The sequence below is a fragment of the Nocardia sp. NPDC050175 genome (assembly GCF_044459885.1).
GTDB lineage: Bacteria > Actinomycetota > Actinomycetes > Mycobacteriales > Mycobacteriaceae > Nocardia.
In genome coordinates this window covers 167,682-224,271 of sequence record NZ_JBITJI010000013.1, presented here as the reverse complement: position 1 = coordinate 224,271, position 56,590 = coordinate 167,682, and the positions used below count along the sequence as shown (strand labels likewise).

Sequence of the window (56,590 nt, the reverse complement as noted above, 5' to 3'; positions counted from 1 at the left end):
GGCGGATACGGCGGCCCAGGTTCCGGCGGGCCCGCCGCCCAAAACCAGTACGTCCGTCTCGAGTTCCGCCACAAAGAGAAATGTTCGGCCACAATTCACGGAACCGCAACCATTAACGGAATATTTATCGCTGCCGTATTCGATCCGTTGTCAGCGAGCGGGCGTTGATCAGCTCCACCACTGGGTCCACAGCAATAATCCAGCGGCAACAAAAACAACCACAGATCCGGAAAAGGCGGCTAAACCCCGACGCTTATCCGAATAAATCTGTGCCGCAACGGCAATCACTGCGGACACTACATGCCACGTCACCGATTCACTGCCCGGACCGGGGAAGTCCCGCCGGGCCGCGACCACCGCGGTGCCGATGACGACAAGCATCAGCGCCACGGTTCCCGCGGCGACCGCCCCGCTCACCCCGCGAACCACTTTCACGAGGCGATCACCGGCACGCCGGTCGCCTTACCGGCCAGCACCTCGAATTGCGCGGGGTCGGTGGTGAACTGACCGAGGTGGATGGTCTTGTTGCTGCCGTGATAGTCCGACGAGCCGGTGGTGAGCAGGCCGAGCTCGGCGGCCAGGTCGGCGAGTACCGCACGATCCGGCGCGGAGTGGTCCGGATGGTCGAGCTCGAGTCCGCCGAGCCCGAGCGTGGCCAGCTCGCGGATGTCGTCCAGCGCGAGCAGCCTGCCCCGCTTGCGGGCCCGCGCGTGCGCGATCACGCTCACCCCGCCCGCAGTGGCGATCATCTCGACCGCACGCCGCAACGGCGTGTCGGCCTTCTCCGCGTAGTACGGGCCGTGCGGCGCGAGCAATTCCTCGAACGCGGCATCGACGCTCGGCACCACACCCGCCGCGACCAGCGCCCTGGCCAAGTGCGGACGACCCGCGGACGGGCCCGCCGAGGCGAGCACCGCATCGGGATCGATCGGTAATCCGTCGGCCACCATCCGATCGGCCATCGCGCGCACCCGCTCGACCCGCTCGCCGCGCAGCCGCTCGCGTTCGTCGGCGAAACTGCGATCGGTCGGGTCGAACAGATAGGCCAGCAGATGTACCGGCACCGGCCAGCCGTCCTCGCCGAGGCCGATGCACGACATCTCCATGCCGCGGACCAGCGTCAATCCCTTCGGCAGCGCGTCGACCGCCTCGGTCCAGCCCGCCGTCGTGTCGTGGTCGGTGATCGCCACGACGTCCAAGCCGGCGGCGGCCGCGTTCCGTACCAATTCCGCTGGGGAGTCGGTGCCGTCGGACGCGGTCGAATGGGTGTGGAGGTCGATGCGCACGCCCTCAGTCTTACAGTGCGCATGCCAGGAACCGCACGCCGCAGGCGACGTAGCATCGCGATGTGCCGTCTATTCCGCCGCTACCGTCGTTCCGCGGTTCGAACCGCCCGGTCCGCGTTCTGCCGCGGATTCCGATCCCGACCGCGCGGGCGATTGTCGACTGCGGTGTCTATGTCGAAGGACGGCGACTGCCTGGCCGGTTCACCCACAAGGATGCGATGGCCGAGGTCAACAATCGCGGCACCGGATTCGTCTGGGTCGGCCTGCACGATCCGGACGAGGCCCAGATGGCCGATATCGCCGAGACATTCGGCCTGCACGCGCTCGCGGCCGAGGACGCCGTCACCAAACATCAACGCCCCAAGCTGGAACGCTACGACGACACACTGGTGCTGGTGATGCGCACGGTCGCCTACGTCGAGCACGAGTTGCACAGCATCAGCGAGATCGTGGAGACCGGCGAGATCATGGTCTTCGCCGCGCCGGACTTCGTGGTGTCCGTGCGCCACGGCGAACACTCCGAACTCGCCTCGCTCCGTAAGGAACTGGAGGCCGATCCGGCGAAGCTGATGTTCGGCCCCGGCGCGGTGTTGCACGCGATCGCCGACCACGTGGTGGATTCGTATATCGAAGTGACCCAGTCGGTCGAGCTCGATATCGATGCGATGGAGGAAGAGGTCTTCACCCCGCGCAGCCAGGTCGCGATCGAGTCGATCTACCAGCTCAAGCGGGAAGTCGTCGAACTGCGCCGGGCGGTGAACCCACTCGCGATCCCGCTGCAGCTGCTCGGGCACAAGCCGGATATCCCGCTGCCCAAGGAGATTCGGCGATACATGCGCGATGTGGCCGACCACCACGCCGGTGTCGCCGACCGCATCAGCGACTTCGACGAGGCGCTGAGCGCGCTGATCAGCGCCGCGCTGGCCAAGGTCGGCGTGCAGCAGAACACCGACATGCGCAAGATCTCGGCCTGGGTCGCGATCGCCGCGGTGCCGACGATGATCGCGGGCATTTACGGCATGAACTTCACGCACATGCCGGGATTGGAAGCGACCTGGGGCTTTTGGCTGGTGATCGCCGTTACCCTCGGCATCTGCGCGGTGCTGTACGCCAACTTCCATCGCAACAACTGGCTCTAGCCCGAATTACAGGCTGGCGGCGCCTCTTTCGGGGTCACGCACGTCGATTCCCGCCTCGGCCCAGGCATCCCGCAACGCCTGCGCCCCGCGCACCCGCACCCACGCCGCCTCGGTGGCGGTCACCGGCGTCACCGCGAAGTAGCGAACCGGCTCGGCGGGCGCGGGCAGCACGACCTCGGGAATCCCACTGTCCCCCAGCAGCACCGCGGAGAACGGCGCACCGTGCCACATCGGCTCGCCCAGGTCCATCAGCGCATCCGCTTGCAGCACAACACCTTCCACCGCGGGCGCGGCGGCGAGCACGCCGAGCGTCTTGGCCAGGCCCGAGCTCGCGCCCGCCGTGCCGCGCAGCGTGAGCACCAGCTCGGCCCTCGGTCCCTGCACCGGATCGGCAAGCAGCGCAGTGGGATCGCCCATCGGATGCCGGGAACCACCCACCGTCGCGTAATGCACGAGCTCGCCGTCGACGATCCGCAGGATCTCGATCGGCTCCAACCCGAGGAACGTCACCGACGCCGAATCGACGCCGGTCGCAGGCACACCGAAATGGTCGAGCACACCGGTGCGGACCGTCGACACCACCTCCATGCGTCAGATAGCCAGCCGCGCAAGCATGTCCCGCGCCTGTTCCGCGGACTTCGGGTCGCACAGCACGTCATAGCGCCCGGCCACCAGCTGCATGGTGGACGCGAAGTCGCGCTGCCCCTTGGTCGCCGCGTACGGGATCGAGGTGGAGATGACGCCGAAGATGATGCCGCCGACCAGACCGACCAGCAGCGGGCCGAGCGCGCCGCTGGTGGTGAACAGGCTCAACAGCAGACCGAGGAACAGGCCCAACCAGGCTCCGCTCACCACACCGCCACCGATGACCTTGCCCCACGTCAGCCGGTAGAGGACCCGCTCGACCTGCATGAGGTCGACGCCGACGATCGTCACGTCCTGCACCGGGAACTGCCCGTCGGCCAGGTAGTCGACGGCCTTCTGCGCCTCGGCGTAGGTCGGATAGGAGCCGACCGGCCAGCCGGACGGCGGCGTCGGCAGGCCCTGCCGTGCGCGATTCGAGTTCCCCAAGGGATTCGTCATGTCTCTATTCTGCTATTTCTACCGGTTTTCCGGGGGTGTGAAACGCGTGGTGCCCGTCATGGGAGATCGCAGCATTGCCGCCGCTCGGCCCTTATCCGCGATCACCTGGGCCATTTTCGCACTGGCCTCATCGATCATTTCGTCGCCCAGCATTACCGCGCCGCGCGCGCCGCCCTCGGCCGAGGTGTGGAAGGCGTATGCGTCGAGGATCAACTCGGCGCGATCGTAGTCGGACTGACGCGGGCTGAAGATCTCGTTGGCCGCCTCGATCTGGCCGGGATGCAGCACCCACTTGCCGTCGAAGCCGAGCGCGGCGGTGCGCCCAGCGGCCCGCCGGAAGCCGTCCACGTCCCGAATCTGCAGGTACGGGCCGTCGATCGCCTGCAGGCCGTGTGCGCGGGCGGTGAGCAGGATCGTCATCAGGATGTGGTGATAGGCATCACCGGTGTCGTAGCCCTCCGGCTGTTCGCCGACCACCAGGGTGCGCATGTTGATGCTGGCCATGAAGTCGGCCGGGCCGAACACCAGCGCCTGCACGCGCGGGCTCGCGGTGGCGATCTCGTCGATATTGCGCAATCCCAACGCGTTTTCGATCTGCGGCTCGATGCCGATCCGGCCGACCTCGAGCCCGGTCGCCTTCTCCAACTGGGTGAGCAGCAGATCCAGCGCGCGCACCTGACCGGCGTCGGTCACCTTCGGCAGCAGGATGGCGTCCAGCGCCGTGCCCGCGCCCTCGACGATGGTGATCACGTCCGTGTAGGTCCACTGCGTGGTCCAGTCGTTGACGCGGACCACTCGCAATTGTGATCCCCAGTCGGAATCGTTGAGCGCCGCCACGATATTCGCCCGCGCCTCGGCCTTGGCGGGCGGTGCGACGGCGTCCTCCAGATCGAGAAACACCTCGTCGACGGGCAGGCCCTTGGCCTTTTCGATCATCTTCTTGCTGCTGCCCGGACAGGCGAGCACCGAACGGCGCGGCTTCAAGATCACTCCCGTCGATCGTGGCGTGGTACTGACACCCGCTCCCGAACCTCTAGCCTGGCAAGCATGGCAGCTACCAGGGTGTACGTCGCCAGGCTGGCCGGCCTGGTGGTGTTGGGACCGGACGGCGAGTCTATCGGCCGGGTCCGCGATGTCGTCGTGGCCATCCGGTACGACCGGCAACAGCCCCGCATTCACGGCCTCGTCGTCGAATTACCCACGCGGCGGCGCATTTTCGTGCCGATCCTGCGGGTCACCGCGATCGAGCCCGGCGTGGTGACACTGAACACCGGGACGGTCAGCCTGCGCCGCTTCCACCAACGGCCCGGCGAGATGCTCGCGCTGGCGCAGATCGTGGATTCCTCGGTGCGCGTGGAGGATCCGGATCTGCCGGACCTCGCCGACGTGGATGTCATCGTCGTCGATCTCGGCATGGAACAGACCCGGACCAGGGATTGGCGGGTAACCAGGGTCGCGGTGCGCGGGCATCGCCGGATCGGGCGTCGGCGCACCGTGCACGTAGTGGATTGGATCGATGTCTCAGGACTGACCCCGAAGGACATCGACCAGCCGGGCCAAGAGGTCACCCAGCTGCTCGAGCAGTTCGAGGGGTTGCGACCCGCCGACGTCGCGCATCTGCTGCGCGAGCTGCCGGAGAAACGCCGCCTCGAGGTGGCGGTCGCGCTCGACGACGAACGGCTCGCCGACGTGGTGCAGGAGCTGCCCGACGACGAGCAGGTCGATCTGCTCGGCCATCTGGAGGTCCGCCGCGCCGCCGACGTGCTCGAGGCGATGGATCCCGACGACGCCGCCGACCTGCTCGGCGAGCTGCCGATCAGCGAGGCCGAATCGCTGCTCGCCCTGATGGACCCGGAGGAGTCCGAACCGGTTCGCAGGCTGCTCGCACATTCCCCGTACAGCGCGGGCGGCCTGATGACGCCCAAGCCGGTGATCCTCACGCCGTCCACCACGGTCGCCGAGGCGCTGGCCCGGGTGCGCAACCCCGATCTGACGCCGGCGCTGGCCTCGATGGTGTTCGTGGTCCGGCCGCCGACTTCGACCCCCACCGGCCGGTATCTCGGGTCGGTGCACATCCAGCGGCTGCTGCGCGAGCCGCCCGCCCATCTGGTCGGCGGCATCCTCGACGCGGGGCTGGCTCCGTTGCGGGCAGACGTCCCGCTGGCCGCGGTGACCCGCTACTTCGCGACCTACAACCTGGTCTGCGGACCGGTGGTGGACGAGGAGAACCACCTGCTCGGCGCGGTCAGCGTCGACGACGTGCTCGACCATTTGCTACCCGATGACTGGCGCGACCAGGAAGAGCTACACGAAGGGATAGCTGGACATGAGTGACAAGGTCGGCGGCGCGCGGCAGCGGCTGGAGACGCCGGTCGAGTCGCGGTTCCGCATCGATTGGGACGCGGACGCGCTCGCGCGCAGCAGCGAGCGGGTCGCCAGATTCCTCGGTACCGGCCGCTACCTGGCCATTCAGACGTTCATCGTGATCGTTTGGATCACGTTAAATGTGGGCGTCATCGCGTTGCGCTGGGATCCATATCCGTTCATTCTGTTGAATCTGGCGTTCTCTACCCAGGCCGCCTATGCCGCACCGTTGATCCTGCTCGCGCAGAACCGGCAGGACAACCGCGACCGGGTCTCGCTGGAGGAGGACCGGATGCGGGCCGCCCAGACCAAGGCGGATACCGAGTTCCTCGCCCGCGAACTCGCAGCGTTGCGGATCGCGGTCGGCGAAGTCGCGACTCGCGACTATTTGCGCAGGGAATTGGAGGAGATGAAGGAGATACTCGATCGGATCGAGGGTGCGGGCAACAACAAGCCGCAACGCAAGAAGAGTTCCGGCCGAAAGCAGGCTCCAGCCCCGGTTTCACCGCCTGTAGCTGACGATTGACCGGAAATACCGAACAACTACCTGACTGGTGGGTAACCTGGACAGCGTTGTCCCGAGCGGTGCCGGGAAGGGGATGTCCCAGATAGCCGCTCACACGACGTAGAGGATTGGTGTGGCTGAATGCGTATATCTACTCCGATAACCGTCTCGGCCCTGGTCGTAGCCGGTCTTGTCGCCTCTGGCTCAGCCTCTGATCCCTCTTCCCCGGCCGGCGCGCCCACCGCACCTGAGGCTTTGCTGGCCGCCTCGACGAATCCGGCCGGATCCGCGGACGCGTCCGGCAGGTCGAGCGAGACCGGACTGTCTAAGACAGTTGGACTCCTTCCGGTCACCCAGGAGTCGCCCCGCAAACTTCGGGCAATGACTCCGTCGGACGGCTCGGCGCCGTTCGCCGGGCGAGTGCCGCTGCAGGAGATCTCGCTGCCGCTTGTCGGTGGTGCGCTCGGTATCCCGGAAATCGTGCTCGCCGCGTACCGCAACGCCGAACTCGCGCTGGAGTCCTCCACGCCCGAGTGCGGGTTGTCCTGGAGTCTGCTGGCCGGCATCGGCCGGATCGAATCGGGCCACGCGGGCGGCGGACGCACCGACGCCGCGGGCACCACGGTCACGCCGATCTACGGCCCCGCGCTGGACGGCACGCTGCCCGGTAACGAGATCATCAAAGAGGCCAGCGGCGGTTACGTCCGCGCGGTCGGGCCGATGCAGTTCCTGCCCGGCACCTGGGCCCACTACGCCGCCGACGGTAACGGCGACGGTGTCGCCGATCCGAACAATGTCTTCGACGCCGCGCTCGCCGCGGGCAAGTACCTGTGCTCGGGCGGACTGAACCTGCGCGATCAGGGCCAGGAACTCCAGGCGGTGCTGCGCTACAACAACTCGGCGGCCTACGCGGCCAACGTGCTCAGCTGGGCGGCGGCCTACCGCACCGGCGGCGCGCCGACCCAGGTGACCATCTCCCCCGATCTGATCCCGCCGGGCACCGCACCCGCCCAGATCCCGGACATGACGGCGGTCACCTACACCAACAACACGCCGACCACGACGGCCCCCACGGCGCCGCAGACCACCACGGCGCCGACGCCGACCCAGGTGATGATCAACATCCCCGGTCTGCCGCCGATCCCCTGTGGCATCTTCTGCCCGCCGCCGCCGAAGCCGCTCAATCCCTGTGAGCCCGCGGTGATTCCGGCCCCGATGCCGCAGCCCGGCGAGCAGGCCGAGCCTGCCATCGTGCCCGGCGCGCCCGCACAGACCTTCGGGGCAGGCGTGGCCGCGCCGAAGGATCCGGCGCACCCGGAGCCGCCCGTGGCGCCGGTCTGCACGCCGCCGGACGCCGCCCAGCAGCATGCCCCGGCACCGGCCCCCGCGCCCGGCCAGCAGGCCGTACAGACGCCGGAATCGACACCGGAGGCCGCACCCACCGTGACGGTCGATCCAACGGCACCGACGGTAGACGCGGCACCGACCCAGCAGCCGGGCATCACGTTGCCCTTCGGCATCGTGATCCCGCTGCCGCCCGCCCCCCAGGGCTGACGCCACACTCGAAGCAGGTCACGAAGTAGTAACAAAAAGGTCTCGGATGCGGTAGTCTCCTCTTCGTCAGATCACGAAGGGCTCACATCGAGCCGTTGGAGGGTCACTGCACAGTGGGGCGTCACCGAAAACAACCAGCTGTCACCGTTAAGCGCAGCTCGGTTATTGCATTGACCGGATTGGTTCCCGCTGGACTGATGGCGTGCACCGCCGCGTCCAATGTGGGACAAGCGACCACCGCGACCGCGGTGGCACAGCACCTGCCGGGGGACGATCAGGACGAGCTGGGCGCCAAACCCGCAGCACTGATGACCGACCCGGGCGCGACGACCGAATTCGTGGCCAACAAGATGGCCAAGCCGAGCGGTCCGCCGGTGGTGAAAAGCGTTGCGCTGGCTGATGGTCGGCAGCTCGCGTCGCTACCCGCCGGGCCGGCGGGTATCCCGGGCATCGCGGTCGCGGCCTATCAGAACGCCGAACGCATCCTCGCCGAGGAGAACCCGACCTGCGCCATGCCGTGGTCGATGCTCGCCGGGATCGGCCGCGTCGAATCGACGCACGCGTACGGCAAGGCCGACGCCGACGGTAACCCGCTCACCAAGGTCTACGGCCCGGTGCTCGACGGAAGCCTGTACGGCAACAACGTCGTTCACGACACCGACGGCGGCGAGCTGGACGGCCTGGCCGGTTACGACCGCGCGATCGGCCCGATGCAGTTCCTGCCGCAGACCTGGAAGCGCTACGCCGCCGACGGCAACGGTGACGGCATCGCCGATCCACAGAACCTCTTCGACGCGGCACTGACCGCCGGAAAGTACCTGTGCGACGGCGGTTTGAACATGCGCGACCTGGCCCAGCAATCCAAGGCGATCCTGCGCTACAACAACTCGATGGCCTACGTCGCCAATGTCATGGCGTGGGAAACCTCCTACGCCAATGGTGTCGCACCACGGGCCGGGGACCTGCCCAGAATTTGACACGCCTAAAATTCCTGCCATGCCAGTAGTTACGGAATCGGATGTGCGGGGCGCTCTCGCCAAGGTCGACGATCCGGAGATCCGCAAGCCGATCACCGAACTGGGCATGGTGAAGAGCATTGCGATCAATGCGGACAGCAATGTCCACATCGAGGTCTACCTGACCACGGCGGGCTGCCCGCTGCGCACCGAGATCATCCAGCGCGTCACCAAGGCCGTCGCCGACGTGTCCGGCGTCGGCGCGGTCACCGTCGACCTCGACGTGATGAACGACGAGCAGCGCACCAACCTGCGCAAGCAGCTGCGCGGCGACTCCGCCGACCCGGTCATCCCGTTCGCCCAGCCCGGCTCGCTGACCCGCGTGTACGCGGTCGCCTCCGGCAAGGGCGGCGTCGGAAAGTCCAGCGTCACCGTCAATCTCGCCGCCGCCATGGCCGCGCGCGGGCTCTCCGTCGGCATCCTGGACGCCGACATCTACGGCCACTCGATCCCCCGCATGCTCGGCACCGACGCCCGGCCCACCCAGGTCGAGAAGATGATCATGCCGCCGCAGGCGCACGGCGTGAAGATGATCTCCATCGCGCAGTTCACCCAGGGCAATACGCCGGTGGTGTGGCGCGGCCCGATGCTGCACCGCGCGCTGCAGCAGTTCCTCGCCGACGTGTTCTGGGGCGACCTGGACGTGCTGCTGCTCGACCTGCCGCCGGGCACCGGCGACATCGCCATCTCGATCGCCCAGCTCATCCCCGGCGCCGAGATCCTCGTCGTCACCACCCCGCAGATCGCCGCCGCCGAGGTGGCCGAGCGGGCGGGCGCCATCGCGCTGCAGACCAGGCAGCGGATCGCCGGCGTGGTGGAGAACATGTCCTGGCTGGACCTGCCCGACGGCAGCCGGATGGAGCTCTACGGCGCAGGCGGCGGGCAGGTGGTCGCCGACCGTCTCACCCGCGCCGTCGGTGCCGACGTGCCGCTGCTCGGGCAGATCCCGATCGAGCAGGCCGTGCGGGAAGCGGGCGACGACGGCACGCCGATCGTGCTGCGCTCCCCCGAGACCCCGGCCGCCAAGGCGCTGCTCGACATCGCCGACAAGCTGGCCGTCCGCCGCCGCGGGCTGGCAGGTATGTCGCTGAATATCGACACGACCCGCCACGGGTGACAGAGCTAGACGACCGATTTCCGCGTGGGCGTTGTTCGCTCGCTGTCGGTGGGTGGCAATAAGCTCGGGGGCATGCTCACGTTGCTTCTGTACGTGCTGATCGTCGGTCTCGTTGCCGCGGTGCTGTTCCTGCTCGCCAGTGCGGTATTCGGGCGGGCCGAGGAGCTGGGCCCGCTGCCGGAGGGGACCACGGCCACCGTGCTGCCCGCCGAGGGGATCTCCGGCGCCGATGTCCGGTCGCTGCGGTTCCAGCAGGTGGTGCGCGGCTACAAGGCCTCGGAGGTGGACTGGTCGCTGGCCAGGCTCGCCGCCAGAATCGACGAGCTACAACATCAACTGGCCGAAGCGCAGGCCGCGCGGTGGCAGGCACCGGTCGCGCCGGAGGCCAAATGAGCCCGGCCGCGATGCCCCCGGCCGAGGACGACGGCCGGATCCGCTGCCCCTGGCCGCTGGAAAGCCAGTTGTACCGCGACTATCACGATTTCGAGTGGGGAAAGCCGCTGCACGGCGACGACGCCCTCTTCGAACGACTGTGTCTCGAGGCGTTCCAGTCGGGCCTGTCCTGGATCACCATCCTGCGCAAGCGGCCCGCCTTCCGGGCCGCGTTCGCCGGGTTCTCGATCGACCGCGTCGCCGAGTTCGGCGAGGCCGACACGGCGCGTCTGCTCGCCGACACGGGCATCGTGCGCAACCGGCTGAAGATCGAGGCGGCGATCGGCAACGCCCGGGTTGCGCGCGAACTCGATATCGGACTGGACACATTGCTCTGGTCGTTCGCACCCGACCCGCGGCCACGCCCGAAAACCGGGTCCGAGGTGCCCGCCACTACACCCGAATCCGTAGCTCTGGCAAAAGAATTGAAGCGGCGCGGGTTCCGTTTCGTCGGGCCGACCACGGCCTACGCGTTGATGCAGGCGACCGGGATGGTAGACGATCACCTGGCCGATTGCTGGGTCGGTAGTGACGTGTCCGACACAGTCCGACCGGTCACTTTTTGAACTCAGGTATCCGTCCACATCCGCGATAGGGAAGAATGGGACAGGTGTAGCTCGCCAAATGCCGGCGAGCTCGCTGGTTGGTGACAACTGGAGTTCCAAGAAAGTGCGCAGCATATCGCGCAGATCTGGAGGGAGCAGAGGATGGCGGCCATGAAGCCCCGTACCGGGGACGGTCCCCTCGAGGCAACCAAGGAAGGGCGTGGAATCGTCATGCGGGTTCCACTCGAGGGTGGCGGGCGTTTGGTCGTCGAACTCACGCCGGACGAGGCCGCGGCGCTCGGCGACGAACTGAAGAGTGTCACCAGCTGATACCTCAGCGCTGGCCGCTGTGGCCGGTCTGCTGGCTTGCCCGGAATGCGCGCTCGGACTCGAGCCGTGTGATCGGGTACTGCGCTGCGGGCACGGGCACAGTTTCGACATCGCCAAGCAGGGCTATGTCAGCCTGCTGACCGGCGCGTCGACCAAAATGACCGGTGACACCGCGGCCATGCTGGACGCGCGTGCCACCTTTCAAGGTGGGGGACATTTCGCACCGATCGCCGCCGCGGTAGCGGAGGCAGTCGGGCCGGACACGCATGCGTCCGGCACAGTGCTGGAGGTGGGCGCGGGCACCGGCTACTACCTGGCCGGTGCGCTCGACGCCGCACCGTCGACCCGCGGCATCGCGCTGGACGTGGCCAAACCGGCCGCCAAACGCTGCGCCCGCGCGCACCCACGGGCCGCGTCGGTACTAGCCGACGCCTGGCGCGGGCTGCCCGCCCGCGACGGCACCCTGCGCGCCGTGCTTTCGGTGTTCGCACCGCGCAATCCGGCCGAGGTCGCCCGGGTGCTCACCGAGGACGGCCGATTCGTCGTCGCCACCCCCACCGAACGGCACCTGCGCGAATTGGTCGGACCACTCGGCATGGTGACCGTCGACCCGGACAAGGATCGCAGGCTCGACACGGCCATGTCCGGCCACTTCGCCGCCGTCGATCGCATCCTGGTCGAATACCCGATGAAACTCACGAGGGCCGACGTGGCGAATGTCGTCGGTATGGGGCCTTCCGCCCACCACGCGGCCACCGAGGACGCGCGCATCGCGGGCCTACACGAAGTAACCGAGGTCACCGCCTCAGTCCTGGTCTCGACTTACCGCCCGACCTAACCCGCAGACCACACGTCGAATCCGACCGAAGGTCACCTTCGGTCGATCTCATATTTCCGACCGAAGGCGCCCTTCAGTCGCCTACACCTACCGAAGGTCGCCCTCGGTCGGGTTAGCTCCTTGGGGCGGACCTCAGGACTTGCGGACCTGCTCGTAGACGCCGACGGTCTGTGCCGCGATCTGAGACCAATCGAATTCGGCGATCGCCCGCGCCCGGCCCGCCGCACCGAACTCGGCGGCCAGCACTGGATCACCGGCGACCTCGTTGATCGCGGTCGCCAATGCCCGCTCGTACTCCTCGGGCGCGTTCGGGTCGTAATGCACCAACCGCCCGGTGCCGCCATCGACAACCACCTCGGGGATGCCGCCGACATCCGAGGCGACCACCGCGGTCGCACACGCCATCGCCTCCAGGTTCACGATGCCGAGCGGCTCGTACACCGACGGGCACACGAACACCGTGGCGGCGGCCAGGATCTGCCGGATCTGCTCGGTGGGCAGCATCTCGCGCACCCAGAACACATTGCCTCGACTGCGCTGCAGTTCCTCGACCGCGGCGGCCGTCTCCGCCTCCAGCTCCTTGGTGTCCGGCGCGCCGGCGCACAGCACCAGTTGGATGTCCGGATCGAAGTCGCGGGCCGCGGCGAGCAGATGCCCGACGCCCTTCTGCCGGGTGATCCGCCCGACGAACGCCACCATCGGCTGGTCGGTCCGCACCCCGAGCACCGCGAGCACCGGCCGCGCGCCCGCCGCCACCGGCCCCGGGTACCACATGCCCGCGTCGATGCCGTTGTGCACGACGTGCACCCGGTCCGGGTCGACCGCGGGATAGGCGTCGAGCACGTCGTGGCGCATGCCCTCGCTCACCGCGATGATCGCGTCCGCGTGTTCCACCGCGTTGCGTTCCGACCAGGAGGAGAGCCGATAGCCGCCGCCGAGCTGTTCGGCCTTCCACGGCCGTCGTGGCTCCAGCGAATGTGCGGTCAGTACGTGTGGGATGCCGTAGAGCGTGGCCGCGAGGTGTCCGGCCAAGCCGGTGTACCAAGTGTGTGAATGCACGACGTCCACCTGCCCGGCGGCGTCGGCCATCCGCAGCTGCGCGGACATCATCTGCAGTGCGGCGTTGGCGGCGTAGAGCTGCGGATCCGGTTGGTGCACCACGGCATCGGTGCGCGCGACCCCCATGCAATGCACAGTGACCTCGCACAGTCGCCGCAGCTGCGCGGTCAACTGGGTGACATGCACCCCGGCCCCGCCATATACCTCGGGTGGGTATTCACGGGTCAGCATCGCGACCCGAAGCCGCTCGTGCGCGCCGGAATCCGCCGTCGAGCGCGGGGTGTCCGTGCCGAAACTCACCAGGTTCAAAGTAGACGTTCACCTCCGCTGGGGCCACTCGCGCGGCGGTTACCCGGTAGTTTGGCAGTGTGAGGAGCCAGCCGCACGTACTCGGGATCGTGCTCGCCGGTGGCGAGGGCAAGCGACTCTTTCCACTCACGGCGGACCGTGCCAAACCAGCGGTGCCATTCGGCGGCGCGTATCGACTGATCGATTTCGTCCTCAGCAACCTGGTCAACGCGGGTTTCCTACGCCTGTGCGTGCTCACCCAGTACAAGTCGCACTCGCTGGATCGGCACATCTCGCAGACCTGGCGGCTGTCCGGTTTCGGCGGCGAATACATCACCCCGGTGCCCGCGCAGCAGCGGCTCGGGCCGCGCTGGTACACCGGCAGCGCCGACGCGATCATGCAGTCGCTGAACCTGATCTATGACGAAGACCCCGACTACATCGTGGTTTTCGGCGCCGATCACGTGTACCGGATGGATCCGGAGCAGATGGTCAACCATCACATCGAGTCCGGTGCGGGCGTCACCGTCGCGGGTATTCGGGTGCCGCGCAGCGAGGCGAGCGCGTTCGGCTGCATCGACTCCGACGAGTCCGGTCTGATCACCCAGTTCTTGGAGAAGCCCGCGCATCCGCCCGGCACGCCCGATGATCCCAATGTCACTTTTGCGTCAATGGGCAACTACGTCTTCACCACCAAGGTGCTGGTGGATTCGATCAAGGCCGACGCGGACAACTCCGACTCCGATCACGACATGGGCGGCGACATCATTCCGGCGCTGGTCGCCGCGGGCCAGGCCGGCGTCTACGACTTCGCCGACAACGAGGTGCCCGGCGCGACCGAACGCGACCGCGGCTACTGGCGCGACGTCGGCACCATCGACGCCTTCTACGACGCGCACATGGACTTGGTCTCGGTGCACCCGGTCTTCAACCTGTACAACCGGCATTGGCCGATTCGTGGCGCCGCCGAGAACCTGCCGCCCGCGAAGTTCGCCCAGGGCGGGCTCGCGCAGGAGTGCATCGTCGGCGCGGGCAGCATCCTGTCGGCCGCCACCGTCCGCAATTCGGTGCTCAGTTCCAATGTGGTGATCGACGACGGCGCGACCGTCGAGGGCAGCGTGCTGATGCCCGGCGTCCGGATCGGGCGCGGCGCGGTGGTGCGCCGGGCCATCCTGGACAAGAACGTGGTGGTCGGCGAGGGCGAGATCATCGGGGTCGATCTGGACCGCGATCGCGACCGCTTCGCCGTCAGCAACGGCGGCGTCGTCACCGTAGGCAAGGGCGTCTGGGTGTAGCTCGTCGGCTGATCAGAGCCGTGGTGCGGGCGTAGCCGGGCAGAACGGCGCGCAGGGGCCGGGGGTGCGCGGCACGGTCGATTTGGACGGCTGACCGAAGTCGGCGGTGCTGACCAGGTAGACCACCAGCACCGCGGCCATCAGGACAAGGGCGAAGGCGACCAGCGCCCCGCCCCAGTGAATCTGCGGGCGCCCGTCGTCATCGTTGTTGTTGCTGTTGTTCAAGATGTAATAGATCACTCAGATCGCACCTCTTCCGCATGCCCCCGCCCGGGGCATCACCGCTCTGGTCTCGGATGTGCTCTGAGCAGCATGCGCCTCGAATCGCCGCGCTGTTGCTGTATTCGCCGACTCGCCCGCGACGGCACTGGTGACCGGCCCACCCCTCCCGGGTCGGTCACCAGCTATCCGGCGGGCCTCCGCGCGCGTCCGTACCGTGGCTCCCCTTCCTCGAACGCGACCTGTCGAAGGCGAACCGGCCATCGTACATCCGTTGCAGGCCTTCGTATTCCATGACATATCCCACACCGGGTCGCGCAATGCTCAGCACGACAAGCGAATTCGCCGGGACACGCGAAACCACGCGCCACCTATCGGGTGCGCGTGACTCGGGAGAGAACTACTGGCCGGGCGCTGGAGGTGCGGGCGGAGCCGGGCAGAACGGCTCGCAGGACCCGTGCGTCGGGGTGACTTTCGCTGGGCCGGAATCGAAATCGGCGTTGCTGACCACCACCATCGCGACCACCGCGGCGACAATGATCAAGCCGAAGAAGAACAGCGCGGGCCGCAGCCAACTCGTTCGAGTTTCGAAGATGGTGTGGCCGATGTGGCCGATTTCGAACAGTTCGTGCCCGCGCATGTGCAGTACCTCCGCCACCGGAATACCCGGCGCGGCACAAGGAAACCGCGATGTCGGTACGAATGTCGGCGTGCGTGCGGCGTGGCTAACCGCGGGAAGCGCAGAGCAACCCGTCGCCGACGGGAATCAGCACGCTGGTGAGTTCCGGATCCTCGGCGATCGCCCGGGTGGCCGCGCGCACCGCCTGGGTCGCCGGATCCCGTTGCGCCGCATCGGGTACCCGACCGCCGAGCAGCGCGTTGTGCAACAGGATCGCGCCGCCGGCACGCAGCAGTCGCACCGCCTGGGTGACGTACTGCGGGTGCTCGAGCGGCGCGGCATCGATGAAAACCAGGTCGTAGGCTCCGTCGGCGAGCCGGGGTAGCACGTCCAGCGCACGGCCGTTGATCAGCCGGGTGCGCGCGGGCGGAATCTCAGCGGCGCGGAAAGCCTCCTTGGCAGCGCGCTGGTGCTCCGGCTCGGAATCGATGGTGGTCAGTGTGCCGTCCTCGCGCATGCCGTCGAGCAGCCACAGCCCACTGATCCCGGCGCCGGTACCCACCTCGACCACGGCTTTGGCGTCGAGCAGCTGTGCGTACATGCTGAGCAGCGCCCCCACCGACGGCGGCACCGGCACCGCACCGAGTTCGGTGGACCGTTCGCGCGCGCTGACGAGGATCTCGTCTTCTACGACGGATTCCTCCACGTAGGCGAGATTTCGCTCCAAATTCGATGCCACGCCTATGAGGTTAATGCTGGGCGCCTTGTCTGGGCGTTCCGAACTACCCGCGCCGCTGAGCAATCTCTCCGCAGTTTTCTCAGGTGTCCCTCAGCATCTCCATATCCAGGCCATATCAGGACAGGAAAGAGTAGGGGCAACGCAAGACCAACAGACCGGCTCGACACGGGACACGGGAACAACAACAGACAGGTTGTCGGTTGTAACCCCACGTAACGGTTTCAGGTCCGAAAGAGATTTCGGATCGAAGCTATGTTCCGAGTTTACGGTCCCTAGTAGGAGGTAGCCCCATCCACATGGTCGATGCGGCGCGTGAGCACGCCACCCTGCCAGAGCAGATTCTGCCGATCGAGTCCGACGCCGCCGAGGAGGCCGTCGATCTCACCGGTACCGCTGCTTTCGATGCCACCGGTGACCGGGCGGCCATGCCGTCCTGGGACGACCTGGTCCGCGAACACGCCGACCGTGTCTACCGCCTTGCCTACCGTCTTTCCGGCGACGCCCAGGATGCCGAGGACCTGACTCAGGACACCTTCATCCGGGTCTTCCGCTCCCTGTCCAGCTACCAGCCGGGCACCTTCGAGGGCTGGTTGCACCGCATCACCACCAACCTGTTCCTCGACATGGTCCGTCGCCGCAACCGCATCCGGATGGAGGCGCTGCCCGAGGACTACGACCGGGTCCCGTCCGAGGGTCCCGACCCGGAGCAGGCCTATCACGACGCCCGCCTCGACCCGGATCTGCAGCGCGCGCTCGATTCGCTCGCGCCGGAATTCCGCGCCGCGGTCGTGCTGTGTGACATCGAGGGCCTCTCCTACGAGGAGATCGGCGCTACGCTCGGGGTGAAACTCGGCACCGTGCGCAGCCGGATTCATCGTGGGCGACAGGCACTGCGCGACTACCTTGCGCATAATGGAAGTGAGCAGCGGTTCGCCGCTGAAGCAAGTATCGGGTGAGCTGGACGAAGCCGGCATCGCCCTACGATTCGGATGATGTCGGTTGGAAGGGTGAACACCGAATGAGTGGCGACTCCAGCACGCCCGGTCGTCGTCCGCCTCGATTCCGTCCCACCGAGCATCTGGCCAGCGAGGCGATCGCGGCCTATGTGGACGGCGAGTTGCGGATGAACGCCTATCTGCGTGCCGCCCAACATCTTTCTCTGTGCCCGGAATGCGCGGCCGAGGTCGACGCACAGCAGCAGGCGCGTATCGCGCTGCGCCAATCGGGCCCGATCTCGATTCCGCACGGGCTGCACGACAGCCTGACCAGAATTCCGCTCGCCGATCTGCCCGGCGCCGCGTCGAGCCAAACGTCGAGCGCCGACGGGACTCCGCGCAACGAGGCGGTTTTCGGTTTTCTCACCGATTCGTTTGCCGCGACTCGGTGGACAACGTGGTGGCGCAAGTAGAGTTTCCCGGGTGACCACGGAATCGACGAATACCGGATCGGCCGAGACCCCGGATCGCGTCCAGGGCAGGCCCACGGATTCGGCGGGCGACAGGGGAAACCTGCGGCCGCCGGACGCACCCGTATTGGGACCGCGACCGGTATACCGACCCCATGTCGACAACCACACGGCCAGCGCGTTCCGCAGGCCGGCGGGTCAGCGCGGTTCGTTCGCCGAGCCGCTGCCCCGCGGCGCGACGCCGGTGGCGGGCCAGGACGTGCAGAACCGTCCGCCGGACGCCGTGCTCGCCGAGGCGTTCGGTCGTCCCGAGGGTTCCAGCGAACTGCTGCAACGTGATCCCGACGCGGCCAACGGCGCCGCACCCGTCGCCGGACCCGTCGATCCGTGGCGTGATCCCGACTCCGCCGCTCGACTCGGCGCCCCCGCGGTGCCGACTCCCAAGGCCCAGCCGCTGCCGCAGGCCCAGCGCCTCGGCGCGCGTGAGGTCCTGTTCGGCTCCCGCGTCGCCCCCAAGGCGCTTGCGCTGCTCGCACTCGTCGCGCTCGCCGTCGGCGTGCTCGGCGGCCTGGTCGGCAGGCTGACGGCCGAACAGTCCTCCGACCTGACCTCGCGCAAGGCGGAGCTGACGCAGAGCGCGGAGACCGAACAGCCGCACAGCCAGATCGCCAAGGTCGCCAACGCCGTGCTGCCCTCCGTCGTGTCCATCAGCGTCATCGTCGGCGACAACGGCGCCACCGGCTCCGGCGTGGTGATCGACGGCCTCGGCTACATCGCCACGAACAATCACGTCGTCTCGATGGCCGCTCAGGACAAGACCAACCGGGCCTCCATCAAGGTCACCTTCTCCGACGGCACCAAGGTGCCTGCGAACATCGTCGGGCGCGACCCGAAATCCGACCTCGCCGTGATCAAGGTCGATGTGAAGAACCTCACCGTCGCCAACCTCGGCAAGTCCGGCGACGTCCAGGTCGGCGACGAGGTGATTGCCATCGGCTCCCCGCTCGGCCTGAGCAGGACGGTCACCTCCGGCATCGTCAGCGCGCAGCACCGCCCGGTGAAACTGCAAGGCGAAGGCAGTGACACGAACGCGGTGATCGACGCGGTGCAGACCGACGCGTCCATCAACCCCGGTAACTCCGGCGGCGCGCTGGTGGACATGCAGGGCCGGGTCATCGGCATCAACACCGCGATCCGCAGCGAGTCCGGCGGCTCGGTCGGCCTCGGCTTCGCGATCCCGGTGGACCGGGTGACCGAGGTGGCGCAGATCCTGATCAAGGACGGCACGATCCACCACCCGACCATCGGCGCCAGCCTGCGCAGCAAGGTGGTGTCCAACGAGCAGCTGAGCGGCGCCGAGGTCGCCGATGTCACGGCGGGCGGTCCGGCGGCGAAGGCAGGCATCGTGGAGAAGGACGTCATCGTGAAGGTCGGCGACCGCGAGGTGACCGGTCCGGACGAGCTCGTCGTCGCGGTGCAGTCGCGCAAGATCGGCGACACGGTGAACGTGGTGTTGATCCGGGACGGCAGGCAGGTGGACGTGCCGGTCACCCTGGAATCCGACTGAGCTCACCCACCCCGGCCGACTCCGTCGGCCTGCCGTCCCCCTGAGTTCACCCACCCCGGCCGACTCCGTCGGCCTGCCGTCCCCCTGAGTTCACCCACCCCGGCCGACTCCGTCGGCCTGCCGTCCCCCTGAGTTCACCGACTCCGTCGGCCTGCCGTCCCCACGCGCCGCTGGTCGAAAGGCCGGGTAACCTGAGGACGTGTTCAGCAATATCGGCTGGAGCGAGATGATGATCCTGCTCGTCGCCGCCCTCGTGATCCTCGGACCGGAGCGACTGCCCGGCGCGGTTCGCTGGACCACGCGCAGCCTGCGCCAGGTGCGCGACTACGCCAGCGGCGCGACCTCGCAGCTGCGCGACGAGCTGGGCCCGGAGTTCGAGGACCTGCGCAAGCCGCTGGCCGACCTGAACGAGCTGCGCGGTATGTCCCCACGCTCGATGGTGACCAAACACCTTCTGAACGGCGACGATTCGATCTTCCGCAACATGGAGGACGCGCTGCCGGACAAGAAGGACCTCTACGGCACCGGCGGCTCGATGCCGGATTATCCGATGCCGAAGCTGGAAAAGCCGTTGGAGCGCAACGAACGTCCACCGATCGACACCGACGCCACCTGACCCGCGCAAGCTGGCGCAATCGCGTCACGAAAAGGGTGCAGTGTCAAGAGTTCTAAACACTTTGGCCTGTCCAGCTGTCTAGACTTCCCACATGTCGGCCGATGACGTGGCGCGCGTTTTCGCGATCGAGGACAAGGTCGAGCGACTGAAGGCGGCCACCGATGGTGTGGCTGCGGCCCAGCAGACCATCAATGAGCTCACCAGGATTCGTCGTGCGGTGATCCGGGAGCTACACGCCGAGGGCTGGACCTTCGCCAGAATCGGTGCGGCAGCGGGGCTTTCCCGCGCGCGCATCCATCAGGTGAGCACCCAGGGTCCCGCACCGGAAGGTCTGTTCTTCGGGCACGGGACGCTCACGGTGCTGGTACCGGAGGTGCGGGCGGGCCGGGTGATCGGCGCACCGGATCCCGCGGCGCCGCACCGGCTGGTCGAGTTGCTCCGCGAGCTCGGCTTCACCGCCTCGGTCGAACACTTCCTACCCGGGCGACCGGTCGACCTGAACCGGGACGGCCTGATCGTGCTCGGCGGGCCGGAACTCTCGCCGAGCGTGCGTCAGCTGATCGCCGCCGACCCGCGGCTGCGGCGCGCGGTGGCCAGGGCGGGCGACGCCAGGCGCGGCATCGAGGACCGGGCCGCGCGCCGGGTCTATCGGCCCGGCGGGCCCGACCCGCACGACATCGCCTACCTGGCCCGGCTGCCGCGGCCGGACGGACGCGGCTCGGTGCTGATGATCGACGGCATGCACCCGCCCGGCTCGCTGGGTGCCATCCGATTGCTCGCGACCCGGCTGGCCACCCTGCACGAACGCGCGGGCACCCACCTGTTCTCAGTGCTGGTGGCCTGTCGGTTCGACCGGGCGACCGGCGAACCCCTGGAAGCCGAGCTGCTCACCCCGGTCTACCGGCACGACCCCGAAAACCGTTTGCCCGCACCGGGTATCCGTCGCTGAAATCCGCAGGCGGCGGGCGCGCGGCCGCCGGCCGCCGATACCCGTCGTGACCAAATTGTGTCGCGGGTCACTCCACTCTTCCGTTCGGGAAATCTTGGTGCAATGCTTGAATAGCTAGACGTTAACTATGTGTGATAGGTGAGCTCCGATGAGTGTTGAACTTTCGACGGCGGCCAGTTCCGCGCCCACTGTCCGGACGGTGCGCTCGCAGCAGGCCCAGTCCGCGACTGTCGATGCGGCGGACCCGATCATCACGACCCACCGGGTCACCTACAGCGACCGGCTGAAGTTGTTCATCGGCGCCGGTGAGACCATCGATAACTTTCTGCGCCCGCTGCGCAGACTGGATGGCCACCACCGCTATTCGGTGCAGCTGACCTGCCTGCCCGCACCCATGCGGTCGGCCGACATCAGCCCCGCGGTCAGCTCCGCCCCCGGGCAGAACTACCTGCGGTGCACCGGCTCGGCGGACGCGCTGTTCATCGAGCTCCGCACCGTCGTCGACGGGATAGCCCACCTGAGCACCGTCGGCCGCACCGTTGATCACGACGGCGAACCCGGCATCAGTGTGCCGGTTCCGGAGAGCATGCCCGCGCCGTGGATCTATCCGGACGAGGTATTCACGGCCGAAGACGCGGCCGAGGTGTTCGCCGGTTACTTCCACACCGGCACAGTCCCACCCGGTCTCGCACTCCGCGAGACCGTTTGATGCGTGACCTGAGGAGGCAGTGATGAATCTGCTCGTCACGGTCGGCGGCGCCGTCTTGGCGCTCGGCCTGCTCATCCTGATCACCACCGTCCTGCGACGACCGAGCAAGTCGCCGGGACAGCTGACCGTCGCCGCGCTGCAGGCGCGACTCGCCGAGGAGCACGCCCCGACCGAGGAGGCGGCGGAACGCCTGGTCGCGCCCGAACTGGAGCACGCGGCCGCGCAGCCGACCACAGAGTCCTGACTCACGCTGCCAGGCCGAATAGCTTTCGAGTAGCTAGGCTCGAACTAGCCGGTCTACTCCGGTGTGCCCGCTCGAGAGAGGAACCGTGCCTGTGCGCGCCATGCTCGAGCAATTGATAACGCTGGTAGAGCAGGGTCCGGTTGCCCTGGCACGAGTGGTGGATACAACCGGTCCCGGGCCGCGTGAGTCCGGTGCCGCGATGATCGTCACTCAGGCCGGCGAGGTGTTCGGGTCACTGTCGGGTGGTTGTGTGGAGGGCGCGATCGTCGAGTCGGCGCGCCAGGTGCTGGCCACCGGTCATGCGGTGACCGACCGGTTCGGTTATGCCGACGGCGACGGTATCGCGGTGGGGCTGACCTGTGGCGGCGAGATCGAGGTCTTCGTCGAGCGGGTGGCGTCGGATCGCGTCCCGATGCTGTCGGAGTTGTGGCGGCAGATCGCGGATGGTCGGCCGGTCGCGCTGGCCACCAGGCTCGATACGACTGCGGAGTGGAAGCTGTTGCGGACCGACTCGACGGAGGCGTGGCACGACGTCGATCGGGACGCACTCGCGCTGCTCACCGCGGGTCGTAGCGGTGTGGTCGGGGCCGACGAATGCGAGGCCGACGCCTCGCCAAGGCCCCGGGTTTTCGTGCAGGTCTTCGGTGTGCCCGCGCGGATGATCCTGGCGGGTGCCAATGATTTCGTGCGGGCGCTGAGCCGGACCGGTCGTCAGCTCGGCTACCGGGTCACCGTTGTCGATGCCCGCGAAACTTTCGCCACCGCAGCGCGATTCCCCTCCGCGCACGAGGTCGTGGTGGATTGGCCGCATCGATACCTGCGCAATGAGCAGGAGGCGGGGCGGATCGATGGCCGCACGGTGGTCTGTGTGCTCACGCACGACACCAAGTTCGACGTGCCGACGATCGCGGCGGCCCTGGACATCGAGGACATCGCCTTCGTCGGCGCCCTCGGTTCCCGCCGGACGCATGCCGAGCGCACCGAACGCCTGCGTGCCGCGGGTGTCACCGAAAGCAAGCTGGCGCGGCTGAAAAGCCCACTGGGCCTTGACCTCAACGCGCGGACACCGGACGAGACCGCGATCTCCATCGCCGCGCAGATCCTCGCCGAACGCGGCAACGCGACAGCCCGCCCCCTCGACCGCATCAACGGCCCCATCCACCGCTGACCGCCGCACCATTCCTGATTTCCCGCACCGGAAATTGCATGCGATTTTCGGTGCGGGAAATCAAGAGTGGTGCGGCGGGCCTCAGAGCAGGTGTTCGATGCGGAGCGGGATGTCGCGGAACCGGCGGCCGGTGGCGTGATGTACGGCGTTGACGATGGCGGCTGCGGCTCCGATCATGCCGAGTTCGCCGATTCCCTTGACGCCCAACGGGTTCACCACGGTGTCGTCGACCGCGACGAACGAGATGTCGACCTCGGGGGCGTCGGCGTTGACCGGGAGCAGATACTCCAGCAGCGACGCGTTGGCCCAGCGGCCGTCTCGGGTGTCGGGCAGTGAGCCCTCCATAAGTGCTTGGGACAGGCCCCAATTCATGCCGCCGAGCACCTGGCTGCGGGCCAGTTTGGTGTTGAGCACCCGGCCGGGGGCGAAGGCGCCGACCATCCGGCGGACCCTGATCAACCCCAGCTCCGGATCGACGGCGACCTCCGCGAACTGGGCACCGAAGCTCATCTTCCCGTATGGCGCCGGCGGGGCGGCGGGCCGCCAGCTGCCGGTCGTCTCGATATCCGAAAGATGGTTCCGCTCCAGCACATCCGCGTACGCGTCGCAGACCGACGGATCATCGATCAGCCGCAATACGCCCTCGACTCCTTCGATCTCGTCGGGCGTGCGGCCGCGCAGCGGTGAGTCGATGTCGGCGACCGCGATCTCGATGAGCTGGGCGAGCAGCTGGGCGCAGGTGACGTGCACCGCGGAGCTGACGGAGCTGGCGCCGATCGATCCGACGGTGGCCGCGATGTTCGGGTAGTCGGTGTTGCCGATCTCGAAGCGGATCCGGTCGAACGGCATGCCCATGGCGTCGCAGGCGACCTGCGACATGGCGGTCGCGACACCGGTGCCGAACTCCTGGGTGCCCGTCTGGACGACGAGCGAGCCGTCCGACCGCAGCCTGGCGTGCGCCCGCTGCGGTTGGCCCGGTTCGTACACCGGGTAGCCCGCCGTGCCGACGCCCCAGCCGAGGAGCCAGTTGCCGTCGGTGTGCGATCCGGGGGTCTGGATCCGGCCGTCCCAGCCGAAGCGTTCGGCGGCCAGTCGCAGGCATTCGACGTAACCATCCGAGCTCCACGGGTTTCCGCTCTCCGGGTCGACGGCGGCATGGTTGCGCAGCCGCAGTTCCACCGGATCGGCGCCCAGCTGTTCAGCAAGCTCGTCGATGGCACATTCGAGCGCGACCATGCCGGACGCCTCGCCCGGTCCGCGCATGAAGGTCGGCGTCATCGTGTTGCCCTTGATCAGCCGATACTGCCCCTCCCAGTGCGGAATTCCGTACGCCTTGCTCGCCACCTCCAGCGACGGTTCCGCCCAGTCGTCGAAATGCGAAGTGACGGATAGCTTGTGGTGTCGCAGCCCGGTGAACCGGCCCTCGGCGTCGCAAACCAGGGTGACGCGCTGCTCCTGTTCCTCACGTAATCCGGTGCCGTAGAACATCTGCTCGCGGTTCAGGATCACCCGGAGCGGCCTGCCCAGCTCCCGCGCGATCAGCGGCGCGAGCGTAACGTGCGGCCACATCATGGCTTTCGCGCCGAACCCGCCGCCGACATAGTCGGTGACGACCCGCACCTTGCTCGGTGAGATGCCGAGGTGCGCGGCGATGGTCAGCTGGCTGGCCACGATGCCCTGGGTGGCGTCGTAGACGGTGACCGAATCCCCGTTCCACATCGCGGCGGTGACCGAGCATTCGATCGGATTGTGGTGGTTGGCGGCGAAGCGGAACGTCGCGTCGACGGTGTGCGCGGCGGCCGCGCTCGCGCTGTCGAAGTCGCCGCGCGACTGGGCGGCGGGGATCTGGCCCGCGAAGATGCTGTCCGGCAGGTACTGCTCGTCGCGTCCGTCGTCCAAGCGCACCAGCGCGGGCTGTTTGTCGTAGGTGGCCTCGACCAGGCGGGCGGCCTGCTGGGCGACCTCGAAGGTGTCCGCGACAACGACGGCGATCGGCTGGCCGAAGTAATGGATTGTGGTGTCCTGCATGGGAAAGAAGCTCTGCCCCGGTGCGGGTTGACCGAACAGCGACGGCAGCAGCGGCACCGGCGCGACGCGTGGCAGGTTCTCATGGGTGAGCACAGCGACCGCACCCGCACGCAGCGCGTGGCTGACGTCGATGGATTTCACTGTGCCGTTGCCGATCTCGGCTCCGACGATGACACCGTAGGCGGCGTTCGGCATCGGGATCTCGGCGGTGTAGCGGGCGGCTCCGGTGACTTTGGCGTGTCCGTCGATGCGGTCTAGGCCCTGCCCAACGAGCTTAGAGACGGTGGGGGTGCTCATTTCCGGCCTCCCCGCTGCGCGATCTGCTCGGTCACGATCTCCAGGGTGCGCACCATGGTGCGTTGTGCCAGTTCGATTTTGAACCGATTCATCGGATAGCCGTCGTCGGCGGCGGCCAGCTCGGTGGCGGCCGCGGCCGCGAAGTTCTCCTTCGTCGCGGGCTTGCCGACCAGCAGCGCCTCGGCCATCTTGGCGCGCCACGGCTTGGTCGCCACGCCGCCGAGGCCGATGCGGACATCCTGTATCGCACCGTCCGCCAGATCCAGTGCCACGGCCGCGGAAGCGGCGGCGAACTCATAGGATTCGCGATCGCGCACCTTCAGGTAGTGCGAGTTCACCGCGAACGGCAACGGCGGCACATCGATTCGGACGATGAGTTCGTCGGCGGTGATCGGGTGTTCGAGATGCGGTGTGTCACCGGGCAAGAGGAAGAAATCGTCGAAGGCGATGGCCCGGGTGCCGCGCGGTCCTTGCACGTGCACCACCGCGTCGAGCGCGGTCAGCGGGATGGCCATGTCGGAGGGGTGCATGGCGAAACAGTGCTCGCTGGTGCCCAATACGGCATTGCCGCGGTGCAGTCCGTCCAGTGCGCCGCAGCCGCTGCCCGGTTCTCGCTTGTTGCAGGCGAACGCGACATCGCGGAACTGCGGACAGCGCACCCGCTGCATCAAGTTGCCGCCCATCGACGCCATATTGCGGATCTGCGCGGACGCGCCCTTCCACAGGGCGATGGACAGGAACGGAAAGCGTTCGACGACACCGGGATCGGCGGCCACCTCGCCCATCCGGACCATCGCGCCGATGCGCAGGCCGCCGTCCGGGCGGTGCTCCAGGTCAGCGAGCGGCAGCCGGTTGATGTCGACCACGTTGTCCGGCTCCATCGCACCGATCCGCAGCATGTCCACCAAAGTGGTGCCGCCCGCGAGGAATACGGTGTTCGGGCGAGCGGTCACGGCGGCGAGGGCCTGATCCACCGTTTCGGCGCGGGCAAAGGCGATGGGCTTCATCGGGTTTCACCCATCTCGTCGCGCGCGCTCTTTATCGCGTCCCTGATGTTCTGGTAGGCGGCGCAGCGGCAGATGTTGCCGCTCATCCATTCGGCGATCTCTTCGTCGCTGTCGGTATGTCCCTCTTCGATGCACTTGATCGCCGACATGATCTGTCCCGGCGTGCAATACCCGCACTGGAAGCCGTCGCAGCTGATGAACGCGCGCTGCACCGGGTGCAGCTCCTCCCCCTCCGCGACGCCCTCGATCGTGGTGATCTCGCGCCCCTCCACGCTCAATGCCAGGGTGAGACAGGATAATTCGCGCTTACCGTCGACCCACACCGTGCAGGCGCCACACGCGCCCTGATCGCACCCTTTCTTGGTGCCGGTGAGCCGCAGATATTCGCGGAGGGCGTCTAGCAGACTGACCCGGGGTTCGAGCGCGACCGGGAAAACGTGGCCGTTCACCCGCAGCGTCGCCAGCGTGTAGTCGGGACCGGCAAACTCTGGTTGCCTCGTGTCCTGCTTGGGTAGCTCACCAATAGTCATAGACGTATCTCCTGCTCATGAGCGCGCGTCGAGGGCGGCATCTTGAAGTACAGAATGCGAACGTAAGACCAAACAACACTCTAGCGTTCACTCAGCAAACACGCTCGCCATCCCGGCGAATGCGCAGATCGCAGCAGGGCCCATGGCTTTCGACAGCAACGAACCCGGGCACCAGAGGCACCCGGGTTCGCGCGTCAGACGTTGGTCAGGCAGCCGCCCACTCGGGGCGCAGCGTATTCATCGGCGGACGATCGGCCAGCGACACCTCGGTGCTGTGCGCGGTGAAGGCGTCCCCGACCAGCGGGAACTGGGTGAGCGCCGCCCCGGAGTCCTGCACGCCGCTGCGGCCGAGCACGGTGCCGAGGATCTGCCTGCTCATCACGCCGAGGTCGGCAAGCGGGCGGTTCCGGTGCGTGCGTACCCCGAGGTTCACCTGCCCGATCGCGGACAACCCGAGCTGGTCGTAGGTATCGAGCAGCAACCCGATCTCCACGCCGTAGCCCGGCGCGAACGGGACTGCGGTGAGCAGCTCGCGGGTGCCCGCGTATTCGCCGCCGAGCGGCTGCAGCACCTGGGAGAGCTCGGGCCGCAGCGCGGCGAGCAGCGGACGGGCGACGAGCTCGGTGACCCGGCCGCCGCCGTGCGCGTCCACCGCACCGCCCTGCCGCAGCGGCCTGCGGTAGTAGGCCTTGACCAGGTGCATCGCATCGACGGTGAGCAGCGGGCCGAGCAGTTTCGGCACGAATTCGGGATCCGGGTCGATCAGGTCGGAGTCGACGAAGGCGATCAGATCGCCGCTGGTGACGGCCAGCGAGCGCCACAGCACCTCGCCCTTGCCCGGCACCGGGTCCAGTTCGGGCACCGCCTGCTCGCGGCTGATCACCTCGGCACCCGCGGCGCGGGCCCGTTCGGCGGTGGCGTCGGTCGAGCCGGAATCGAGCACGATCAGCTCGTCGACCAGGGTGCCGAGCAGCGGCATGATGCTGGCCACCACGTCGGCGACGGTGTTTTCTTCGTTCAGCGCGGGCAGCACCACCGAAACGGTGCGGCCGTCTTTGGCGGCGACGAGTTCGTCGACCGACCAGTGGGGGCTGTCCCAGGTGTTTGTCGTCGCCCACGCGGGGCTGTGTTCACGGCCGTGGGGGTGGTGGAATTTCATACCAAACCTCGCAGGGTGCGTGCTGGGGGCCGGATGCCTTGGATCGCGGCGATCATGTCCACCACTCGCCGGGTCGCGGCGACTTCGTGGACTCGGAAGATTCGGGCGCCGGCGGCTGCCGACCATGCTGTTGCTGCCAATGTGCCCTCCAACCGTTCGGAAAGATCGACACCTAGAGTCTCCCCGATGAAATCCTTGTTGCTGAGTGCCATCAGGACAGGCCACCCGGTATTTACAAGAACGTCCACTCCACGCAACAACTCGAGCCCGTGATAAGTGTTCTTGCCGAAATCATGGGTCGGATCGATCAAAATCGAATCCGCCCGCACGCCCGCGGCGACCGCTTTTTCGGCCGCTTGGACCAAAGTCTCGGTCACTTCGGCCACTATGTCGGCGTAGCGGACGCGATGCGGGCGGGTGCGCGGGACCGCACCGCCGGTGTGGCTACACACGATGCCGACCCCGTGCTCGGCCGCCACCCGGACCAGGTCGGGGTCGGCGCCGGACCAGGTGTCGTTGATCAGATCCGCGCCCGCCCGCACCGCGGCCAGGGCCACATCGGCACGCCAGGTGTCGATGCTGATCAATAACTCCGGATACTTCGCGCGAATGGCCGCGACGAACGGGATCACCCGGCGCGATTCCTCGGCGGCGTCGACCAGTGCGCCTGGGCCCGCCTTCACGCCGCCGATATCGACCAGATCCGCACCCTCGTCCACCGCGCGGGCGACAGCCGCCATGGCGGCCTCGTCGGTAAAGGTGGCGCCTTTGTCATAGAACGAATCGGGGGTGCGATTCACGATCGCCATCACCAGCGCCCGATCGGTCGCCACCGGCTTGCCGCACAAGGTTGGAAGCGGCGTTGCGGTGGTGCGAGACATCCTCTGACTGTACCGACCGGTGTGCCAGCGGTCTCTCCGCCCAGCGGCCTTGCTGAGGTAAGTAAGGCCGCTGGGCGGCGACGCTAGTTCTTCGGGGCGCGGCCCGCGGCTACGTCGGCGGGGTAGTCGTCGTAGGAGGGAACGTAGCCGTCGGCGCGGCCCGCGAGGACGTACAGGCTGCCGTCGCCATCGGACGCGTAGCCCTGCTTACGCAGTTCGACCTTGCGGCTCTTGAACGTGGAGGTCTGCTCCAGCTCCTTGACGACTCGGATGAACAGCGGGACGGCGTAGGCGGGCAGCTGTTGATAGACCTGCCCGGCGAGCGCCTTGCCGTCGAATTCGGTGTCCGGACTCAACGTCACCGCCGCCATGCCCGCCCTGCCGTCGGCGCCCGGCACATCTACGCCGTAGACGACCGCTTGCGAGAGCGCGTGGGATCGGGTCAGCGCGCCCTCGACCTCGGTGGTCGCGACGTTCTCGCCCTTCCAGCGGAAGGTGTCGCCGAGCCGGTCGACGAAGGCGATGTGATGCCAGCCCTGATCACGGACCAGATCGCCGGTGTCGAACCAGATGTCGCCCTGCTCGAAGCCGTCGCGGACCAGCTTCGCCTCGGAGGCGGCCTTGTCGGTGTAGCCGTCGAACGGTGAGCGGTCGGTGACCTTGGACAGCAGCAACCCGACACCACCGGTGCCGACCTTGTGCAACCGGCCGTCCTTGTCGCGCTTGGCTTTTCCGGTCTCCTCGTCGTAATCGACCACCGCGTACGGCAGCGGCCCGAAGCCCGCGGTGCGGTCGACGCTGAACGCGTTGATGAAGGCGATGTTGGCTTCGCTGGCGCTGTAGAACTCGACGATCCGATTGATGCCGAACCTGTTCTTGAACTCGTCCCACAGTTCCGGGCGCAGCCCGTTGCCGACCGCCAGCCGGACCTTGTGCTGCCGGTCGGTCGGCTTCGCGGGCTGGTTGAGCAGGTAGCGGCAGAGCTCACCGATGTAGATGAAACCCGTTGCCTGCTCGCGGATCACCTCGTCCCAGAAGCGGGACACGGAGAACTGCCTGCCGAGCGCGAGGGTGCCGCCGGAGCCGATCACCGCCGACAGCGCGACGGTCATCGCGTTGTTGTGGTACAGCGGCAGGCAGCAGTACAGGGTGTCGTTGCCGCGCAGGCGAATTCCGAGTCCGGCGATGCCCGCCAAGCTCTTGGTCCAGCGCAGATGCGTCATCACGCTGGCCTTGGGCAGCCCCGTGGTGCCGGAGGTGAAGATGAGGAAAGCGCGTTCCTTGGCGGTGATCTCCGCGCACACCGGCGGGTCGGTGGCGTCCGCACCCTGAGCGGCGGCCTGTAAATCGTTGGCGGACAACACATTCGCGAGCGGCTCGGCCAGCGAGTCCAGCGCCTCTTTGCATTCCTCGCCGACCACGTTCAACACGCTGTTCAACAGGCCGAAGCTGTGCGCGAGCACCTGATCGCGCTGGTGATGATTGAGCAGGCCGACGGTGGCGCCCAGTTTCACCGAAGCCAGTGCGGTGAACAGGGTTTCGGGCCGATTCGTCATCAGCAGGCCGACCACGTTGCCGCGCTGCACGCCGCGCGCGGCCAGCACCGCGGCATAGCGGTTCACCTCGGCGTTGGCCTCGCCGTAGGTATAGGCGGTGCCTTCGAAGCGCAGAAACGTACGGTCCGGATGACGATGTGCGGCGCGCTGAAAGTACAGCCCGACAGAGGATTTGTCGTCCGGCCCGACCAGCATGCCTGCCGCGTTGCGCAGCATGGCCGGTGCTTCGAACGCCATCGCGGGCAGGTTTTTGGCCAGGCTTAATAAACTAACCGTCGAGCGGCCATCGGAACTCACTGTGAAGCTCTCCTCATCAGGAAGGTGTTGCTCACGCCTCCAATGCCGTGAAGGCGGACGAAAGATCGGTGACCACGGTAATGCGGTCCATGGCGGGCTGGGGCACGAACTTACGGTCGTAGAGTTCGTCGAGCCACTGGAAAAGGCCTCGGTAGAAGCCATTCGGGTCCAACAACACCACCGGCTTATTGTGCTGTCCCAGATAGCCTCCGGTCCAGGTTTCGAAGAACTCCTCCAGCGTGCCGATGCCGCCGGGCAGGGTGAGGAACGCGTCGGCGCGGTCCTCCATGATCTGTTTGCGCTGCCGCATGGTGTCGGTGACGACCAGCTCGTCGGCATCGACATCGGCGACCTCACGGTGCACCAGATGCTTCGGGATCACCCCGATGGTGTTGGCGCCGCCGGCCCGGGCCGCGGTCGCCACCTCGCCCATCATCGAGACATTGCCGCCGCCGGACACCAATTGCCAACCGCGCCGGGCGATCTCGGTGCCGACCTGGGCGGCCAGCGCAAGATAGGTGGGATCGGCGGTGCTTGCCGAACAGTAGACACAGACGGAATAGGGCTGCTCGCTCACCACTGGTCCTCCGTACCGAGCGCGTCCTCCGCGCCGTTGCCCTCCGCGCTGGCCAGGATGATCTGCACGACCTCTTCCACACTGTCGGTGACGTGGATCAGGCCGAGGTCGCCGGGCGAGATCTTGCCGGAGCCGCCGAGCGAATCGCGCAGCCAATCGACCAGGCCGGACCAATATCTGCTGCCGAACAGGATGATCGGGAACCGGGTGATCTTGCGGGTCTGCACCAGGGTGAGCGCCTCGAACAGCTCGTCCAGGGTGCCGAAGCCGCCGGGCAGGCAGATGAACGCCTCCGAGTACTTCACGAACATCGTCTTGCGGACGAAGAAGTAGCGGAAGTTGATGCCCAGATCGACCCAGTCGTTGAGGCTCTGCTCGAACGGCAGCTCGATGCCGAGGCCGATCGAATAACCGCCCGCCTCGCACGCGCCGCGGTTGGCCGCCTCCATCGCGCCGGGGCCGCCGCCGGTGATCACCGCGAAACCGGCCTTGGCCAGTGCCGCACCGATCGCCCGGCCCGCCTGGTACTCCGGATGATCCGGCCCGGTGCGGGCCGAGCCGAAAACGGTGACCGCGCGCGGCACCTCGGCCAGCGCACCGAAACCCTCGACGAACTCGGCTTGGATGCGCAGCACCCGCCACGGGTCGGTGTGCACCCAATCGGTGTCGCCGCGCCTGTCCAGCAAATTCCGGTCGGCCGTGCCGGTCCCATCCTTGCGGTCCCGGCGGAGCATGATCGGCCCGCGAAACTTGGCTGTCGACTTCTGCGTATTGGCAACCTCGCGGTCAGCGGCGTCGGTGGACATACAGCCCACGCTACCGGGGAGTGCGCACCGCAACTGCCTGGAGGCGAGAAGTCGTCCGACGTTCAGTAGCCCGACCCGGGCCTGAGACAGCCCCGCAACCTGCACCCCAGCAAACCCGTGATTCAGCGCCGCCTGTGATCGAACAGATAGGGCGGGTCTCAGCCCACCGCGCCGGTCAGGTAGTTGCGGAGCATCGTGGTGACGGCGGTGATCTGGTCGACGGGGACGTGTTCGTCGCGCTTGTGGGCGAGGTTGGGGTCGCCGGGGCCGAAGTTGACCGCGGGGATGCCGCGGGCGGCGAAGCGGGCGACGTCGGTCCAGCCGTACTTGGCGCGCACGCCGCCGCCACCGTGGCTGTTCACCGAGGCGATCAGGTCCTTGGCGGCCGGGGCGGTCAGGCCGGGCAGCGCGCCGGGTGCGGAGTCGGTCACCTCGAAGGTCAGCTCGAGGCCCGCGAACACCTCGCGGACGTGCTCGATGGCTTGGTCGACCGTGCGGTCCGGGGCGAAGCGGAAGTTCACCTCCACCTCGGCGGCATCGGGCACGACGTTGCCCGCCACGCCGCCGGCGGCGCGCACCGCGGACAGTCCCTCGTGATAGACGCAGCCGTCGATGTCGACCTCGCGGGCCCGATAGTCGGCCAGCCGCTGCAGGATCGGGGCCAGGCGGTGAATCGCGTTGTCGCCCAGCCAGGCTCGCGCCGAATGCGCGCGTGTTCCAGCGGTGGACAGCCGAACACGCAGCGTCCCTTGGCAACCCGCCTCGATCCAGCCGCCGGACGGTTCGCCCAGCACCGCCAGATCACCCTCGAGCCATTCCGGCAGCTCGCGTTCGATAGTGCCGAGCCCGTTGAACTCCGACGCGATCTCCTCGCAGTCGTAGAAGATCAACGTCAGGTCGTGCACGGGTTCGGCCACCGTCGCGGCCAGATGCAGGAACACCGCGTCGCCGGACTTCATGTCGACCGACCCGCAGCCGTAGAACACCCGCTCCCCCGCCTCGTTCTCAGTGAAATGCCCTGGCACGTTGTCGGCGATCGGCACGGTATCCAAGTGCCCGGCCAGCACCACCCGGCTGGGCAGCCCCCGATTCGTCCGCGCCAGCACCACATTCCCGTGCCGCACCACCTCGAACCCACTCGTCTGCTCCCGCAGCGCCCGCTCGACGAGGTCGGTGATCGCCACCTCGTCCCGCGAAACACTCGGAATATCGACAAGGGCAGCAGTCAACGTAATCGGGTCAGCACGCAGGTCGAGGGTCACGCCCCCACCCTACGACCGCCCCGCACCACCCACCGAAGCACCGCCGCGCACACATTCGCCTGCCGCGCACTCCTTGGCGTGCCGCGCATCAAACAGCCGGCAAAAACGTGCGCGCGACGCAGATCCGTGCGCGCCACCCTGGTTATGCAACGGCCGCTGGATCGCAGCCAACCAGCACGGCCACGAGAACAGCCACGGCAGCGCACACATTTGCCCGCCGCGCACAAAACAGCCGCGGATTCCGTGCGCACGACGCGAATCAGCGCGCCGCGCTCCTTCGCGCAGCTGTCATTCAGTCCGTGGCCAACCAGCGCGCACCACAGCACGAGAGCCGCGCATATCTTGGCCCGCCGCGCACACATTTGCCCGCCGCGCACAAAGCAGCCAGCAATATCGTGCGCGCGACGCAGATCCGTGCGCGGCGCGTCCGTCGTCCGTGTGGTGGGGCACATCGGCGGAGCGGGCTCACCGCTGGTGGGGATGGGTCGGTAATCTCTGTTGACGTGAGCATTCAGGGAGCAGCTGCAGTCGGTATTGCCAATGTGACCGCGGACGGGACCGTGCTGGACACCTGGTACCCGAGTCCGGCGCTCGGCGAGTTCGCCGAGACGGGGACGAAGCGGCTAGATGACGCGCCCGCCGAGTTCGCGGCGCTGGTCGGGTTCGACGAGGCGCGCGGGGTCGACGTGGTCGCGGTGCGCACGACGATCGCGGATCTGTCCGCCGCTCCGGTCGACGCGCACGACGTCTACCTGCGGCTGCATCTGCTCTCGCATCGGCTGGTCCGGCCGCACGGGGTGAACCTGGACGGTCAGTTCGGCCTGCTCAGCAATGTGGTGTGGACCAATCACGGCCCGGCCGCGGTGGAGGGCTTCGAGACCACCCGCACCAAGCTGCGCGCCCGCGGCCCGGTGACCGTCTACAGCATCGACAAGTTCCCGCGCATGGTCGACTACGTCATCCCCTCCGGTGTGCGCATCGGCGATGCCGACCGGGTCCGCCTCGGCGCGCACCTCGCCTCCGGCACCACCGTCATGCATGAGGGCTTCGTCAACTTCAACGCGGGCACCCTCGGCAACTCGATGGTCGAGGGCCGCATCTCGGCCGGTGTCGTGGTCGGCGACGGCTCCGACGTCGGCGGCGGCGCCTCCATCATGGGCACCCTCTCCGGCGGCGGCACCACCGTCATCTCCATCGGCGAACGCTCACTGCTCGGCGCCAACGCGGGCGTCGGCATCCCCCTCGGCGACGACTGCGTCGTAGAGGCCGGCCTCTACCTGACCGCAGGCACCAAGGTCACCACCCCCGACGGCACGGTCGTCAAAGCAGCCGAATTCAGCGGCCAGAACAACCTCCTCTTCCGCCGCAACTCCGTCACCGGCGCGGTAGAAGTGGTGCCCCGCAAGGGAACCGGCATCGAACTCAACGCCGCCCTGCACGCCAACGACTGACCCGGAGCCCATCGAGTGGCACACGATGGAGGTCGCGAAACGCCGCACCCCTGTGCCACTCGCTAGCCCACGAAGCACGTCGACGGCTATCAACCCCACTGCGGCAGAACACGATTCGCACGCCGCGCCGTCAATCGCGCACCCCCTAGCGGCACCGGAGCCGCGCACACGTTGGCCTGACGCGCACGTTTCGGGGCGCTGCGCACGAAATCGCTAGCCGATTCATGCGCGACAGGCGAATTCATGCGCGGCAGGCCGATTCGTGCGCGGCAGGCGCGCACCGGTGCAGCACCGAGGGGCACGCGCACGGGCTTGCTGCGCACGTTTCGGGGCGCTGCGCACGAAATCGCTAGCCGATTCGTGCGCGGCGGGCCGATTCGTGCGCGGCGGGCGCGCCCTAGGTGAGGCGCTTTTTTTGGACTTTGCCCATGGCGTTGCGTGGCAGAGACTCGACTATGCGGATCTCGCGAGGGCGTTTGTGGGTCGAGAGTTGGTCCGCCACATGATTGATCAGGTCTTGTTCGATGGAAGCCGGTGCGGGGCCGCGTAATACGACGAAGGCGACGATGCGTTGGCCTAGGTCGGGGTCGGGGAGGCCGACTACGGCGGCCTCGGCGACGGCGGGGTGGCCGAGCAGGGCGGTCTCCACTTCGCCTGCGCCGATGCGGTAGCCGCCGGATTTGATGAGGTCCACCGATTCGCGGCCGACGATGCGGTGGAAGCCGTCGGGGTCGATGGCGGCGACGTCGCCGGTTTTGAACCAGCCGTCTTCGGTCCAGCTTTCGGCGGTGGCGTCGGCGCGGTTGAGGTAGCCGTCGAAGAGCATCGGGCCGGAAACCTGGAGGCCGCCGATGCTTTCGCCGTCGTGCGCGACGTCGGCACCGGATTCGTCGCGCAGCCTGGTCTGTACGCCGCGCACCGGAGTGCCGACCCAGCCGGGGCGGCGCTCACCGTCGGCGCGGGTGGACAGGGTGATCATGGTTTCGCTCATACCGTAGCGCTCGATCGGCGCCTGGCCGGTGAGCTCACGCAGCCGCTCGAACACCGGAACGGGCAGCGGCGCACTGCCGGACACGAGCAGCCGCGCGTCGGCCAATTGCTTTGCGGCATCTGGATCTTCGACAACCCGCGACCACACGGTCGGCACCCCGAAGTACAGCGTGCCGTGCGCGGCGGCATACGCCTGCGGGGTCGGCTTGCCGGTGTGCACCAGCGGACTGCCCACGCGCAGCGGACCGAGCACACCGAGGATCAAACCGTGCACGTGGAACAGCGGAAGCCCGTGCACCAGAACGTCGTTCGCGGTCCAGGCCCACGCGTCGGCGAGCGCGTCCAGCCCGGCCGCGATCGCACCGCGGCTGAGTACAACACCTTTCGGCAAACCGGTCGTCCCGGACGTGTAGAGCACGAAAGCGGTTGCCGCAGCATCGGGTTCGGGATAGGTATGCCATGACCTGGCGTGCACCCGCACCGGCACCACCGGCAATTCACTGCCCTCGGGCGCCTCCCCGAGCCAGGCCTGCGCCCCGGAATCGGCCAGAATGTGCGCGAGCTCAGCGGTTCCCGAATCCGGCGGCACCGGAACCACGGTTACCCCGGCGATCAGGCAACCGACCACCGCGAGCACCGTGCTCACGGTCGGCTTGGCCAGCACCGCGACCCGATCGGCCCTGGCCACCCGCTCGGCGACGGAGGTCGCGGCGCCGAGCAGATCACTGCGCGAGAGCGTCACCCCGTCGATGGTGACGGCATCCGGAATATCCGCCCCGCCTGCGACGGCGAGCGGATTCAGGGAACTGAGCAGCAACGGCGGACCGAACGACATGCGCCCAAACTACTTCGCCCGCCCCGTCCGGCCCGCAACACCTCGGCCGATCACAGGTGAATGAACCGTCGATGTGACCGTTGACACACACGATGAGGCGATGAGACAGTAAGTGCATAGCCTTCTCAATGAGACAGGGGTCAACGATGACCAGGCCACTTCGCGCAACGACGCACGAGACCGAACCGCCGGCCGAGCTCGACATCACCCAGTTCATCGACGGCATCGCCGGCCTGCTCGGCGGCGTCGCGAACGTCATCATGCAGCTCAGCACCCGGCCGGTCGGTTACGGCGTGGTGGAGAGCACCGTCGACAGCGGAAAGGTCATGCTGCACCCGGTCAAACGGTTGCGAACCACGATCACCTATCTGGCTGTCGCCATGCTCGGCACCGAGGACGAACGCGCCGACTATCGCGAGGCGGTCAATCGTTCGCATCGCCCGGTGCATTCGACCGCGTCGAGTCCGGTCCGCTACAACGCCTTCGATCCGAGCCTCCAATTGTGGGTTGCCGCTTGCCTTTACTGGGGCGCGAAGGATCTGTACGAACGCATGCACGGCCCCATGGACGAGCCAACAGCCGATGCCTTCTACCGCTACAGCGCCCGTCTCGGCACCACTTTGCAAGTGCGCCAAGACATGTGGCCCGCCGATCGGCAGGCCTTCGCCGCGTATTGGGACGCACATCTGGCCGGCACCACGATCGATCCGCCGATCCGCGACTACTTCAACGACCTGATCGATCTGAAGATGCTGCCCCGCCCGGTCCAACTCGCCTTCGGCCGCCCGCATCGCTTCTTCGTGGCGGGCCTGCTCCCGCAACATCTGCGCGACCAGATGGGCTGCACCTGGACCGCCCGCGACGAGCGCACCCTGCAGCGCATCATGCGCACCCTCGGCACCACGCAGACCTGGCTCCCCCGCCAGGCGCGCATGTTCCCGATGAACGCCTACCTGCTGGACCTGCGCCTGCGCCGTCGTCTCGGCCTCCCCCTCGTCTGACTGGGCAATTGATCAGCTACCGCGTGTCGCGAGCGACTTTTCACTGCTGATCGGTGTTATCTCGAAGAGCACACAGGGGGCCGAGCCAGGAGGAAACGATGGGCTATCGGACTGTTGTGACCGCGGCCGCCGCCGCGGCGACCTACTGCGCGCTCGTCGTGCCTACCGCCTACGCGGAACCACCCGACCCTGCGGTGGTCCCACCACGCACCGCGATTTCCATCCGCTCCACCTTCGGCGCGAACTGGAGCACCGCGAACGAACACGAAGCACGCACCAGCCTGTCGCTGACGAAGCTCTATCTCGCCGACTACGCCCTACGGCACGGCGACGGCTCCCGCGCGGACCGCGACCTCGCCGAACGAATGATCCGCTACTCCGACGACGGTGCGGCCACCACCATGGAGAACAAGTATCCACAGGCACTCAAATCCGTTGCCGCGGAATACCATTTGACCGACACCCACTCAGCGGGAAGTTGGGGCGCCGCCTACACCAGCACCGCGGATCTGGCCGATTTCCTGGACGCCAAACTGCGCACCGACCCCAACTCCCCGATCCTCGAATGGATGACCGAAGCCGGCGAGCACGCCACCGACGGCACCGAACAGGATTGGGGCACCGCCCGCTTGCCGTTCGTCCTCGGCACCAAGTGGGGCTGGTCGGATTTCGGCGAGCAAGACGTCGCCTCGGCCTCCTACGGCCCCGGCTTCGCAGTGGCGGCGCACACGCACGGCACCGCGACAGAGCAGACCCTCGACATCCTCGGGGCACTCCCGCTGGCCGCCCTCGAACTCGCCACCGGCCACTGAGACCCGGTCAGGGCACCCGGAACGACACCACGATGTGATCGCGCGCGAACTGCCGGATCGCCACCTCGTCATGCAGCGGAATGACGGTCTGCGGCGTCAACGCCAGCGATAACGCCGTGCGCGCGATCATTTCCGCGAGCGGCTCCGGATCGTAGGCGGGCAGCTTGCCCTCCTGCTGCAGCCGGGCGATGAACTCGGCCAGGTAGTCCCGGCCGAGTTCGAGCACGGGCGCGCCTTTGATGGTGAGATACGGCAGCACCAGTTCAGGCTCGGTCGCGAGCAGCCGGTGGACGAGCCGGTTGTCCCGCAGTCCTGTGATGAACGCGGCGAACAGTTCGACGATCTGTTCCTCCGCGCCCGCGTCCCGATCGACCTGACGCTGCAAGGCCGCGTCGACCTGCTCGACGAACTCGCGGGTCTGCCGCAGGCCGACCGCTTCGATCAGATCGGATTTGCTGGCGAAGCGCCGATACAGCGTGGCGAGCGAAAGTCCGCAGCGCCGAGCCACCTCGACCATGCTGGTGCGCTTGATGCCGAAGTCGAGGAACGCCAGCATCGCGGCATCGAGTACGCGCGCCTGATTGCGGTCTTCCGGACCGGCGCCGCGTACCAACGGCAGCAGTCTGCTGAGCCTCGCCATGCCGTCCACCCTATCCGGATCGCCGAAACGATGACACAAGAAGCATCGCAGCGCATCATTGACATGATCGACGAGGCAGTGAGAAGGTGAGTTAAGAACCTTCTCACTGTTCGCTTGTCCGGGCCGGTCCGGATACAGAAAGTCGAGGTCAACGATGACCACCCCACTGCGCATCGCCGAGCCGGATCCGGACCGTGCCGAGCAAGCCCTCACGCCGGACAGCGTCCAGCAGTACATGGACGGCATCGCGGCCTTCCTCGGCGGCACCGCCAACGTCATCATGCAGCTGAGCCTGCGCCCGGTCGGCCGCGGCGTGCTGGAGAGCACCGTGGACAGCGGCAAGGTCACCCTGCATCCGGTCAAGCGGCTGCGCACCACGCTGACCTACATCGCCGTCGCCATGATGGGCTCCGACGAGGAACGCGCGGCCTACCGCGCGGCGGTCAACCACTCGCACCGCCCGGTCCACTCCGGGCCGCAGAGCCCGGTGAAATACAACGCCTTCGATCCGAAGCTGCAGCTGTGGGTGGCGGCCACCATCTACTGGGGCATCGACGACCTCTACACCCGCATGCACGGCCCGCTGGATCCAGCGACCGCCGAGGCGCTCTACCAATACAGTGCGCGGCTCGGCACGACACTGCAGATGCGCCAGGAGCTGTGGCCCGCCGATCGCGCGGAGTTCTTTCCGTGGTGGGAGGAGAACCTCGCGCAGTACCGAATCGAGCCCGCCCTGCGCGAGTACTTCGACGGCATCATCGATCTCGAAATGATGCCGCCGCCAATCCGATTCACCTTCGCCAAGCTGCAGCGATTCATCGTGGCGGGACTGCTGCCGCAGCACGTGCGCGACGAGATGCGGATGACCTGGACCGACCGGGACCAGCGCCGATTCGACCGGATGCTGCGCGGCATCTCGGTCGTACACACCCGACTACCGAAGCAGGCACGGATGTTTCCGTTGAACATCTACCTGTTCGATCTGCGCAGGCGGCTGCGACTGGGAAAGCCACTGGTGTAGGGACTTTCAGGACTTGCTGACGAGAGCGCGGAGAAAGAACCCGAGATTGGCGGGCCGTTCCGCAAGCCGTCTGGTGAGATAGCCGTACCACTGGCTGCCGTAGGGCACGTAGACCCGGACCGCTTTACCCGCCGCGGCCAGCCGCAGCTGTTCGGCATCGCGGATGCCGTACAGCATCTGGTATTCGAATTGATCAGGGCCACGGCCGCTTTCCGCCGCGAGACCCTCGGCCTCAGCAATCGGCACCGGGTCGTGTGAGGCCACCATCGGATAGCCGTCGCCGCGCATCAGCGTTTCGAGGCAGCGCAGGTAGGACTCGGTCACCTCGGACGTACGTTGAAAAGCCACCTCATGTGGCTCGCGATAAGCGCCCTTGCACAACCGGATTCGCGAGTCGGGCCCGGACAGTGCACGGCAATCCGCTTCAGTTCGATGCAGATAGGCCTGTAGAACAGCACCGAGCCAAGGGAATTCACCGCGCAGTTCGCGGACCGTGGCCAGCGTGGCATCGGTGGTGGTGTGGTCTTCGGCGTCGACAGTCACCCACACGTCGGCCTGGGCTGCCTTGGTACACAGAATGCGCAGGTTCTCGGTGGCGATCGCGGGCCCGTCCACCGGCAAGGCCTGGCCGAGGGCGGACAGCTTTACCGACACCTCGACGGGCGGGGCGTCGATGCCGGGTAGTGCCGGACGGTCCAGCGCGGCCAATTCGTTGATCAGCGACAGGTATTCGGCCACGGTGGCATCGGCCTGGCTTCGGTCGGTGGTGTTCTCCCCGAGGAAGTCCACGCTGACCATCCGTCCGCTGTTAAGCAGCGTCCGCGCCACCTCGATGAGGTCGGCCCTGGTCTCCCCTGCCACAAATCGCCGCACGATGTCGGCGGTGACCGGGATACCGGTGAGCGCACGTTTCAGCCGCGGCGAGTCCGCCGCCGCGAGGATGAGAGGACGCAGCGGATTCACCGGGTCACTCGCCCATGTGCGGGTAGCGGTAATCGGTTGGTGGCACGAAGGTTTCCTTGATCGTGCGCGCGGACACCCAGCGCAGCAGATTCAGCGGGGACCCTGCCTTGTCGTCGGTACCGGACGCGCGGGCGCCGCCGAACGGCTGCTGGCCGACCACCGCACCGGTCGGCTTGTCGTTGATGTAGAAGTTGCCCGCCGCGAATCGCAGTGCGGCGCCTGCCTGTTCGACCGCTTGGCGATCCTGCGCGAACACCGCCCCGGTCAGCGCATACGGTGCTGCCGCGTCGATCTCCGCCAAAATGGCCGCGTACGAGCCGGGTTCGGCGTCATCATAGACATGCACGGACAGGATCGGCCCGAAATACTCGGTGGCGAACGACTCGTCATGCGGATCGTCCGCCAGCAGCACCGTCGGACGGACGAAGAATCCCGCACTGTCGTCGTAGGTGCCGCCGACCGGGATGGTCAACCCGGCATCCCTGGCACGTCGAATCGCGGCGGCGTTCTTGTCGAAGGCACGCTGATCGATCAGCGCACCACCGAAATTGGACAGGTCGGTCACGTCGCCGTAGGTCAGTTCCGCGGTGCGGTGCAGGAATTCGTCGCCCATCTTGCGCCACACGGAACGCGCGATGTAAGCGCGCGAGGCAGCCGAACACTTCTGCCCCTGATACTCGTAGGCGCCACGAATCAGCGCGGTCCGCAACGCATCCGGATCAGCTGACGGGTGCGCGACGATGAAATCCTTACCGCCCGTCTCACCGACCAACCGCGGATAACCGTGATACCGGCCGAGATTCGCGCCGACCTGCTGCCACAGATACTGAAATGTCTTGGTGGAGCCGGTGAAATGAATCCCGGCCAGCCGCGGATCGGCCAGCGCCACCTCCGACAGGGCGATGCCGTCACCGGTCACCATGTTGATGACACCCGGCGGCAGCCCCGCCGCCTCCAGCAATCGCATCGTGTAGAACGCCGACAGCGTCTGCGTCGGCGACGGCTTCCACACCACCGTGTTCCCCATCAACGCGGGCGCGGTCGGCAGATTCCCGGCGATAGCGGTGAAGTTGAACGGCGTGATCGCGTAGACGAACCCTTCCAGCGGCCGATAGTCCAGCCGGTTCCACACCCCCGCGCTCGACTCCGGCTGCTGCGCCATGATCTGCCGTGCGAACGCCACATTGAACCGCCAGAAGTCGATCAACTCGCACGGCGCATCGATCTCCGCCTGCTGCGCCGACTTCGACTGCCCGAGCATGGTCGCCGCGGCGATGGTCTCGCGCCAAGGCCCGGCCAGTAGATCCGCGGCCCGCAGGAACACCGCGGCCCGCTCGTCGAACGGCAACGCCCGCCACCCCGGCGCCGCCGCCAGCGCCGCGTCGATCGCGCCCTGCGCTTCGGAATGCGTGGCATCGGTATAGGTCCCCAGCACCTGACGGTGCCGATGCGGCGCGACAATATTGTGCCGCTCGCCGATCCCCGGCCGATGTTTACCGCCGATGACCAGCGGCACCTCGACGCTGTCCGCAGCGATCTCAGCCAGCTTGGCGACCAACAGTTCCCGCTCGCGACTGCCCGGTGCGTACGAGTGCACCGGTTCGTTGCTGGGAGTAGGAACAACCGTGACAGCGTCCATACCTCAGGCTAACGCCGGCTCGCGCCCCGTGCCTTTGCCCGCCGTGCGTGTCGGCCGTCCGTCAGCGCGACGGCCTGCCGACCGCGTGGTCTACGCGGTCAATCGTTCGACAGCGGCGGCGATCCGTTCATCGGTAGCGGTCAGCGCGATGCGGACGTGTTCGCTGCCGGAGGGACCGTAGAAATCTCCGGGCGCGGCGAGAATGCCACGGTCGGCGAGCCAGTCGAGGGTGGTGCGGCACGGTTCGCCGCGAGTCGACCAGAGGTAGAGCCCCGCTTCGGAGTGGTCGATCCGGAAACCGGCTTGTAGCAAGGCTTTTCGCAGTACCTCGCGACGGACCCGATACCGCTCGCGCTGCTGCGCCTCATGCGTGTCGTCGCTGAGCGCAGCGGTCATCGCGGCCTGGATCGGGAACGGCACCATCATTCCGGCGTGCTTGCGCACTTCCAGCAGTTCGGTGACCAGGGCCGGGTCGCCCGCGACGAAGCCCGCGCGGTAGCTGGCGAGGTTGGAGGTCTTCGAAAGCGAGTGCACGGCAAGGAGGTTGGTGTGGTCGCCGTCGCTGACCTCGGGATCCAGGATGGAGACGGCGCGCCCCTCCCAGGTGAGGCCGAGGTAGCACTCGTCTGAGGCGACGATCACGTCGCGTTCGCGAGCGAATTCGACGACCTTGCGCAGGTGATCGACGCCGAGCACCCGGCCGGTCGGATTCGACGGGGAGTTCACGAACATCAACGCGGGCGTCCGCGGTCCGAGCTGAGTGAGGCCGTCGGCCCGCACGATCTGCGCGCCGGCGAACAGCGCACCCACCTCGTAGGTCGGGTAGGCCACCTCGGGGATGACGACCAGGTCGTCGGAGCCGAGGCCGAGCAGCCGGGGCAGTCCGGCGATCAGTTCCTTGGTGCCGATCGCGGGCAGCACCGCCGCCGGGTCGAGTCCGGTGATCCCGTAGCGCCGCTTGAGCGCGTCGACCGCGGCCGCGCGGAGCTCGGGCGTACCGTGCGTCGCCGGGTAACCGGGCACGGCGGACGCCGAACTCAGGGCCGCGCGGATGAGCGGATCGACCGGGTCCACCGGGGTGCCGACCGACAGGTCGACGATCCCACCGGGATGCGTCGCCGCCTTCGCCTTCACCGAAGCGATGGTGTCCCAGGGAAAATCGGGGAGCAGACTGCTGACCCGAGCACGTACCGGCACGGCCGAGCTACTCGCTCGCCATCGGCGGCAGTTCCTTGATGAACGGCGGGTCGTGGGCGACCTTGCCGACCTTGGTGGCGCCGCCGGGCGATCCCAGCTCGTTGAAGAAGTCGATGTTGGCGTTCACGTATCCACTCCACTGGTCCGGAGTGTCGTCTTCGTAGAAGATCGCCTCCACCGGACACACCGGTTCACATGCACCACAGTCCACGCACTCGTCGGGATGGATGTACAGCATGCGGCCACCCTCGTAGATGCAGTCCACGGGGCATTCCTCGATGCATGCTTTGTCCAGCACGTCAACGCACGGTTCAGCGATGATGTACGTCACTGACGTTCTCCTAGTCTGTCCTCACCTTGCGGAGATAGTCCGCCGCCCTGCGAAACCCTATCCGGACACCCCACGCTACTCCGGGTCAGCCTTACCTAACTTCAGATGTTTCGCACGCCACTAGCGCCGTCCGAAACCCCGTTCAGAACCAGGCTGTTCGGAGCCGTCCCACGCCATCGCGGGTGCGGCTCCAACAATTCGGAACCCTCCCGGTCGGTCCGCCGGTATTCCGGCAATCCGGCCAGATCCGAATTCGATCGCCGAGTGGAGCCTTGCCTATCACCGCCACCGGCAGTTACCGGAAGCCTACGCCGCTATCCCACTGTGAGTGGTAGCACCGAAACCTTGTGCTGCGGAACGCCGTACGTGGTGGTCCGTTCGCGGGCCGGACGGCCGATGCCCGCGGCGATGTCCACCAGCTCCGCGACGGTCTTGGCCGAGCCGTGCTGCGAGCCCGCCATCCGGGAGATGGTCTCCTCCATCAGCGTGCCGCCGACGTCGTTGGCGCCGCTGTTGAGCATCACCCTGGTGCCGACGGTGCCGAGCTTCACCCAACTGGTCTGGATGTTGTCGATCCGGCCGTGCAGCATGATCCGCGACAGCGCGTGCGCGGCCTGGTTGTCCCGGTTCGTCGGGCCGGGCCTGGCCGCGCCGGCCAGGTATAGCGGCGCGCTCTGATGCACGAACGGCAGCAGCACGAATTCGGTGAAACCGCTTGTCTCGTCCTGGATTCCGCGCAGCACGCGCAGGTGTCCGACCCAGTGCTTCGGGTTGTCCACGTGGCCGTACATCATGGTCGAGCTGGAACGCAGGCCGATCTGATGCGCGGTGGTGATCACCTCGATCCACGCCGAGGTCGGCAGCTTGCCCTTGGTGAGCACCCAGCGCACCTCGTCGTCGAGGATCTCCGCGGCGGTACCCGGGATGGTGTCCAGGCCCGCTTCCTTCAGCGCGATCAGCCAGTCCCGAATGCTCTGCCCGCCGCGCGAGGCGCCGTTGACGATCTCCATCGGGCTGAAGGCGTGCACGTGCATGGACGGCACCCGCTGTTTCACCGCACGCACGATGTCGGCGTAGCCGGTGACCGGCAGGTCGGGGTCGATGCCACCCTGCATGCAGACCTCGGTGGCGCCGTCGACGTGCGCCTCCCAGGCCCGATCCGCGACCTCGTCCATGCTCAGCGTGAACGCGTCGGCATCACCCTTGCGCTGAGCGAACGCGCAGAAGCGGCAGCCGGTGTAGCAGATGTTGGTGAAGTTGATATTCCGGTTCACCACGTAGGTGACGTCGTCACCGACGGTGTCGCGACGCAGCTGATCGGCCAGCGCGGCCACTGCCTCCAGGTTCGCGCCGTCGGCCGTGGCCAACGCCAGGTATTCGGCGTCGGAGAGTGCGGCCGGGTCGCGCTCGGCGGCCTTCAGCGCGGCCAGTACCTCGGAGTCGAGCCGTTCCGGCGCGACGACCGCGAGATCGCGGGCCTGCTCGCGGATGGTGTCCCAATCGCCGAAGGCACCGACCACGTCCTGGCCGATCGCGGAATCGCTGCGGCTCTCGGTGTTGCGGCCCTCGGTGTCGATGGCAGTGTTGAGGTCGACGCGTCCGGCGGATTCCCAGGACTGGTCCGGTTCCTGCCAGGGCAGGCCGACCGGCATCGCGTCCGGGTTCGCCAGACCGGTGACCGGATCGCTGAGCGCGGCGACGTGCACGCCGATCCGCGGGTCGATCCACGGGCTGCCCGCGCGCACATACTTCGGATGCGCGGAGGTCCGCTCGACCAGCTGGTATCCGGCCTTCTCGGTGATCTCCCGCAGCGTGTCCAGGTTCGGCCACGGCCGCTCCGGGTTCACGTGGTCCACCGTCACCGGCGATACGCCACCCCAGTCGTCGATGCCAGCATCGATCAGCGCCAGGCAGTCCTCGTGCGACACCAGGTTCGGCGGCGCCTGCACCGGCACGTCCGGGCCGAGCAGCAGCCTGGTCACCGCGATGGTGGCCAGGAACTCCTCGATGCCCGCGTCCGGAACATCGCGCATGGCGGTGTCGTCCTTGGCCCGGAAGTTCTGGATGATCACTTCCTGGATGTGCCCGAAAGCCTTGTGCTGCTTGCGAATCGCCATGATCGACTCGGCACGCTCGGTCAGCGTCTCACCGATGCCGACCAGCAGGCCGGTGGTGTACGGAACCGATAGCCGGCCCGCGTCGGTGATCGCGCGCAGCCGGACCGCCGGGTCCTTGTCGGGGCTGCCGTAGTGGCAGGCGCCCTTCTCGGTGAACAGCCTGGTCGCGGTGGTCTCCAGCATCATGCCCATCGACTGCGCGACCGGCTTGAGCCGGGAGATCTCCTCCCACGACATCACACCCGGATTCAGGTGCGGCAGCAGGCCGGTCTCCTCGAGCACCAGGATCGACACGGCGCGCAGGTAGTCCAGGGTGGAGTCGTAGCCGCGCTCATCGAGCCACTGCGCGGCCTCCGGCCAGCGATCCTCCGGGCGGTCGCCGAGCGTGAACAGGGCTTCCTTGCAGCCGAGCGCGGCGCCGCGGCGGGCGATGTCGAGCACCTCGTCGGGTTCCAGGAACATGCCCTTGCCCTCGGCGCGCAACTTGCCCGGCACCGTCACGAAGGTGCAGTAGTGGCATTTGTCACGACAGAGCCGGGTCAGCGGGATGAAGACATTGCGGGAATAGCTGATGGTCTTCGGCCGTCCCGCCGACTCCAGGCCCGCGTCACGCACTCTGGCTGCGCTGTGGCTCAGGTCTTTCAGGTCGTCACCGGTCGCATGCAGCAGCACCGCGGCCTCGTCCACGTTCAACGTGACACCGTCACGGGCTCGTCGCAGAGCCCTGCGCATAGCCGATGAAGAAGGGGGTACAGCAGGAATGCTCGGGTTCGGCAGTTCGGTCACGCTTCCGCCTCGCTGGCGCTCGGCTCCACCGTGACCGGTGGTGCTGTGTCTTCGGTTCGTTCGCTGCGCTCACTCACGACCTCGATCATGCGCTAACCATCCGGACCTGTCTCCTTCCGATGCTGATGAGTGAGCGTAGCGACCAGAACCCACCGAGTCCGGGACGCCGCGTTCACCACGGCACCCTGTGACAGCGAGGCACCATGTGAGCGTTGACAACTGCGCGGAGCTCGGGGCTATTCCATCGACGCCCGCCGAAATCGGTTGCCCGTGGTCACCCGGGTGCGCCGCGCCGCGCACCATCGGCGGCCCAACGGGCCGAAGTTCATGGAACCATGGCAGGCATGTCGCAGCCGCGCACGATCATGGCCGATCCGGCCTGGCGCCCCAGTCCGAAGGCGAAACTCTTGTGGACCATCCAGGCCGTCCTGGTGTGGGTGGTTCCGTTCGCGGCGCAGCTCGTCTGGGCAGTGCTCGACTCCGGTAATCGGGGGTGGCAGCTGACGGTATTCCTGGTGACGCTGCTGCTCGCCGGATTGAATATCGGTGTGGTCCCGTGGTGGCGGTATGCGGTGCACCGGTGGGAGGTCACCGAGGAGGCCGTGTACACCCGCGTCGGCTGGCTCACCCAGGAGAGCCGGGTCGCACCGATCTCGCGAGTGCAGACCGTGGACACCGAACGCGGGCCGTTGGAACGGTTACTGGGGCTCGCCACGGTGACGGTGACTACCGCCTCGTCCGCGGGCGCGGTGCAGATTTCCGAACTCGACCTCCCGGTGGCCGAGGAGACGGTGGTCCGGCTGACCCGGATCGCCGCGCAGCATCGGGGCGACGCGACATGACATCGGCGGAGGCGCTCGCGCCGGAGACCGATCAACCGTGGTCGCGGCTGGACAAGCGAATGTTGTTGGTACATCCGGTCACCGAGGTGGTGAAGTTCATTCCGGTGCTGATCGGATCGGTGATCCTCGGCACCAGCAGCGGCAATCACGTGTGGAGCATCATCCCGCTGGCGTTGATCGTCGGGTTCGCGCTCACCCGCTGGTTCACCACCACCTATCGGGTCGGGCCGACCCATGTCGAGCTGCGCACCGGGCTGGTGCAGCGCAAGAAACTCGCGGTGCCACGGTCCAGGATCCGGTCGGTGGACATCGAGGCGGACCTGCTGCACCGGCTGCTCGGGCTCGCGGTGCTGGCCATCGGCACTGGGCAGCAAGCGGATTCGGGTGAGAAGTTCAAATTGGACGCGCTCGACGCACGTTTGGTGCCCGAACTGCGCGACGCGCTGCTCGCCCACACCGGTAGTGCACCGCAAGACGTTGCCGGACAACCTGTTTCGCTCGACAAGTCGGCCGCCGAGAGGCAGGATGCGCTGCCCGGTCGTGAGATCGCGCATTGGAATCCGGCCTGGGTCCGGTACGCTCCATTGTCTTTGACGGGTTTCGCGATCATCGCGCCGATCGTCGGCCTGGCGTTCCAGTACGGCGTCGGCCAGGTGCTGTTCCGCTCGGACGCGGTGCAGCGGGTGGAGAACGGCGGCGCGGCACTGATCGCCATCGGCACCGCCGGGTTGCTCGTGGTGATCGTGCTCATCGTCAGCCTGGCCGCCTGTGCACGTTATCTGACAACGTATTTCGGCTTGCGCGTCATCGATGACGGCCGCACGCTGCACCTGCGCCACGGCCTGTTCACCACCCGTCAGATCACCCTGGATCTGGCCCGCTTCCGCGGTGCGACGGTGAACGAGCCGCTGCTGCTGCGCCTGGCCGGTGCCGCCGAACTCGAGGCGATCATGGTCGGCGCGAGCCCGCGGCAGAAGATTCTCCCGCAGGCGCCGCGCACCGCCATCGAGCACACGCTGAGCCACCTGCTCGCCCCGAACGAGTTCCAGGACAAGGCGATTGCCCCGCTGGCCGCAGGGCCGAGCCCCGGCAACGCACCGCTGATCGCGCACGGTCCGATCGCCCGCCGCAGGCGGCACACCCGCACGCTGCTGCCCATTGCCGTGGCCGCACTCGTCATGCTGGTCGCTTCGGTTGCGGGCGCGAACTTTTCGCCGTGGTGGTGGGTGCTGCCCGTGCTGTTGGTTCCGGTCGCGATCGCGCTGGCGGAAGACCGCTATCGCGGCCTCGGCCACACCGTGCTGCCCGAAACCGCCACCAGCCCGCGCTGGTTGATCACCCGATCGGGCTCACTGGGCCGCGATCGCGACTGTCTGGAAGCACCCGGTGTGATCGGCTGGACCGTCCGGCAGTCGTTCTTCCAGCGCCGAGCGGGCGTCGCCACCGTGGTCGCGGCGTCCGCCGCGGGCAAGAAGCGGTATCACGTGCTCGATATCCCGCTCGACGAAGCCTGGGCCCTCATCGACGCGGTCACACCGGGCCAACTCGGTGGCCGCTAACGCCTGCTGAACAACCCGGAATTGACGCGAATGTAGATGTACACCAGCGGCGGCACCAGCCCACAGAACAGCAAAAGTACAGTGCGCCAGTCGCTTGCGAGCATGATGTCCCCGCCGGGGCCGGTGCTCGCGCAGATCAGGAACCCGAAAGTCCAAGCGGCCAACGGCAAGAACATCGCCGCCACGCGCGGCGAGACGGCACGGACACCGAGCACGAGCAGGATGTTCACCACCCCGGCCAGCACACCCGACAGCGGAAACGCGGTCGCGCCGAAGTAGGTCGGCAGATACAGCACTTCCAGGGCCAGCGTGATGAAGGCATCGATCACCAGAATCACGAGGATGAGCGGTGCCAGCCAGGGCGCCACCGGGGCGGGTGACTCCCGATACGTCACCGGCACCTGATTGCCGCCGACAGCCGCCCTCACGGCACCGGGGGGAAGCCGAGGAGGGTCAGCAGGTGGCTCTGCATGTCGACGAACCCGTACAGCACCGACAGGTACAGCTCGTGCTGGGCCTGCCAGTTCGGCTTCATGCTTTCCACGAACGCGACGATCGCGTCCTGGACCGACCAGTTGTACATGGGAGCGAGTCTATTCCGACGCCGCGGCGGCCGGGGCCCGCATGATCACTTCTCGCCGTCGATCGGGATGTTGGCCACCACCGGGAACTCGCCGGTGTAGCCCATCCGCTCCTCCGCGATGGACAGCACCCGCTTGCGCGCGAACAGCCAGCCGACGATCAGCATCGGAATGATCAGCACCAGCGAGGCGACGGTCCAGGTGCCCACCGGATAGTCGAAGCCGGTCAGCACCACCACGAGGAACAGGAACACCAGCGTGAGCAGCCCGGTATAGGGCGCGCCGAACATCCGGAACGACGGCCGCTCCGCCTTGCCCTGTTTGGACCAGCGCCACAGCTGCAGCTGGCACAGCACGATGGTGGCCCAGGAGGCGACGATGCCGAGCGAGGCCAGGTTCAGCACGATCTCGAACGCCCGGTCCGGCACCACGCCGTTGAGCGCGATGCCGACCAGCGCGATCAGGCTGGTCAGCAGGATGCCGCCGTAGGGAACGCCGTTGCGGCCCATCACGCCGGTGAACTTCGGCGCGCTGCCGTTCATCGACATGGACCGCAGGATGCGTCCGGTCGAGTACAGGCCGGCGTTGAGGCTGGAGAACGCGGCGGTGAGCACGACCAGGTTCATCACGCTGCCGATGCCGGGCACGCCGAGCAGGGTGAAGAAGGTGACGAACGGGCTCTCCTTGGCGGTGTACGCCGTGTACGGCAGCAGCAGGCCGAGCAGCACCAGCGAGCCGACGTAGAAGATCGCGATGCGGGCGATCACCGAGTTGATGGCGCGCGGCATGATCTTGGCCGGGTTCTCCGTCTCGCCTGCCGCCGTGCCGACCAATTCGACCGCTGCGTACGCGAACACGACGCCGGAGACCACGACGACCAGCGGCAGCACCCCGGTCGGGAAGAGGCCGCCGCTGTCGGCGATCACGCTCGGCCCGGTCGGGTTGCCCTGCACGGTGAATCGGCCGATCAGGAAGATGGTGCCGACGATCAGGAAGGCGCTCAGCGCGAACACCTTCACCAGCGCGGCCCAGAACTCCATCTCGCCGAACCACTTCACCGAGATCAGGTTGATGCTGAGCACCAGGATCAGCGCGATGAGCGCGAGCAGCCACTGCGGGACGCTGCTGAACCCGGACCAGTAGTGGAAATACTGGGCAATCGCGGTGGTGTCGGCGATGCCGGTCATCGACCAGTTGAGGAAGTACATCCAGCCGGCCACGAACGCGGCCTTCTCGCCGAAGAATTCGCGGGCGTAGGAGACGAATGACCCGGACGACGGCCGGTGCAGCACGAGCTCACCGAGCGCGCGCAGGATGAGGAACGCGAAGAATCCGCACACGCCGTAGACCAGGAACAGTCCAGGTCCCGCGTTGGCGAGCCTGCCGCCCGCGCCGAGGAACAGCCCGGTGCCGATGGCGCCACCGATGGCGATCATCTGCAGTTGCCGCGGTTTGAGACTCTTGTGATAACCCTCGTCCTCGATACTGAGGTGAGCCTTGTCGCCGACCGCCGTCATGAACCGCTTCGCCCTCCACATCGATGAATTCGAGATCACGGGAACGGTACCCGGCGAAAGTTTTCGGTGGAACAGCAACCCTCAAGCTACGAATATTCGCAGCTCAGGGCACATTCGAAGAATACGCCGGAATCTGACAGGAAGTGCGGAAGGCTAGCCGCGCCATCAATAGAAGTTCGTCATTCGAGGCCAGCGAGAAGATCATGTTCGCGACCATCTGAACCGACCGGCCCCCTCTGACCGCGGACAAGAACGAAGCACTCCTCCGGCAGTACCGGCTGAGCAACATTGTTGGAGAGCGCGAATTCGCGCCCGGACGGCGCCATCGTGAGCTGGGTCGCGTGCGCCCGCAGCGCGGCGCGCTTGGCGGCGAGCGCGTCGGACACGTCGATGGTGGTGGTCACGGTGCGGCTCGGCACGCTCGCGAGTTCGTCCTCGGCGGGCAACCGCCAGCCCTGCGGCAACCGGCCGGGCAACCCGTCGACCGTGCGCTTGGCCAGCGCGGCCGTGTGCTGGCGCAGCATGTCGGCGTCGGTGACGGTCCAGTAGAACTTCGGCGTGTCCCAGCCGCGCTCGGCGGCGGAATGCACTGCGGCCGTGGTGATCTGGTGTGCTCGAATGTGGTCGGGGTGGCCGTAGCCGCCGTTCGGGTCGTAAGTGATCACCACTCGCGGCCGCAGTTCCACGATCACCTCGGTCAACGCGTCAACCGCCGCATCGCCCGACTTCACGAACACCCCCGGCTTCTCCGCCGCCGGGGTGCCCGCCATGCCCGAGTCGCGCCAGAGGCCCGCGCCGCCGAGGAAGCGCGGCGGCGCGGCATCCAGGGCCTGCAATGCCCGGGTCAGTTCGAGGATGCGGTAGCCGCCGAGTTGATCGGCGCGGTCGGCGGTGAGCTGGGCCCACTCGTCCCCGATGACCTCGCCCTCTTCACCGAGCGTGCAGGTCACCACGGTCACCGGCACGCCGCGTCGGCGGTAGTGCGCGATAGTGCCGCCGGTGGTGATGGATTCATCGTCCGGGTGTGCGTGCACCAGTAGTAGGCCGCCGGTCATTGGATCTTGCGCCACTGTCCGGCGTCACCGAAGATCCCGACCTGGATACTGCCGCTGAGCGACGCACCATCGACCCTGGGACCGGCCGCGGCGACAACGTTGTCCTGCACGATCGGCAACACCGTGGCCAACTCCCACAACTTGGGCTCGGCCTCGGCGAGTACGCGGCCCGTGTCGATGCCGCGCAGTGCCTCGTCCATCGGCACCTGCAAGGTGGGGTCGCACACTCCGGACAGGTTGGCCGGTGCGCGGCGTGCCGGATCCGAGCTCGGTTGTGCGGCACCGGTGGTGCCTGCGCCGACTTCCGGTGGCGGGCAACCGTATCGGGAGGCGAGCACGGTGGCCGGGTCGGAGCCCGCCCGCTCCCAGCCGACGATCGCGTCGATCGTGCCGTCGACGAGCTCGCGCCCGTACAGCTCATCGGCGGCGACATTGCGCACCGTGGCATCTATTCCGGCACTGCGTAATTGGTCGGCGGCGGTGTTGGCGACCGCGATCGCGGTGGTGTCCCCCTCGGCCGCGCCGATCCGAATCGTCAGGGATTTACCGTTTTTCGCGACCGGACGCGGCGTCGGCGCGGGCGAGGTCGGCGAGTTGACCGGCGGCGGCTCCGGCGCGCGACCATATCCTGCCTCTGCCAGCAAAGCGAAGGCTTCATCGGCAGGCGGCCGAGGTGGCGAGGTCGGCGCATAGCCGGGGTCGGACGGCGAAAGTATCTGTGCGCGGACCGGTTCCACCCAGCCGCCGGTTTGCGCGCCGACCGTCGCCAGTAGCGCGGGATCGAGCAGCGCGAGCACCGCCCGACGGACCCGGATATCACTTACCGGGCCGGTCCGGCCGTTGAGCGCGAGCTGCAGCACCCGAGACTGGGGCATGATCGCGGTGCGTACCGACGGGATGGCGGCCAACTGCGCCTGGGTCGCGACACCGCCGTGCACCAGCGTCATCTGGGCGTCGTTGGTACGCAACGACTCAGCCAGCTGCGCGGGTGTCCCGCCGCGCCGCAACAGGATCTCGTCCGGTGCCGCGGGGGTACCCCAGAACCGGGCGTTGCGCTCCAGCAGCACTTCCTCGCGCTGCGGATCGACATTCTTGATCGCGAACTGCGCACCGGACACCCGGATTCGCTTCACCCAGCCGTCCTGGAACCCGCCGGGCGAATCCTTCATCAGATGCGAGGGCAGCAGGTTGGTGAACAGCTGCTGCCAGGCCGGATAGGGCTGACGCATCTTGACGGTCACGAGCTTGCCGCCGTCGGCCGAGCCGATGTCGGTGATCAGCCGGTAGCCCGCCGAGTCGATGACACCGGGCTGCGAAATCATCTGCTGCCACAGGAATTGGAAGTCCTCGGCGGCGATCGGCGCACCGTCGGACCAGTTCGCCTCGTTGCGCAGCGTGTAGGTGATGGTGAACGGATCTTGCGCGCTGACCTCGGCCGAGGCGATCAGCGACGTGTCCGGCACCCAGTCGGTGATGCCGGGCGCGGCCTGATTCGGCACCGGCCGGAACGGGCTCGGCAGCACCATCGAACTCAACGCGGCGGACGCGGGTGACTGGTCGGAACGCAGGTGCGGATTGAACCCGATGCCGATGGTGTCGATCGCGACGACCACCGTGCTCTTGCCCGGCTTGGCCTGCGCCGTCTTCGGACTGTCCGTGGTCTCGATCGGCGGCGGCGGATTAGCAGTACACCCGGCGAACACCGTCAACGACGCCGCAACGATCAGCCCGAGCACCCGCCAGGTAGCCCGCCGATTCGACCGCGGGCTCACGCTGCGCACGCTACCGCGTCGACCGACGGCAGCAGCGCCGCAGCCGGCGACAACGTCGGCCGCTCCATGCCATTCCCTGCGCCCACTTTCACGGTTGCGGACTCTACCGCACCCACCTGACGGAATCCTGCCCATACTGAGGGGGTGGCAGCGCCGCAATCCGAGCCGAGACGACGCTCGTTAATTGCGTGAACAGAACACTCGGGCAAACGGTCGGCATTCCCGCCGAGAAGGCCTCTCGGCGTTCGGATCAGCGCCCGCGTTTTGTCCAGAACGCTTGCCTATCAGCAGCATTCGCCGCCGACGCCGCCGCGCCTGATTAGCGCGGGAATCCGGCGCACATCTCTATTCACGCGCTATTCACCTGAGCCGACACCGGAAATTCCCGGTAATTCGAACCCGCCCTGTGGCGGTATGAATTCCGATAGCAAACGGGATTCCAGCGCGAACGCCGGAATCCCGTTGCGGTCGAAACGATCAGAGGGCGGCGCGGTCCCGTGCCTTGCGGCGGGACAGTTCGCGGCCACGCTCGGTCGCGCCAAGGATCACCTTGCGCACCCGGACCACCTCCGGCGTGACCTCGACGCACTCGTCGTCGGCACAGAACTCCATCGCGGCTTCCAGATCGAGCTGCAGCGGCTTGGCCAGCGTCTCGAACACGTCGGCGGTCGCGCTGCGCATGTTGGTCAGCTTCTTCTCGCGCGTGACGTTGATGTCGAGATCCTCAGCGCGCGGGTTGATCCCGACCACCATGCCCTCGTAGGTGTCCGCGCCCGGTTCGACGAAGAACTGGCCACGATCGGAGAGCTGGATCATCGCGAACGGGGTCACCGAACCGGCCCGGTCGGAGACCAGCGCGCCGGTGTGGCGGGCCCGGATCTCGCCGGCCCACGGCGCGTAACCGTGCGAGACCGCGTTGGCGATGCCGGTGCCGCGGGTGTCGGTGAGGAAGTCGGTGCGGAAACCGATCAGGCCGCGCGAGGGGACGATGAACTCGATCCGCACCCAGCCCGCGCTGTGGTTGGCCATCTGGACCATCTTGCCCTTGCGGGCGGCCAGCAGCTGGGTGACGGCGCCCAGGTATTCGTCGGGGCAGTCGATGGTCAGCTCTTCGTACGGCTCGTGCACCTTGCCGTCGACCAGCCGGGTGACCACCTGCGGCTTGCCGACGGTCAGCTCGAAGCCTTCGCGGCGCATCTGCTCGACCAGGATGGCCAGCGCCAGCTCACCACGGCCCTGCACTTCCCAGGCGTCCGGGCGGCCGATGTCGAGCACGCGCAGCGACACGTTGCCGACCAGTTCCTGATCCAGGCGCGACTTCACCATGCGCGCGGTCAGCTTGTGGCCCTTGACCCGGCCGACCAGCGGCGAGGTGTTGGTGCCGATGGTCACCGAGATCGCAGGCTGATCGACCGTGATGTGCGGCAGCGCGACCGGGTGCTCCACGTCGGCGAGGGTGTCGCCGATCATGATGTCCGGGATACCGGCGATCGCGACGATATCGCCGGCGATCGCGATCTCACCCGGCTGCCGCTCGACGCCGACGGTCTGCAGCAGTTCGGTGATCTTGACGGTCTTGACGCCGTCGGCGTGCATCCAGGCGACGTTCTGGCCCTTGCGCAGCTCGCCCGCGTAGATGCGGACCAGCGCGAGGCGGCCGAGGAAGGCCGAGGCGTCGAGGTTGGTGACGTGCGCCTGCAGCGGCGCGTCCCGGTTGCTCTTGGGCGCGGGGATGCTTTCCATCAGCACGTCGAACAGTGCGTCCAGGTTCTCCGCGTCCGGCTCGTGCCCGTTCTCCGGGCGCTCCTTGGACGCCTTGCCCGCGCGGCCCGAGGCGTAGAGCACCGGCAGGTCGAGCGCGAGCTCGGCCGCCTCGGCGGCGGAGTCGTCCAGATCGGACGCCAGGTCGAGCAGCAGGTCGTGGCTTTCCTCGACGACCTCCTCGATCCGGGCGTCGGGCCGGTCGGTCTTGTTGACCACCAGGATCACCGGCAG

The 56,590-nt window shown here is 67.4% G+C and carries 57 protein-coding genes (2 of these 57 only partly in view); 25 read left to right on the top strand and 32 right to left on the bottom strand.

From position 1 onward, the window contains the following. From ACIBK2_RS35850 to ACIBK2_RS35840, 3 genes are all read right to left on the bottom strand, one after another. Positions 1-72 carry the start of an FAD-binding protein gene (locus tag ACIBK2_RS35850; RefSeq protein ID WP_396974021.1) on the bottom strand. The gene continues 1,695 nt to the left of window position 1, outside the view, so the window shows 72 of its 1,767 coding nt (coding positions 1-72); the start codon lies at positions 70-72; its stop codon lies beyond the left edge, outside the window. Positions 73-168: 96 nt separating this feature from the next. Then, a complete protein-coding gene (locus tag ACIBK2_RS35845; RefSeq protein ID WP_396974019.1) occupies positions 169-417 on the bottom strand; it encodes a hypothetical protein in 249 nt (82 codons plus the stop codon). A gap of 14 nt (positions 418-431) precedes the next feature. Next, positions 432-1,286 (bottom strand): PHP domain-containing protein, encoded by an 855-nt coding sequence (locus tag ACIBK2_RS35840; protein ID WP_396974017.1) that lies wholly within the window; start codon positions 1,284-1,286, stop codon positions 432-434. 62 nt (positions 1,287-1,348) lie between these two features. On the opposite strand from ACIBK2_RS35840, the gene ACIBK2_RS35835 reads away from it, so the two are divergent. Next, positions 1,349-2,425 (top strand): magnesium and cobalt transport protein CorA, encoded by a 1,077-nt coding sequence (locus tag ACIBK2_RS35835; RefSeq protein ID WP_396974015.1) that lies wholly within the window; start codon positions 1,349-1,351, stop codon positions 2,423-2,425. A gap of 6 nt (positions 2,426-2,431) precedes the next feature. Here the strand turns inward: ACIBK2_RS35835 and ACIBK2_RS35830 are convergent, their stop codons facing one another. The 3 genes from ACIBK2_RS35830 to ACIBK2_RS35820 are packed head-to-tail and all read right to left on the bottom strand — an operon-like array spanning position 2,432 to position 4,498. Beyond that, the gene (locus ACIBK2_RS35830; RefSeq protein WP_396974013.1) at positions 2,432-3,013 is read right to left on the bottom strand and encodes a suppressor of fused domain protein; all 582 of its coding nucleotides are present in this window, start codon (positions 3,011-3,013) and stop codon (positions 2,432-2,434) included. A gap of 3 nt (positions 3,014-3,016) precedes the next feature. After that, positions 3,017-3,508 carry a general stress protein gene (locus tag ACIBK2_RS35825; protein WP_396974012.1) on the bottom strand — a complete coding sequence of 164 codons (492 nt, stop codon included), beginning with the start codon at positions 3,506-3,508 and terminating at the stop codon, positions 3,017-3,019. 18 nt (positions 3,509-3,526) lie between these two features. Then, positions 3,527-4,498, bottom strand: coding sequence for an HpcH/HpaI aldolase/citrate lyase family protein (locus ACIBK2_RS35820; RefSeq protein WP_396974010.1), 972 nt, complete (start codon positions 4,496-4,498; stop codon positions 3,527-3,529). Between the two features lie 57 nt (positions 4,499-4,555). On the opposite strand from ACIBK2_RS35820, the gene ACIBK2_RS35815 reads away from it, so the two are divergent. The 9 genes from ACIBK2_RS35815 to ACIBK2_RS35775 all read left to right on the top strand — a co-directional run bounded on the left by ACIBK2_RS35815 (position 4,556) and on the right by ACIBK2_RS35775 (position 12,209). Continuing rightward, the gene (locus ACIBK2_RS35815) at positions 4,556-5,842 is read left to right on the top strand and encodes a magnesium transporter MgtE N-terminal domain-containing protein (RefSeq protein WP_396974008.1); all 1,287 of its coding nucleotides are present in this window, start codon (positions 4,556-4,558) and stop codon (positions 5,840-5,842) included. Continuing rightward, a complete protein-coding gene (locus ACIBK2_RS35810) occupies positions 5,835-6,398 on the top strand; it encodes a DUF1003 domain-containing protein (RefSeq protein WP_396974006.1) in 564 nt (187 codons plus the stop codon). Before ACIBK2_RS35815 ends, ACIBK2_RS35810 begins: the two co-directional genes overlap by 8 nt. A 360-nt stretch (positions 6,399-6,758) precedes the next feature. Continuing rightward, on the top strand, positions 6,759-7,931 hold the full coding sequence (locus tag ACIBK2_RS35805; RefSeq protein WP_396974004.1) for a lytic murein transglycosylase: 1,173 nt from the start codon (positions 6,759-6,761) through the stop codon (positions 7,929-7,931). Positions 7,932-8,044: 113 nt separating this feature from the next. Further along, positions 8,045-8,908, top strand: coding sequence for a lytic transglycosylase domain-containing protein (locus tag ACIBK2_RS35800; protein ID WP_396974002.1), 864 nt, complete (start codon positions 8,045-8,047; stop codon positions 8,906-8,908). A gap of 19 nt (positions 8,909-8,927) precedes the next feature. Further along, positions 8,928-10,064, top strand: coding sequence for an Mrp/NBP35 family ATP-binding protein (locus tag ACIBK2_RS35795; RefSeq protein ID WP_396974000.1), 1,137 nt, complete (start codon positions 8,928-8,930; stop codon positions 10,062-10,064). 72 nt (positions 10,065-10,136) lie between these two features. Continuing rightward, positions 10,137-10,457 carry a DivIVA domain-containing protein gene (locus ACIBK2_RS35790; RefSeq protein ID WP_357381023.1) on the top strand — a complete coding sequence of 107 codons (321 nt, stop codon included), beginning with the start codon at positions 10,137-10,139 and terminating at the stop codon, positions 10,455-10,457. Further along, positions 10,454-11,062 (top strand): DNA-3-methyladenine glycosylase I, encoded by a 609-nt coding sequence (locus ACIBK2_RS35785; protein ID WP_396973998.1) that lies wholly within the window; start codon positions 10,454-10,456, stop codon positions 11,060-11,062. Before ACIBK2_RS35790 ends, ACIBK2_RS35785 begins: the two co-directional genes overlap by 4 nt. 141 nt (positions 11,063-11,203) lie before the next feature. Further along, a complete protein-coding gene (locus ACIBK2_RS35780; protein WP_011211259.1) occupies positions 11,204-11,371 on the top strand; it encodes a DUF3117 domain-containing protein in 168 nt (55 codons plus the stop codon). Continuing rightward, complete coding sequence (locus ACIBK2_RS35775) at positions 11,358-12,209, top strand: putative RNA methyltransferase (RefSeq protein ID WP_396973996.1); 852 nt, start codon at positions 11,358-11,360, stop codon at positions 12,207-12,209. The genes ACIBK2_RS35780 and ACIBK2_RS35775 overlap by 14 nt, the downstream gene beginning before the upstream one ends. 132 nt (positions 12,210-12,341) lie before the next feature. On the opposite strand, the gene glgA is transcribed toward ACIBK2_RS35775, so the two are convergent. Continuing rightward, a complete protein-coding gene (glgA, locus tag ACIBK2_RS35770) occupies positions 12,342-13,499 on the bottom strand; it encodes a glycogen synthase (RefSeq protein WP_396974147.1) in 1,158 nt (385 codons plus the stop codon). A gap of 137 nt (positions 13,500-13,636) precedes the next feature. Between glgA and glgC the strand changes: the two genes are divergently transcribed. Continuing rightward, positions 13,637-14,851: a glucose-1-phosphate adenylyltransferase gene (gene glgC / locus ACIBK2_RS35765; protein WP_357381029.1), complete on the top strand. Its 1,215-nt coding sequence runs from the start codon at positions 13,637-13,639 to the stop codon at positions 14,849-14,851. Between the two features lie 12 nt (positions 14,852-14,863). Here glgC and ACIBK2_RS35760 read toward each other — a convergent pair whose 3' ends face one another. The 3 genes from ACIBK2_RS35760 to ACIBK2_RS35750 all read right to left on the bottom strand — a co-directional run bounded on the left by ACIBK2_RS35760 (position 14,864) and on the right by ACIBK2_RS35750 (position 16,428). Continuing rightward, the gene (locus ACIBK2_RS35760; protein WP_396973994.1) at positions 14,864-15,091 is read right to left on the bottom strand and encodes a hypothetical protein; all 228 of its coding nucleotides are present in this window, start codon (positions 15,089-15,091) and stop codon (positions 14,864-14,866) included. Between the two features lie 379 nt (positions 15,092-15,470). Next, positions 15,471-15,710, bottom strand: coding sequence for a hypothetical protein (locus ACIBK2_RS35755; protein ID WP_396973992.1), 240 nt, complete (start codon positions 15,708-15,710; stop codon positions 15,471-15,473). Positions 15,711-15,795: 85 nt separating this feature from the next. Beyond that, complete coding sequence (locus ACIBK2_RS35750) at positions 15,796-16,428, bottom strand: O-methyltransferase (protein WP_379280751.1); 633 nt, start codon at positions 16,426-16,428, stop codon at positions 15,796-15,798. 296 nt (positions 16,429-16,724) lie between these two features. Between ACIBK2_RS35750 and sigE the strand changes: the two genes are divergently transcribed. The 8 genes from sigE to ACIBK2_RS35710 all read left to right on the top strand — a co-directional run bounded on the left by sigE (position 16,725) and on the right by ACIBK2_RS35710 (position 23,086). Beyond that, positions 16,725-17,384 carry an RNA polymerase sigma factor SigE gene (gene sigE / locus ACIBK2_RS35745; protein ID WP_357381035.1) on the top strand — a complete coding sequence of 220 codons (660 nt, stop codon included), beginning with the start codon at positions 16,725-16,727 and terminating at the stop codon, positions 17,382-17,384. A gap of 62 nt (positions 17,385-17,446) precedes the next feature. Further along, complete coding sequence (locus ACIBK2_RS35740) at positions 17,447-17,836, top strand: hypothetical protein (RefSeq protein WP_396973990.1); 390 nt, start codon at positions 17,447-17,449, stop codon at positions 17,834-17,836. A gap of 10 nt (positions 17,837-17,846) precedes the next feature. Next, positions 17,847-19,400, top strand: coding sequence for a trypsin-like peptidase domain-containing protein (locus ACIBK2_RS35735; protein ID WP_396973988.1), 1,554 nt, complete (start codon positions 17,847-17,849; stop codon positions 19,398-19,400). A gap of 199 nt (positions 19,401-19,599) precedes the next feature. Continuing rightward, entirely contained in the window at positions 19,600-20,016 is a 417-nt protein-coding gene (gene tatB, locus ACIBK2_RS35730) for a Sec-independent protein translocase protein TatB (RefSeq protein ID WP_396973986.1), read from the top strand. Positions 20,017-20,107: 91 nt separating this feature from the next. Next, entirely contained in the window at positions 20,108-20,965 is an 858-nt protein-coding gene (locus ACIBK2_RS35725; RefSeq protein ID WP_357381042.1) for a hypothetical protein, read from the top strand. A gap of 148 nt (positions 20,966-21,113) precedes the next feature. Next, positions 21,114-21,674 (top strand): hypothetical protein, encoded by a 561-nt coding sequence (locus tag ACIBK2_RS35720; RefSeq protein WP_396973983.1) that lies wholly within the window; start codon positions 21,114-21,116, stop codon positions 21,672-21,674. Between the two features lie 22 nt (positions 21,675-21,696). Continuing rightward, the gene (locus tag ACIBK2_RS35715; protein WP_357381046.1) at positions 21,697-21,918 is read left to right on the top strand and encodes a hypothetical protein; all 222 of its coding nucleotides are present in this window, start codon (positions 21,697-21,699) and stop codon (positions 21,916-21,918) included. A 91-nt stretch (positions 21,919-22,009) separates the two neighbouring features. After that, the gene (locus ACIBK2_RS35710; protein WP_396973981.1) at positions 22,010-23,086 is read left to right on the top strand and encodes an XdhC family protein; all 1,077 of its coding nucleotides are present in this window, start codon (positions 22,010-22,012) and stop codon (positions 23,084-23,086) included. Between the two features lie 81 nt (positions 23,087-23,167). Here the strand turns inward: ACIBK2_RS35710 and ACIBK2_RS35705 are convergent, their stop codons facing one another. From ACIBK2_RS35705 to dapE, 9 genes are all read right to left on the bottom strand, one after another. Further along, positions 23,168-25,411 (bottom strand): xanthine dehydrogenase family protein molybdopterin-binding subunit, encoded by a 2,244-nt coding sequence (locus tag ACIBK2_RS35705; RefSeq protein WP_396973980.1) that lies wholly within the window; start codon positions 25,409-25,411, stop codon positions 23,168-23,170. Continuing rightward, on the bottom strand, positions 25,408-26,418 hold the full coding sequence (locus ACIBK2_RS35700) for an FAD binding domain-containing protein (protein ID WP_396973978.1): 1,011 nt from the start codon (positions 26,416-26,418) through the stop codon (positions 25,408-25,410). The genes ACIBK2_RS35705 and ACIBK2_RS35700 overlap by 4 nt, the downstream gene beginning before the upstream one ends. Then, positions 26,415-26,948: a (2Fe-2S)-binding protein gene (locus tag ACIBK2_RS35695; protein ID WP_396973976.1), complete on the bottom strand. Its 534-nt coding sequence runs from the start codon at positions 26,946-26,948 to the stop codon at positions 26,415-26,417. The genes ACIBK2_RS35700 and ACIBK2_RS35695 overlap by 4 nt, the downstream gene beginning before the upstream one ends. Positions 26,949-27,153: 205 nt before the next feature. Beyond that, complete coding sequence (locus tag ACIBK2_RS35690) at positions 27,154-28,107, bottom strand: glucosyl-3-phosphoglycerate synthase (protein ID WP_396973975.1); 954 nt, start codon at positions 28,105-28,107, stop codon at positions 27,154-27,156. Further along, positions 28,104-28,988: a dihydropteroate synthase gene (gene folP, locus ACIBK2_RS35685; RefSeq protein WP_396973973.1), complete on the bottom strand. Its 885-nt coding sequence runs from the start codon at positions 28,986-28,988 to the stop codon at positions 28,104-28,106. The genes ACIBK2_RS35690 and folP overlap by 4 nt, the downstream gene beginning before the upstream one ends. 83 nt (positions 28,989-29,071) lie before the next feature. Then, positions 29,072-30,841, bottom strand: a complete 1,770-nt coding sequence (locus ACIBK2_RS35680) for a long-chain-acyl-CoA synthetase (protein ID WP_396973971.1) — start codon at positions 30,839-30,841, stop codon at positions 29,072-29,074. Between the two features lie 31 nt (positions 30,842-30,872). Then, a complete protein-coding gene (locus tag ACIBK2_RS35675) occupies positions 30,873-31,421 on the bottom strand; it encodes a TIGR00730 family Rossman fold protein (RefSeq protein ID WP_396973969.1) in 549 nt (182 codons plus the stop codon). Further along, positions 31,415-32,224 (bottom strand): TIGR00730 family Rossman fold protein, encoded by an 810-nt coding sequence (locus tag ACIBK2_RS35670; RefSeq protein WP_396973967.1) that lies wholly within the window; start codon positions 32,222-32,224, stop codon positions 31,415-31,417. The genes ACIBK2_RS35675 and ACIBK2_RS35670 overlap by 7 nt, the downstream gene beginning before the upstream one ends. A gap of 158 nt (positions 32,225-32,382) precedes the next feature. After that, positions 32,383-33,486 carry a succinyl-diaminopimelate desuccinylase gene (gene dapE / locus ACIBK2_RS35665; RefSeq protein WP_396973965.1) on the bottom strand — a complete coding sequence of 368 codons (1,104 nt, stop codon included), beginning with the start codon at positions 33,484-33,486 and terminating at the stop codon, positions 32,383-32,385. Positions 33,487-33,989: 503 nt separating this feature from the next. Between dapE and dapD the strand changes: the two genes are divergently transcribed. After that, positions 33,990-34,937 carry a 2,3,4,5-tetrahydropyridine-2,6-dicarboxylate N-succinyltransferase gene (dapD, locus tag ACIBK2_RS35660; RefSeq protein WP_396973963.1) on the top strand — a complete coding sequence of 316 codons (948 nt, stop codon included), beginning with the start codon at positions 33,990-33,992 and terminating at the stop codon, positions 34,935-34,937. Positions 34,938-35,334: 397 nt separating this feature from the next. Here dapD and ACIBK2_RS35655 read toward each other — a convergent pair whose 3' ends face one another. After that, entirely contained in the window at positions 35,335-36,762 is a 1,428-nt protein-coding gene (locus ACIBK2_RS35655) for an acyl-CoA synthetase (protein ID WP_396973961.1), read from the bottom strand. A 146-nt stretch (positions 36,763-36,908) separates the two neighbouring features. Here ACIBK2_RS35655 and ACIBK2_RS35650 point away from each other — a divergent pair, with 146 nt between their 5' ends. Both ACIBK2_RS35650 and ACIBK2_RS35645 read left to right on the top strand, forming a co-directional pair. Beyond that, positions 36,909-37,763: an oxygenase MpaB family protein gene (locus tag ACIBK2_RS35650; protein WP_396973959.1), complete on the top strand. Its 855-nt coding sequence runs from the start codon at positions 36,909-36,911 to the stop codon at positions 37,761-37,763. Positions 37,764-37,861: 98 nt separating this feature from the next. Further along, positions 37,862-38,575, top strand: coding sequence for a hypothetical protein (locus ACIBK2_RS35645; protein WP_396973957.1), 714 nt, complete (start codon positions 37,862-37,864; stop codon positions 38,573-38,575). 7 nt (positions 38,576-38,582) lie between these two features. Here ACIBK2_RS35645 and ACIBK2_RS35640 read toward each other — a convergent pair whose 3' ends face one another. Next, on the bottom strand, positions 38,583-39,215 hold the full coding sequence (locus ACIBK2_RS35640) for a TetR/AcrR family transcriptional regulator (protein ID WP_396973955.1): 633 nt from the start codon (positions 39,213-39,215) through the stop codon (positions 38,583-38,585). 154 nt (positions 39,216-39,369) lie between these two features. Between ACIBK2_RS35640 and ACIBK2_RS35635 the strand changes: the two genes are divergently transcribed. Beyond that, positions 39,370-40,236, top strand: coding sequence for an oxygenase MpaB family protein (locus tag ACIBK2_RS35635; protein ID WP_396973953.1), 867 nt, complete (start codon positions 39,370-39,372; stop codon positions 40,234-40,236). Positions 40,237-40,242: 6 nt separating this feature from the next. On the opposite strand, the gene ACIBK2_RS35630 is transcribed toward ACIBK2_RS35635, so the two are convergent. From ACIBK2_RS35630 to ACIBK2_RS35610, 5 genes are all read right to left on the bottom strand, one after another. Further along, a complete protein-coding gene (locus tag ACIBK2_RS35630) occupies positions 40,243-41,199 on the bottom strand; it encodes a proline dehydrogenase family protein (protein WP_396973951.1) in 957 nt (318 codons plus the stop codon). 4 nt (positions 41,200-41,203) lie between these two features. Next, positions 41,204-42,838: an L-glutamate gamma-semialdehyde dehydrogenase gene (pruA, locus tag ACIBK2_RS35625; protein WP_396973949.1), complete on the bottom strand. Its 1,635-nt coding sequence runs from the start codon at positions 42,836-42,838 to the stop codon at positions 41,204-41,206. Between the two features lie 90 nt (positions 42,839-42,928). After that, entirely contained in the window at positions 42,929-44,035 is a 1,107-nt protein-coding gene (gene dapC / locus ACIBK2_RS35620; protein ID WP_396973947.1) for a succinyldiaminopimelate transaminase, read from the bottom strand. A gap of 7 nt (positions 44,036-44,042) precedes the next feature. Then, complete coding sequence (gene fdxA / locus ACIBK2_RS35615) at positions 44,043-44,366, bottom strand: ferredoxin (RefSeq protein WP_364722265.1); 324 nt, start codon at positions 44,364-44,366, stop codon at positions 44,043-44,045. A gap of 314 nt (positions 44,367-44,680) precedes the next feature. Further along, positions 44,681-47,269: a bifunctional FO biosynthesis protein CofGH gene (locus tag ACIBK2_RS35610; RefSeq protein ID WP_396973944.1), complete on the bottom strand. Its 2,589-nt coding sequence runs from the start codon at positions 47,267-47,269 to the stop codon at positions 44,681-44,683. 344 nt (positions 47,270-47,613) lie between these two features. Here ACIBK2_RS35610 and ACIBK2_RS35605 point away from each other — a divergent pair, with 344 nt between their 5' ends. Both ACIBK2_RS35605 and ACIBK2_RS35600 read left to right on the top strand, forming a co-directional pair. Next, entirely contained in the window at positions 47,614-48,111 is a 498-nt protein-coding gene (locus tag ACIBK2_RS35605; protein ID WP_396973942.1) for a PH domain-containing protein, read from the top strand. After that, the gene (locus tag ACIBK2_RS35600) at positions 48,108-49,670 is read left to right on the top strand and encodes a PH domain-containing protein (RefSeq protein ID WP_396973940.1); all 1,563 of its coding nucleotides are present in this window, start codon (positions 48,108-48,110) and stop codon (positions 49,668-49,670) included. The genes ACIBK2_RS35605 and ACIBK2_RS35600 overlap by 4 nt, the downstream gene beginning before the upstream one ends. Here the strand turns inward: ACIBK2_RS35600 and ACIBK2_RS35595 are convergent. From ACIBK2_RS35595 to typA, 6 genes are all read right to left on the bottom strand, one after another. Further along, positions 49,667-50,098 (bottom strand): hypothetical protein, encoded by a 432-nt coding sequence (locus ACIBK2_RS35595; protein WP_396973938.1) that lies wholly within the window; start codon positions 50,096-50,098, stop codon positions 49,667-49,669. The two genes, ACIBK2_RS35600 and ACIBK2_RS35595, sit on opposite strands and share 4 nt — an antisense overlap. Then, positions 50,095-50,253, bottom strand: coding sequence for a hypothetical protein (locus ACIBK2_RS35590; protein ID WP_357381091.1), 159 nt, complete (start codon positions 50,251-50,253; stop codon positions 50,095-50,097). Before ACIBK2_RS35590 ends, ACIBK2_RS35595 begins: the two co-directional genes overlap by 4 nt. 45 nt (positions 50,254-50,298) lie before the next feature. Then, positions 50,299-51,768, bottom strand: coding sequence for an amino acid permease (locus tag ACIBK2_RS35585; protein WP_396974145.1), 1,470 nt, complete (start codon positions 51,766-51,768; stop codon positions 50,299-50,301). Positions 51,769-51,947: 179 nt separating this feature from the next. Then, positions 51,948-52,823 (bottom strand): N-acetyl-1-D-myo-inositol-2-amino-2-deoxy-alpha-D-glucopyranoside deacetylase, encoded by an 876-nt coding sequence (gene mshB / locus ACIBK2_RS35580; RefSeq protein ID WP_396974143.1) that lies wholly within the window; start codon positions 52,821-52,823, stop codon positions 51,948-51,950. Further along, positions 52,820-54,595 (bottom strand): ABC transporter family substrate-binding protein, encoded by a 1,776-nt coding sequence (locus tag ACIBK2_RS35575; RefSeq protein WP_396973936.1) that lies wholly within the window; start codon positions 54,593-54,595, stop codon positions 52,820-52,822. Before ACIBK2_RS35575 ends, mshB begins: the two co-directional genes overlap by 4 nt. A 477-nt stretch (positions 54,596-55,072) precedes the next feature. Continuing rightward, on the bottom strand, positions 55,073-56,590 hold the 3' portion of the coding sequence (gene typA / locus ACIBK2_RS35570; protein ID WP_396973934.1) for a translational GTPase TypA. 381 nt of this gene lie beyond the right edge of the window; 1,518 of the gene's 1,899 nt are visible here — the last part of the coding sequence; the start codon falls outside the window, past its right edge — the gene reads right to left on this strand; its stop codon occupies positions 55,073-55,075.

Excerpts from the sequence above, each read along its gene's own strand:
- ACIBK2_RS35830 (WP_396974013.1), bottom strand. The coding sequence starts at position 3,013 with ATGGAGGTGGTGTCGACGGTCCGCACCGGTGTGCTCGACCATTTCGGT.
- ACIBK2_RS35825 (WP_396974012.1), bottom strand. The coding sequence starts at position 3,508 with ATGACGAATCCCTTGGGGAACTCGAATCGCGCACGGCAGGGCCTGCCG.
- ACIBK2_RS35815 (WP_396974008.1), top strand. The coding sequence starts at position 4,556 with ATGGCAGCTACCAGGGTGTACGTCGCCAGGCTGGCCGGCCTGGTGGTG.
- ACIBK2_RS35810 (WP_396974006.1), top strand. The coding sequence starts at position 5,835 with ATGAGTGACAAGGTCGGCGGCGCGCGGCAGCGGCTGGAGACGCCGGTC.
- ACIBK2_RS35805 (WP_396974004.1), top strand. The coding sequence starts at position 6,759 with ATGACTCCGTCGGACGGCTCGGCGCCGTTCGCCGGGCGAGTGCCGCTG.
- ACIBK2_RS35795 (WP_396974000.1), top strand. The coding sequence starts at position 8,928 with ATGCCAGTAGTTACGGAATCGGATGTGCGGGGCGCTCTCGCCAAGGTC.
- ACIBK2_RS35790 (WP_357381023.1), top strand. The coding sequence starts at position 10,137 with ATGCTCACGTTGCTTCTGTACGTGCTGATCGTCGGTCTCGTTGCCGCG.
- ACIBK2_RS35785 (WP_396973998.1), top strand. The coding sequence starts at position 10,454 with ATGAGCCCGGCCGCGATGCCCCCGGCCGAGGACGACGGCCGGATCCGC.
- ACIBK2_RS35780 (WP_011211259.1), top strand. The coding sequence starts at position 11,204 with ATGGCGGCCATGAAGCCCCGTACCGGGGACGGTCCCCTCGAGGCAACC.
- glgA (WP_396974147.1), bottom strand. The coding sequence starts at position 13,499 with ATGCTGACCCGTGAATACCCACCCGAGGTATATGGCGGGGCCGGGGTG.
- ACIBK2_RS35755 (WP_396973992.1), bottom strand. The coding sequence starts at position 15,710 with ATGCGCGGGCACGAACTGTTCGAAATCGGCCACATCGGCCACACCATC.
- sigE (WP_357381035.1), top strand. The coding sequence starts at position 16,725 with ATGGTCGATGCGGCGCGTGAGCACGCCACCCTGCCAGAGCAGATTCTG.
- ACIBK2_RS35740 (WP_396973990.1), top strand. The coding sequence starts at position 17,447 with ATGAGTGGCGACTCCAGCACGCCCGGTCGTCGTCCGCCTCGATTCCGT.
- ACIBK2_RS35725 (WP_357381042.1), top strand. The coding sequence starts at position 20,108 with ATGTCGGCCGATGACGTGGCGCGCGTTTTCGCGATCGAGGACAAGGTC.
- ACIBK2_RS35720 (WP_396973983.1), top strand. The coding sequence starts at position 21,114 with ATGAGTGTTGAACTTTCGACGGCGGCCAGTTCCGCGCCCACTGTCCGG.
- ACIBK2_RS35715 (WP_357381046.1), top strand. The coding sequence starts at position 21,697 with ATGAATCTGCTCGTCACGGTCGGCGGCGCCGTCTTGGCGCTCGGCCTG.
- ACIBK2_RS35705 (WP_396973980.1), bottom strand. The coding sequence starts at position 25,411 with ATGAGCACCCCCACCGTCTCTAAGCTCGTTGGGCAGGGCCTAGACCGC.
- ACIBK2_RS35700 (WP_396973978.1), bottom strand. The coding sequence starts at position 26,418 with ATGAAGCCCATCGCCTTTGCCCGCGCCGAAACGGTGGATCAGGCCCTC.
- ACIBK2_RS35695 (WP_396973976.1), bottom strand. The coding sequence starts at position 26,948 with ATGACTATTGGTGAGCTACCCAAGCAGGACACGAGGCAACCAGAGTTT.
- ACIBK2_RS35690 (WP_396973975.1), bottom strand. The coding sequence starts at position 28,107 with ATGAAATTCCACCACCCCCACGGCCGTGAACACAGCCCCGCGTGGGCG.
- folP (WP_396973973.1), bottom strand. The coding sequence starts at position 28,988 with ATGTCTCGCACCACCGCAACGCCGCTTCCAACCTTGTGCGGCAAGCCG.
- ACIBK2_RS35670 (WP_396973967.1), bottom strand. The coding sequence starts at position 32,224 with ATGTCCACCGACGCCGCTGACCGCGAGGTTGCCAATACGCAGAAGTCG.
- ACIBK2_RS35655 (WP_396973961.1), bottom strand. The coding sequence starts at position 36,762 with ATGTCGTTCGGTCCGCCGTTGCTGCTCAGTTCCCTGAATCCGCTCGCC.
- ACIBK2_RS35650 (WP_396973959.1), top strand. The coding sequence starts at position 36,909 with ATGACCAGGCCACTTCGCGCAACGACGCACGAGACCGAACCGCCGGCC.
- ACIBK2_RS35645 (WP_396973957.1), top strand. The coding sequence starts at position 37,862 with ATGGGCTATCGGACTGTTGTGACCGCGGCCGCCGCCGCGGCGACCTAC.
- ACIBK2_RS35640 (WP_396973955.1), bottom strand. The coding sequence starts at position 39,215 with ATGGCGAGGCTCAGCAGACTGCTGCCGTTGGTACGCGGCGCCGGTCCG.
- ACIBK2_RS35635 (WP_396973953.1), top strand. The coding sequence starts at position 39,370 with ATGACCACCCCACTGCGCATCGCCGAGCCGGATCCGGACCGTGCCGAG.
- pruA (WP_396973949.1), bottom strand. The coding sequence starts at position 42,838 with ATGGACGCTGTCACGGTTGTTCCTACTCCCAGCAACGAACCGGTGCAC.
- ACIBK2_RS35605 (WP_396973942.1), top strand. The coding sequence starts at position 47,614 with ATGTCGCAGCCGCGCACGATCATGGCCGATCCGGCCTGGCGCCCCAGT.
- ACIBK2_RS35600 (WP_396973940.1), top strand. The coding sequence starts at position 48,108 with ATGACATCGGCGGAGGCGCTCGCGCCGGAGACCGATCAACCGTGGTCG.
- ACIBK2_RS35590 (WP_357381091.1), bottom strand. The coding sequence starts at position 50,253 with ATGTACAACTGGTCGGTCCAGGACGCGATCGTCGCGTTCGTGGAAAGC.
- ACIBK2_RS35585 (WP_396974145.1), bottom strand. The coding sequence starts at position 51,768 with ATGACGGCGGTCGGCGACAAGGCTCACCTCAGTATCGAGGACGAGGGT.
- mshB (WP_396974143.1), bottom strand. The coding sequence starts at position 52,823 with ATGACCGGCGGCCTACTACTGGTGCACGCACACCCGGACGATGAATCC.